Source organism: Mesorhizobium sp. M7A.F.Ca.MR.245.00.0.0 (assembly GCF_003997415.1).
Taxonomy (GTDB): Bacteria; Pseudomonadota; Alphaproteobacteria; order Rhizobiales; family Rhizobiaceae; genus Mesorhizobium.
In genome coordinates this window covers 1-56356 of the sequence record NZ_RZTE01000027.1, presented here as the reverse complement: position 1 = coordinate 56356, position 56356 = coordinate 1, and the positions used below count along the sequence as shown (strand labels likewise).

Sequence of the window (56356 nt, the reverse complement as noted above, 5' to 3'; positions counted from 1 at the left end):
TGGTGCCGATACTGGCGCCCGTCCGTGCCGGCCGTGTGCAGGCAGACCATCGGAATGCCCTCGCCGTGTTCCTCGTAATAGGTGCGGTACGTCTTGCCTTCGCACTGGACGTAGACGTAGCGCCCAACGATTGGATCGTGTGTATTCATGACAACTCTCCTGCGCTGCCGTTAAACTTGTCGCATCAGCGAGAGCATGCGCGTCAGCGCCCGCAGATTTTGCCAGAAGGGGAGCGAATTGCCCTCGATGATCAGCTGCTTGTGCAGCGGATGCGCCATCGCCCAGATGTCGTTGAACATCGGCGGTGGGATTTCCTGGGCAAATTTCGACCAGGCGCTGCTCGGCGCCTTGAGCCAAAATTCGACCCCCATGTCGTTCGGAGTGAGGCCTTGCGCGATCTTCTGGATCTTGCCGCCGCGGACGTCGACGAGATATTCCGTGTCGTCGAAGCCGAGCACGAACTTACTCGTGAAAAACCGCCCTACTACCGGCAAAATGCGATCGTCATTGACCTTCCTTGCCCACCGCTCGATCCACTCCAGATCAAAGCTGCTCCTGCTTCCATATCTACTCATGCGATCCTCCTGATTGGGGAATTACTTTGCCCGGTTTTCACGCGGGCAGAGACTTCTTTGCTGGCCCGTAGACTGCCACGAACGACGCTGCATCGATGGCCACCGGCATAACCGCAGCCGCAAATGCTCCAAGATCGGCGTCGGCCGGCAACTCGACCTTGTCCGCCCTGAGCGCATAGAGCGTGAAAAAGTACCGGTGAGCCCGGTCCGGCGGCCAAGGGCCGCCATATCCCTTGCCGAACCCCGGGATCTTGAATGTCACGAAATCGCTGTTGAACTCAGCAGCGCCGTGCGGCAGCCGCAGGCTGCCGCTGGCGCCTTCTGGGAGCTCACGAATCTCGACCGGAATGTTCGCCACCAGCCAGTGCGCAAACGAGCGGGGGAAACTAAATGCTTCCGGCAGGTCAGGATCGGTAACGGACAAGGCAAAGCTGCGCGTGCCTTCCGGCGGTCCTGACCAAACAAGTCGCGGCGAAAGCCGGTTGTCCTCGGCGAACCGGTCCGGGATGACGCTACCTGGCGCGATATCAGGACAACGCAGCGTAAAAGACGGGGTTGCCGCCATATGGTTTACCTCCTGTTTCAGCAGGGTTACAGACCTCGGCACCGGCCTGCCCTGCTCGAGTCTGGGATTGTGGCTCTCGGCGACCGCGACCGGGTTGCCTGGGCCATTCTCGTTGGCGGCCTCGCCGGGCAAGCGCGCCGTCGCGCGGCGGCCAAACATGGCGTTGAGGATGGCATGGCCATCGAAGGGCGGCTCGAAATCCGCCGATATGGCGCCATTGCGAAACACGTGAACCCGCGTGCACAGGTTCAGAAATTCCTCGAGTTCGCTGGAGAGGAAAATCACGGCGTTGCCCCGCGCAGCGAATTCCTTGAGGTTGCGATAGAGATCGAGCTTGGCCCCGACGTCGATGCCGCGGGCAGGATCGTTGAGCACCAGAACCACCGGTTTTTCCGCAAAGGCCCTGGCAATCAGTACCTTCTGCTGGTTACCGCCGGACAGCGACGTGATGAGGTTCTCCGGGCTCCCCATCTTGACGGCCAGTTTGCTGGATTCCCACTCAAACACCGGCGTCAGCTTGGTGCGGTTAATGAAGTTGAGCACACCGCCCGACCGGAATTCGCGATACACCGGAAGCAGCAGGTTCTCGTAAATGCTCAGATTGGCAAAGATGCCCTCTTTCTTGCGATCGCCGCTGACATAACTAATCTTATTGCGTCGCGCAGATGCCAAATCCGTGACCTCGCTGGCCTTGCCGTCATTGACCACGACCAACCGGCCGGCGATCGGAAACTGGATGCCAGCGATGCATCTCACGAAATCCGCCTGCCCCTGCCCGTCCAGCCCGGTGATCCCGATGACCTCGCCGGGATACACTGTGAAACTCACGGGTGCAGCGTCTGGCCAGACCCGAAAATCGGTTGCGCGCAGGACCGGCCGATCGCCGAGCCGCGTCGGCAGCGGCTGATCACGGTCTGTGCCGCTGCGCCCGGCACCGGCAATCAGTTCAAGAATCCTGGCCTCGGTAATCTCTTCTTTGGCAAGCCTGCCGACGTCCACCCCGTCACGCAGAACCGTCGCACGGTCGGCGATACGGACCAGTTCGGCGATGCGGTGGGTGACGATCAGGATGCTTGCTCCCCGCTGTTTGAGCTGCCGCATCTTGCGGAACAGCCTTTCCGTGGAATCGAAGTCTAGCGCGGCCGAAGACTCGTCGAGGATCAGGACCTTGGGATCAGTCAGAAGGGCCCTGGCTATCGTCACCCATTGTTTGACGCTCAAAGGCAGTTCACCCACCAACCCGGAGAGGTCGATGTCAAAGCCGAGGAGTTCGCGCATCAATGCGGATGCCTTGGCTTCTTTTTCTTCCCGGTTCATGGACGAGCCCAAAAGGCCGTCCGCCCCCAGGTAAAGGTTGTCCAGCACGGAACACTCATCCGCGACGAGCACTTCCTGAAAGACATTGGAGATGCCCAGCTGGCGCGCCTCGTGCGGGGACGTTGCCGACTTTCCAAGGATCGAGACCTGACCACTGTCCGGTATCAGGACGCCGGAGATGACCTTCGCCAGTGTGCTCTTACCCGAGCCGTTGCCGCCAATTATTGCATGAACTTCCCCCGCGTAGGCCGTCAGATTGCAACCGCCCAGCGCCACAGTCGGCCCGAAGGTCTTCCTGACCGATGAGAGTTCAACAGTAGGGTACGACATCACTGGTCCAGTTGGCCGACGTTCAGCGGCTAGACTTACACGGAATGAAAGAAATGCCATCCCGTCAGCGCTGACGGGATGGCCAGACCTGATTTTGGTCAGTTCGCTTTGAACGCCTCTGGATCGGCCGGACGCAGGAAGAATTGGTCCAGGTAGTCCTTGCCTGCCCAGTTCTCGACACCGACGTTGTACCAGCCGTCCGAATCTTCGCTGCAATCGGCCGGGACGGCCTTCTCAAGCTGATCGTAGGACATGGTCTGCGGCTTGGTCAGGATCGACTGGACCTTCGGGCCCTGGCCCTCGAGGGTGCGCATCATGACGTTCCAGCCGAACTCGAAGTCGTCGCCCGGAGGCCAGGCGTGGATCGCCTGTGAGACGAAATCCTTGTTATTGCGCCAGTAGCAAAGCGCGCCGATCTCACCGCCGATGGAGAACGGGACCATCTCGCGGCCGCTTTGCTGAAGCGCACGTAGGGCGCCGAGTTCAGACGCCGACTGAATGATGATGCCATTCAAATCGCCCGGATTGGTGGCCAGCCACTTCTGAATTTCGGCCTGGGCAACCTGGTCGGTCCACATGCCGGCAACCTGACCCACGACCTTGATGTCGGGGTATTTCGCTAAGGCCTTGAGAACCCCGACGTTCTGCGAGTCCGATGCCGACGCGCCAGGAATGCCTTCGACAACCAAGACATTGCCCTTGCCGTTGATTTGCTTGGCCATCCATTCGCCCAGCATGCTGCCGCCCACGACGAAGTTCGCGGACGTGTTCACCGCATAAGGCGAGGTGAGATAGCCAACAGCAGAAAATACCGGAATGTCACGCTGATGGGCGTATTCGACCGTCTGGTTCAGTGACGTCGGGTTCGAGCAGCAGACGATGATCGCGTCGACCCCTTGGTCTACCAACTGCCGCATCTGCTGGATCTGCGTGGAGTCGTTCAGATTTGACTGAGTGATGATCACGTCCTTGACCAGTCCGAGCTTCTTCCATTTTGGAATAATCTCTTCCTGGAGGCGCTTCATAACGTCGGCGCGCCATGTGTTACCAGCGTAGGAGCTAGCGTAGCCAATCGTCCACGGTGGACCCTTCTTCGGCTTCCAGTCGCGGTAAGCGCTTTCCGCGAGCGGTTGCATCGGATCCATCATGTCTTTGTTATAGAGCTCATCCTGGATGTTCTTAGGCAGCTCATCGACGCCACCGGCAAAAGCAGGGGTGACGTTAGCGATCGTTGCGGCAACAGCAAGCGACCGCAACATGGTTGCGAATGTCGTCAATTTTTCCTCCCTTAGTGCCAGGCGTTGAGCCGTGGGCACGCTGAGTTCACCGGAACCCGGGGAGGACTATCGGGCAATCAGCACGTTGGCGGTAATACATTTTTTAAATGCGCTCTATACGCTTTCGCTATGGACCTGCCCCGCGTCGCGGGCCTGGCGTCACGCAGTGGCCGGGCACGGTACACGCTGGTCCAACTTCATCCGCCGGATTGGCCACCTTCTCCCCGTGCAAAATCGCGAAGCCGTAGATTTGCTTCAGGATGTCTCGAACATGGATGGCGGTCGCCGGGGCGCCACGCTCAACGATAGCGCCGCAATGAGCCCGCAGGTCATCCGGCGTAATCTCCGTCAGCAGGCGATTTCGCCAGGACGGAAGAAGCTCCCGCTCGAAGATGGCGCGCCGCACGGCGCGCGTGCTGTCGGCCATCGGTGCGGCAGTGAGCCACTTCTCCCCGAACTCGCCAAAGCTCTTCGCCTCTTTCAGGCGACGCTTGTCGCGCTGCTTCTCGATCGCCGGCGATCGGCCATCGCCAATAGCGCGCTTTGCGTCGAGGCACTTTTCTCGTGCCAACGCGAGCGAGATTCCATCCCGCCCATATCTGCCCAGATAGACCGTCTCGCGGCGTCCATTCAGCCTGTAATCCAGCCGAAACGAGATCGCGCCACTGGGCATGACGCGGACATACATGCCGTCCCGATCAGCAATCTTGTAGATTTTATCTTTTGGTTCAGCGCTTTAAGAGCGATGTCCGTCAACATTCCCGTTGCCTCCTGAAAAGTACCGTCAGGACAATTTAGAGGCTTCGTGAGAGAAAATTCCCTTTTTGTTCAATGCCTTAAGGCACAAAAAGTACCGTCACGAGCCTCATTGACTCTGACGGTACTCAGAAAAAATCGGGTGGGCAATATGCGGAAGGTCCGTCAAGCGGTCCGTCAAAGCCAATCCTAGCGCACCGATTGTCGCTGATTGTCTCTGAAAGGATTCATGTTTGTTTTCAGTACGTTACGTCGCAGATTGGCGTATTTTCGGCGGCGTCTGAGTGGGCCTGAATCATTCCCACTCGATTGTTCCCGGCGGCTTCGACGTCACGTCGTAGACGACACGGTTGATGCCGCGGACTTCGTTGATGATGCGGGTGGCGGCGGCGCCGAGGAAGGCCATGTCGTAGTGGTAGAAATCCGCCGTCATGCCGTCGACCGAGGTGACGGCACGCAGCGCGCAGACGAACTCGTAGGTGCGGCCGTCGCCCATCACGCCGACCGTCTGCACCGGCAGCAGCACGGCAAAGGCCTGCCAGATGGCGTCGTAGAGGCCGGCCTTGCGGATCTCGTCGAGATAGATGGCATCGGCCTCGCGCAGGATCTCCAGCTTTTCGCGGGTGATCCCGCCTGGGCAGCGGATGGCGAGGCCTGGGCCGGGGAATGGATGGCGGCCGATAAAGCTTTCGGGCAGGCCGAGCTCCTTGCCGAGCGCCCTCACCTCGTCCTTGAACAGTTCGCGCAGCGGCTCGACCAGCTGCATGTTCATGCGCGCGGGCAGGCCGCCGACATTGTGGTGCGACTTGATCGTCACCGACGGGCCGCCGGTGAAGGAGACGCTTTCAATGACGTCGGGATAGAGCGTGCCCTGCGCCAGGAATTCGGCGCCGCCGAGTTTCTTGGCCTCTTCCTCGAACACCTCGATGAACAGCCGGCCGATGGTCTTGCGTTTTTTTTCCGGGTCCGACTCGCCCTCGAGGGCGTCGATGAAACGGTCCGAAGCGTTCACCAGAATGAGCGGCAAATTGTAGTGCTCGCGGAACATCGCCACCACGCCGGCGGCCTCGTCCTTGCGCATCAGGCCGTGGTCGACAAGGATGCAGGTCAGCTGGTCGCCGACCGCCTCGTGGATCAACAGCGCCGCGACAGAAGAATCGACGCCGCCCGACAGCGCGCAGATGACCTTGCCCTTGCCGACCTGCTTGCGGATCGTCTCGACCGCGTGCTCGCGGTAGGCGCGCATGGTCCAGTCGCCCTCGATGCCGGCGATGTTGTGGACGAAATTCCTGAGCAGCCGGGCGCCGTCGGGCGTATGCACCACCTCGGGATGGAACATGATGCCGTACATCTTGCGCTCGATGTCGCCGAAGATGGCGAAGGGCGAGCCCTCGGACTTGCCGAACACTTCGAAGCCCTTGGGCAAGGAGATGACGCGGTCGCCATGGCTCATCCACACCTGGTGGCGCTGGCCGGGCGCCCACAGGCCCTCGAACAGCGGGCTGTCCTTTTGGATCTCGACGAAGGCGCGGCCGAACTCGCGATGGTCGGAGCTTTCGGCGACGCCGCCCATCTGCACGCACATGGCCATCTGGCCGTAACAGATGCCAAGCACCGGCACGCCGGAATCGAAGACGATCTGCGGCGCGCGCGGGCTGCCGATATCGCCGGTCGAAGCCGGACCGCCGGACAGAATGACGGCCTTCGGATTGATACGCTTGAATGCCGCTTCGGCCGACTGGAACGGCACGATCTCGGAAAACACGCCGGCCTCGCGGATGCGGCGGGCGATGAGCTGGGTGAACTGGCTGCCGAAATCGACAATCAGGACGGTGTCGGGATGATTGGCTGTTTTCATGGCGAGCGTTTAGAGAAAGAAACGAGTCGACGCAATGGGTTGCGTAGCCCGACTTTCAGGCTGGTCCGGCATCTTCATGGGGTGGTTCCGCCCGGAGGGCGCCGTCGCCGATCGCCCGTTCGAGCCGCATGACGGCGTCCGCCAGCTTCTCGTCGATGACTTCAAGATATTCGGTCCAGTCGCCGACATGCCTGAGATCCGCCGCCCCGTCGGAAATGCCGCGCAGACCGATCAGCGGAATGTCGAACAGCTGGCAGGCGCGCAGGCAGGCGAAGGTCTCCATGTCGACCATGTCGGCGGCAACAGCATCATACGCCGCGCCAGTGATGATCGCGCCGCCGGTCGACAGGGTCGCCTGCTTGATGCCCGGTATCTTGAAGGGCAATGGCACGGTTACCGGCAGGTCGAGGAAGGGGGTGGCGCCCTTCTCGAAGCCGAGCGGCGAAGCGTCGATGTCACGGTAGCTGACCGAAACCGCCTGGTAGATTTCCGTCTGCTGCAGCGTCCGACTGCCGGCTGAACCGAGCGAAACAACGAGATCCGGCAGTGCTTTTTGCGATTTCAGCCAGGAGAGTTCAGCACCCAGCCTGACGCCGGCCTCGACCGGACCGACACCGGTCATCAGCGGCGTGAACAGCTGCTTGAGGTGCGGGCCGTATTCGGCCTGCGCCGCCATAACGAAGAGGACGTCCTTGCCCGACAGGCGCGACACTTTACCGGTCATGATGATTTATTCCTCTCCGCCCGATCATCTGCTTATCTGCACCGCCGCTCGCCGGGACCCGCTGCCTCCGGCAGCTCCCGGCGTTCGTGGCCTTTCATCGTGCCAACGGCACGATGAATTCGCCTGCGGCGAACCGGCCACTCACCCTTCAATCCCATCGCGGCCAACCACCGTCATCATGGTGCCGGTCATGGTGGCGATCAGCTTGGCCTCGCCGTCGGCGGCAAAGGCGTAGGCCTGGCCGTCGGCGACGATGATGGTGCGGCCTGGCTTGGTCACCGAGCCGCGGAACAGGAAGCGCTCGCCCCTGCCCGGCGCCAGGAGGTTGACCTTGAACTCGATGGTCAGCACGCCGGAATTTTCCGGCATCAGCGAAAAGGCGGCATAGCCGCAGGCCGAGTCCAGCGCCGTCGAAATGACACCGGCATGGAGGAAGCCGTGCTGCTGGGTCAATGCCGCCGAATAGGGCATCTCGATCTCGATGATGCCGGGCGTCACCAGCGTCAGTTCGGCGCCGATCGTGGCCATCGCCTTCTGACGCGCGAAGGAGGTCCTGACGCGATCCTCATAGTCCGGGGCGGGTACGATCTTTGCTGCCATTGCCGCTGCCTTCCTTTACGCGGATAAGCTTATTGCAGAGGCATCGACGGCAGGCAAATGCTTTTGCTGCACTGCACAATCGACCTGGCCTGCCGGCCGGCGCGACGCATCCGTCAGGAATTGGATTCAGGCCGATCTGCGTAACGCACAGAGATAAAACCCATCGGTGCCGCTGAGCGCCGGCGACAGCGAGATGTCGCCTCTGGCGCCGATGCGTGCGGCTGCCTCATGGCCGGGAAAACGGCTGTCCCAGAGCTGGCGGTGGTCGACGGGAACAAAGCCGCTGTTACGGTCCCGAAAGGCCGCGATCTGCTCACCGTTTTCCTCATCAAACACCGAGCAGGTGATGTAGACCAGCAGGCCGCCTGGTTTGACATAGGCTTTGGCCGCATCGAGGATCGCCGACTGCTCGCCCTTGCGTGCATCGAGCTGCCTTTGCGTCAGCCGCCATTTGGCATCGGGACGGCGCCGCCAGGTGCCGCTGCCGGTGCAAGGCGCGTCGACCAGCACGATGTCCATGTGGTTGCCGAGCGGCGCGAGTTCGGCCGGCTTGGTGACGATCTGGACATTGCGGTTTTCAGAGCGGCGGATGCGGTCGAAGATGGGCGCCAGCCGTGCTTTTTCGGCATCATGGGCAAAGATCTGGCCGCGATTTTCCATCGAAGCCGACAGTGCCAGCGTCTTGCCGCCGGCGCCGGCGCAAAAATCCAGCACCTGCATGCCGGCTTCGGCCCCGGCAAGGGCGGCCGCGATCTGCGAGCCTTCGTCCTGGACCTCGAACCAGCCCTTCTGGAAAGCCGGCTCGGCCTGCACGTTCGGGTGCCGGCCGTCGCCGTCGATCGGCGGGATGCGGATGCCGTGTGGCGCGATTGCCGAGGGTTTCGCGCCGGTTCCCGTCAGTTCGGCCAGCACCTTGTCGCGGTTGGCCTGCAGGGTGTTGACCCTGAGGTCGAGCGGCGGGCGCGTTGCCAGCGCGGCGCCCTCGTCGGCCCAGGTCGAGCCAAAGGCTCGCTCGAAAAGCGGCGCGCACCAGTCCGGAACATCCGCCCGCACCGCGGCCGGCGCATCGTCAAGCCGGCGTTCGGCGATGGCCTGAAGCTCGGCGGCGGTCAGCAGCGGCGGTGCGAACTTGTCGCCATCGAGCGCCTCGTTGAGCGATTGTGCCGTCTGGCGCCATTCGAGCAGCAGCGCGCCGAAGCCGATGGCGCGCGGCGTGTCCTGCCCCAGCAGCCAGCCGGCGGAACGCTTGTGGCGCAAGGCGTCATAGACGATGTTGCCGATCGCCGCACGGTCGCCGCCGCCGGCGAAGCGATGCGACAGGCCCCAATCCTTCAGCGCGTCCGCCACCGGCCGGTGGCGCCGGCCGATGTCTTCCAGCACTTCGATGGCCGCAGCCAGTCGTCCGCCCAGTCGCATGGTCTTGTTCCGTCACGCAGAAAATTATTCCGGCCCTGCTCTAGAGCGCGCAACCGGCGCGCACAAGCAGGTCGGCCTGCACAACCGCTCTGCTTTCCAAGTTTTCTGGTTGCGAATACTCTTCTGGTTGTGATTCGTGGCGCGCAAAAGGTGGACCGGCGGATCGACACGAGGAGAGGGCAATGAAGACTTATCTGGCGGAAGTTCTAGGCACATTTCTATTGGTGTTCATCGGTACGGCTTCTGTGGTGACGGGCGGCTTCGGCGGCGCGCTGCCGCTCGGCCAGGAAGGCATCGGTCTGGCGTTCGGCATCGGCCTCATCGCGGCGGCCTATGCGATCGGCCCCATTTCGGGCGCGCATCTCAATCCGGCGGTGACGCTCGGCGTCTTCCTTGCCGGCCGGCTGCCGGCCAAGGACGTGATCCCCTACTGGATCGCGCAGGTCATCGGCGGCGTCCTCGCTTCGCTGGCGTTGTGGATCATCGTTTCCGGCCAGGTTGGCGGACACACCACCGGCTTCGGCGCCAATGGCTGGGATGTGACGAAATGGGGTGTCAGTTCGGCATTCCTGTGGGAAGTGATCGGCACCTTCACCTTCGTCACCGTGATCCTTGGCGTCACGGCTGAAAAGCACTCGACGGCGTTCGCCGGACTGGTCATCGGCCTGACGCTGGCAGGATTGCACTTCGCCATCATCCCGGTGACCGGCACCTCGCTCAACCCGGCCCGCTCGATCGGTCCGGCACTGTTTTCGGGAACTGCCGCGATCGGCCAGCTCTGGCTGTTCATCGTTGCACCGCTGATCGGCGGCGCCATTGCCGGTGTCGTCGCCAAGGCGCGCATCTTCGAGAAGGACTGAGCTCTTTGGAAGGCTGAATATGAAAAGGCGCGGGCCATGGCCCGCGCCTTAGATGGTTGGTGCAAGAGGCCGAACAGACCTCAGTATGGGTGGTCAAATCCGGCCACGCCGGCTGACTGTTGACTGGAACCGCATGCCCTTCAAACCCGGAACCGTGCTAGTCTAGAGCTACCGATTGAATAGCGCCTGCTGGTTCGAGGTCCCATTGACAAAACGGCTATCGGATTTCGACATTGGCTTGCTGCTGACACTCGACGCGCTGTTGAAGCACCAGAACGTCACCCATGCGGCGGCGAGATTGAACATTACCCAATCGGCTTTGTCGGCCCGCCTGACGCGGCTGCGTCACTTGCTGAACGACCCCCTCTTCACAACGGCGGCGTCCGGACGGGGAATGATCCCGACGCCTCACGCTCTGGCACTTGAGCCCGAACTCACCCGGCTGCTCGAACGGTTGAGCGATTTCGTGAATACTGCTCATCTGTTCGACCCCGCGACAAGCAAACGTGTCTATCGCATTGCCGCAACGGACAATCCGGCAGCGATCCTGGCGCCGGACCTCATTCCGCGGTTCAAATCCCAAGCTCCCAACGCAAAGGTCGCCTTTACGGTGCCCAACAAGCCGAGGATCGTCGAGCATCTGGAGCAGGGCGACATCGATCTCTTCATCGGAGCCGCAGAAGACGGTTCGAGTGGTCTGATCGGGCAGAAGCTGTTCGAAGAGGAATTCGTTACCGCCCAGCGGCACGGCCATCCGCGTGGCAAGGGGTCAATCACCCTGGACGAATTCTGTGCCCTCGACCATCTGCTCATTTCGACGAGCGGCGGGCATTTTGCAGGGATGATCGACGACGCGCTTGCCGAGATCAGCCGCTCGCGCAATGTGACGGTCTCCATCCAGAGCTACGCACTGGCCCCGCTCGTTCTGGAAAACAGCGATCTGATCTGCACCCTGCCCCGGCGATTCCTGAGGCGCTTCGCTCAAGTCCTCGATCTGTTCGAAGCCCCCTTGGAGCTCTCGCCGTTCGCCATGAACCTGTTCTGGCACCCACGAATGCGCAGCGACCCCGCCCACATATGGCTGCGTAAACTGGTGATACAGAGCGCTCGCAGCGGTCACGAGGGGTAGTGGCCGAACACCACGCAATCGTTCCGGCTACCACATGCCGTGCAATCAGAGCTTCTGAAGCAGGTAGTCGCCAACCTTGTCGGCAGCCGGATCGAACAGCGTGTCGAGCCGCGAATTCAGTACGTAGACATCGTCGCCCAAGATCGCCGCGGCCGTCGGCATCGACATGATGCTGCGCTCCTGCCGGACGATCGTCGCCGATGCCCACCCGTCGGCGGATACCAGTTCGACGGTGCGGTCTGCGCCCAGGTTCTGCACCACGATGAGGTGCTGGTCATCGATCAACTGAATGCCGTCGGCACCCGTGAGGGTCTCGGGCAGTTTAACCGGATCGATCTTGCGGGGGTCGGCGATACTGACGCGAAACAGCTCACCCGTGTTGTATTTGCCCACGAGCAGATAGCCGTCCTTCTGCCAGGCGATGCCGTTCAGCTTGAAGCCGTCGCCATTCGTGAAGCGTGGATCCTGCGCAAAGATCGTCGCCTTGCCCGCTGTGTCGATCCGGTAGACGATCGGGGCAAAACTGTCGGTCACATAAGCGTTTCCGTCGGCATCGAGCGCGATGTCATTGGCAAAATGCGTGCCTTCGCTGAGGCTGCCGAGATCGTAATAGGCCCGAGGCTGGCCGGTCGTGGCATCGTAGGTGGCCACCGCCGCAAGCTTGCCCTTGCTCGCCGCACCGGTGCGATCGCCGACGCCCGGATCGGAGTTCGTCACCCAAAGCGTGTTGCGCTTGTCGTCGACGAGCAGACCCGCCGTGGAAACCAGCCTCGCATCGTGCACGAACACCGTGTACTTCCCGGTTTTGTCGACCTTGGCCACCAGGCCATGACGCACCGAGCCGACCATAAAGGTGTCCTGCCTGGCCGACCATGTCATGCTCTCCGGATAACTCTGGTCGGAGGCGAACGAAATCCCCTGAGCCGTGCTGCCGGCCATCGATGGCGATACAATGTTGAAGAGAATCATGGCTGCGACGCCAGACATTAGAGAACGAGAGATCATGATTGGTTCCTTTCGGTCGGTTGATGTCACCGCCCTAGAACTCTGAGCGCGCCTCGAGAAATCGCGTTTCACGATGAGACGAATCGATCGCGTTCATGGGTTTGGGACTTGTTAAAATCCAAACCCGTCCGATCGCCCGACCTGCCATGAACGGGCTCGATGCCACCAATCCGCAAGATCGATTGGCGTGTTGGCGGGCAGGCCAGCATGTTTCAGGCGCTCAACATCAGCAGACGCCGATCAGGCGGACTGGGTGGATGTTCAACGATGGAACAGAAAAAGATGCTCAATCTGTATTTTCACGCCACGCCGAATTCGATGAAGGTGGCGGTGCTGCTGCAAGAGCTGGAATTGCCCTTCGACGTCTCGCCGGTCGATATCTTCAAAGGCGAGCAGCACACGCCGGAATTCAGGGAGATCAATCCAAATGGCAAGGTGCCGGCGATGGTTGACGGGGAGGTGACGATATTCGACTCCCACGCCATCCTCCTCTACCTCGCCGAGAAGCACGGAAAGTTCATTCCGGGCGAACTGAAGGCCAAGGCTTTGATGCTGTCATGGCTTCAGTTCGTGGCAACGGGCCTATCGCCGTTTTCCGGCCAGGCAATCCACTTTCTGCATTACGCGCCGGAAGATATCGCCTATGCGAAAAATCGTTACGTGAAGGAGCTCGAACGCCACTACGCGGTTCTGGACCGTCGGCTTGGAAAGGCCCGCTATCTGGCCGGCGACGAGTACACGATCGCCGACATGGCCCTTTGGGGCTGGGCCGCCTCCGCCGGATATGCATTCGGCGAGAAAGGTCTTGGCGACTATCCCAATGTCGTGCGCTTCATGGACGAGGCGACCAAGCGCCCTGCGGTCCAGCGAGCCCTGGACATGAAGGCAAGGCATACCTTCAAGGCTGATCTCGATGCGGAATCACGTCGCGCCATGTTCCCGCAAAACGAGGCAGATGCCGTATGACCCGCGCCACCGGCAGTTTCTGCTGCCGGTGGATTCGAGCACCGCTGGCGGCCGGGTTCAGTGCGATGCTCGGATGCCCAACCAATGCAGTGCAATGTCAGCCTGGACGACCCAGCGCTATTAGACGCCAATCGAGTTCACGGCTCGACGTCGGCTCAGCTGCAGCGCGAGGCCAGCCCTCAAGCCTTCTTCTGCGTCACCAGCCCCAGTTCCTCGACCATCGCCTCGCATCAAAAGCTTCTGCGGCTTGCTGACCGTCATCGGCAATTCGGTGCGGAAGCGGATGTGGCGCTGGATCTTGTAGTGGGCGATCTGGCCGGGCTTGAGCACGATCCGGGCAGCTTCAGCTTTTCCAGAACCGCTGAGCCGACAGCAACCGGTATCGCTCCCACTCCATCCGGGTTACGATGCGTTGCTGAGAACGGGCGCGGGCGCCTCGTCGAACCACCTACGTCAGGAGGGCAGCGTGAAATCGCCGACAGTGAGAGTTATGGACGCAGCCGATGAAGATTCAGCGGTCGAGATAATCGTGCTGGCGTTTGCAGCGGACCCTATGGCGCGGTGGACCTGGCCGCATGCACAGCCGTACCTTGCAGCCATGCCGCGAATGGCCCGCGCGTTCGGGCGCAGGGCATTCTCTAACGGAAGCGCCTTTTGCACCGACGGCTACGCCGGGACGGCGCTGTGGCTGCCGCCCGGCGTGCATTCCGACGAGGAAGAGCTTGGCGCCGTGATCGAGAGCACGGTTGAATCCTCTCTCGCCCCTGAAACCGCGGCCATATTCGAGCAGATGGCCACGTACCACCCGACCGAACCGCATTGGTACTTGCCCCTGATCGGCGTCGACCCGGCGCATCAAGGCGAAGGTCACGGCGATGCCTTGATGGCGTACGCACTCGCGCAGTGCGACCGCGATCACGCGCCGGCCTATTTGGAATCCTCGAACCCGCGTAACATATCATTCTACCAGCGGCACGGCTTCGAATCGCTCGGCGCGATCCAGGTCGGTTCGTCGCCGACGCTCATCCCGATGCTGCGGCGACCTCGTTGAGCGTCAGTTTGATCAGATAGTTTGACCCTGTGGGACGTTCAGGGCGTCCACGGAGCTGTCGAGCACACCGTCGAAGCCGCGCACCTAGCCCTTCTCGCCGGTGGGAAAGCGGATCGCGGGCACCTCTTGGCAACTGTGCCAACTTCGCGGGATGATAGGGCCGCTGCCCGCCTATAGATCAGCTTATGACAGCTATCTCGCTTGCCGCGCGGTGAACCGCCATTCTGCAGACGGCCCCCATTGAAATCACGTCACACTTGTAAATCCCATCTGGCCTCCGTCCGAAATAGCGTTTCCGGATCGCAACCGTTGGAAACGCCGAATTCGACCGAGGACCGGAAATGACGATGTTTGCAGCAACGGGGAACGCCCATGGCGGGAGACCGGCGAGGAATGGCCCGGCGTCAGCGCCTTCTTCAAGCACGCGGGCGAGGTCTTTCGCACCTACTCCACCTACGGGCGCGGCGTTGAGGTGATGATGGGCACCTACGCCATGCTCGACCTCATGCCGAAAGGCCGCAACGAGAAGGAGGGAATGGACTGGGTACGTCGCCACGATCGATACGAGTAGCCACTCCGGGAAGCCGTGGAATGACGCTCGGATGACAAATGAGCCTTTCTGCGTCACGGCTCACGGCCGGCAGCTTTGTGCGGAAGCCGCCCAAAGCCGCCAGTCCGCTCTCGGCCCGATTGAGACGTCATTACCTCGTCGCCGTCGTCGACAGTTGGCTCAAAGCAACCCAGCCGCACCGCGAAGCCAGCCCTCAAGCCGTCTTCTGCGCCACCAGCCCCAGTTGCTCCACCATCGCCTCGCGCATCAGGAACTTCTGTGGCTTGCCGGTCACCGTCAATTCGGTGCGGAAGCGGAAACGCCATCTCAGGCAACAGGCTGCAGTTCGCTGTCGGCTTCCAGACTGAAGAACCCAAGCAGTCCGTTGACAATCAGTCGCACCACTGTATCTAATTGCCAGCCTGGGTCAAAGTTTTCATGGTACAAATATAAGAAATATATATGTAAGAAATACCACGATGTGGACCGCGCCCGTCAAGAATGTTGTTCTTTCAGTACTAAAACTCACGTTGCATATGAACAGCGCTAAAATCAAAAGCACTGTATCAGTCGCTGGAAGCCCCAGGGTTAACCCTCTTCCCGTCAGCAGGCTGGCGGCTGCGACCGCCGGTATTGTCAAACCGATTGTGGCGCAAGCGGAACCCATCGCGACGTTCAAACCGCGTTGCAGCTCATTGTTGAGTGAAGCGCGCACCGCCGAAATGGCCTCCGGCATCAACACCAGCCCCGCGATCATTGCCCCCACAATGCTGTCAGCCTGTGTCATCTGATAGGCAACGAGCGTATCCTCGACACTTGCGGCGACCTGCTCGGCGAGCATGACAATGCCAATCAGCCCGATCAAAAGCAGCAATGCGCCGGCAAAGACGCTTTCGTGACGGGCAGTCCGCAGCGAAACGCCGTGGGCCTGCCCTTCGACAAAGTCTTCTCGGTGGCGGACAGTCTGCGCGAACACAAAACTTGCATAAAGCAGCACTGAGAGGACGCTGACGAAACCAAGTTGGGCTGCCGAAAACGTGCCGGGATCCGTGGTCTGGGTGTAGGTTGGCAGAATAAGCGTCATGATGGTCAGCGCGATCAGAACCGCGAGATATGCGCTGGTCCCCTGTCGAACAATTGCCTGCTTGCGATGACGCCAGCCGCCAAGCGCAAGACAGGTGCCGACGACGCCGGTAGATGCAATCATCACCGTTGAAAAGACGGACTCACGTGCAAGCGTAGGGTTGTTCTCTCCATGCAGCATCATGGAAACGATGATCGACACCTCGATTGCCGTCACGGCAAAAGTCAGCACCAATGTGCCGTAGGGCTCTCCTACACGCCGAGCCACCGCCTCGGCGTGGTCGAGCACCACGAAAATGGTGGTGAACATAATCGCACTCGAAAGCGCTCCGACGAGTATCCTGGCGCTCAGCGAACCTTCGTCCGCCGACAGCCCGCTGGCTCTGACGGCGACAGCCATCACCAAGGCGGCCAGCGGCATCGCATATGAAGTCACCGAACGTCCGAAACCGCTCATGCAAGCCCCTGACCGCTGCTGCGAACCGTGGCTGCATTCGCGCACCGACAGATCGAAGCGTTCACCCGTTCACGCCGTCTTCTGCGCCACCAGCCCCAGTTCCTCCACCATCGCCTCGCGCATCAAGAACTTCTGCGGCTTGCCGGTCACCGTCATCGGCAATTCGGTGCGGAAGCGTATGTGGCGGGGGATCTTGTAATGGGCGATCTGGCCGGCGCAGAAGTTCCTGACCTCCTGCTCGGTGGCGATCTGGCCGGGCTTGAGCACGATCCAGGCGCACAGCTCCTCGCCATATTTGGCGTCGGGAATGCCGAACACCTGCACCTCCTTGACCTTTGGATGGTGGTAGAGGAATTCCTCGACCTCTCGGGGATAGACGTTCTCGCCGCCGCGGATGACCATATCCTTGACCCGGCCGACGATGTTGCAATAGCCCTCGGCGTCTATGGTGGCGAGGTCGCCGGTGTGCATCCAGCCGTCGCTGTCGATCGCCTCGCGGGTCTTGTCGTCGTCGTCCCAGTAACCCTTCATCACCGAATAGCCGCGCGTGCAAAGCTCACCCGGTACGCCGACCGCAACGGTAGCCCCATCGGCATCGACCGCCTTGACCTCGACATGGGGGTGGATGCGCCCGACGGTCGAGACGCGCTTTTCCAAGGGGTCGTCGACGCCGCTCTGGAACGACACCGGGCTGGTCTCGGTCATGCCGTAGGCGATGGTCACCTGTTCCATGTGCATCAGCGACACCACCTTCTTCATCACCTCGATCGGGCATGGCGAGCCGGCCATGATGCCGGTGCGCAGGCTGGAGAGATCGAAGGTGGAAAAATCCGGATGATCGAGCAGGGCGACGAACATGGTCGGCACGCCATAGAGCCCGGTGCAGCGTTCCTGAGCCACCGCCTTCAACGTCGCGCCGGCGTCGAACCCCTCGCCGGGGAAAACCATCGTGGCGCCTTTCGAGACGCAACCCATCGTGCCCATCGACATGCCGAAGCAGTGGTAGAGCGGCACCGGTATGCACAGCCGGTCGTCGACGGTCAGCTTGATCGCCGAAGTGACGAAATTGCCGTTGTTGACGATGTTGTTGTGGGTCAGCGTCGCGCCCTTGGGGGCTCCCGTGGTGCCTGAGGTGAACTGGATGTTGATGGCCTCGCCCGGCTTCAGCTTCTCCGAGATGCGGTCGAGGCTGTCATGCTCGTCACGCCCGGCCATGGCCAGCACGTCGCCGAAATTGAACATGCCGGGCGAATTCTCGTCGCCCATGCGGATGACGATCTTCAGCGCCGGCAGTTTCTGCGCCTTGAGCTTGCCCGGTGTGGCCTTGGCGATCTCGGGCGCCAGCGTCTCGATCATGCCGAGATAGTCTGACGTCTTGAACTTGGCAGCGGTGACCAGCGCCTTGCAGCCGACCTTGTTCAGCGCATAGTCGAGCTCGGTCAACCGATAGGCGGGGTTGATGTTGACCAGGATCAGGCCGATGCGGGCGGTGGCGAACTGCGTCACCAGCCATTCCCAGCGGTTGGGCGACCAGATGCCGACGCGATCGCCCTTTGCCAACCCCAGTGCCAGGAAGCCGGCAGCCAGCGCGTCCACCGTGTCCGACAGTTCGCTCCAGGTGAAGCGCTTGTCCTGATCGACGAAGACAGCGGCGTCGAGCGTGCCGTATTTGCTGACGGTGTCGGAAAACAGCGCGGGGATGGTCTTGTCGAGCAGCGGCACGCTGCGTTCTCCAGAGACATGCGCCCTGTTGTCGACGGGTGCGACGAAGACACCGCCAGCGCGCGCTCCGGGTCCGCGCAAATTGCTGGCGTTCTTCAGCTCGTCGAGATTGACCGGCATCGCTCTCTCCTCCCGGGACTAAGTGCGTCGCGCTGAAACAGAATCATGCGACGCGTTCTAGGTCCTTGCTTTTATGCATGTCGTTCTCCCAAAACCGAGATCACTTTGGGCGACATGCATTAGCCGAGCCTATCAGCCTGCCGGAGTGGAGGAAATCCCGCCGATGGTCGTGAAAGGGCAACGATCCGGTCAACGATGCTTCGGAGCTTCGCGTTGGCTGACGAAGCGCCAAAACGCAAAAACCCGCCTGGGCGGCGGGTCACTGGCGCAAATCAGCACCATGGGCAAAATGTAGCATAGCTGCCCTCACGAATCAAGGAAATAATTCCTGTCCGACCGCAGCCGCCATCTTCGCCGCGATGTCGCGCAGGACCGCATCATCCGCCGCCGCTCTTGTCTTCTTCGACGCCACCAGACAGGCCTGCGAGCGCAGGACGAGGCCATCGCCCAGCACCTTGAGATGATTGGCGCGCAGCGTCGAGCCGGTGGTTGTGATGTCGACGATGACATCGGCCAGACCGGCCGCCGGCGCGCCTTCGGTAGCGCCGAGGCTTTCGACGATGCGATAGACCTGGATGCCGTGCTTCTGCGAGAAGAATTGCTGCGTCAGCCGCCAGTATTTGGTGGCGATGCGCAGTCGCCGGCCATGGCGCTGGCGAAAATCGGCGGCGACGTCGTCGAGATCGGCCATGGTGTCGACATCGAGCCAGATGTCGGGCACGGCAACCACGACATCGGCATGGCCGAAGCCGAGACGGGCGACGATTTCGGCACGAGTCTCCCAATCGGCGAGGTTTTCACGCACCAAATCCTCGCCGGTGATGCCGAGATCGACGGCGCCCTGGCCGATCTCGCCTGATATTTCGGAAGCCGACAGGAACACCACTTCGACATCGTCCAGGCCCTCGACGCGGGCGTGGTATTTGCGCTCGTCGCCGGGCAGGCTGACGGCGAGGCCGGCTTTGGCCAGTACTTCCAGCGCCTGTTCTTTCAGTCGGCCTTTCGACGGGATTGCCAGCGTGATCATGGCGCCGTCTCCCGCAATGCCTCGATGCGATCGAGCCAGACAGAAAAGCCGACGCCGGGGATAGGCGTCTTCGCGCCAAGCAAGGTCAGCAGCCGGTCATAGCGGCCGCCGCCGACCAGCGGCCGGTCGCCATTGTCGGCCGCGATTTCGAAAACCAGGCCGGTGTAGTAATCGAGCGGGCGGCCGAAGGCGGCGTCGTAGCGGATTTTATCGGCCGGCAAGCCGTGCGCCTCGATCGCCTTGGCGCGGGCAGCGAACTTTTCCAGCGCGACATCGAGCGACAGCCCGGCGCCGGTGGCGAAGGTCTCCAGTGCCTGGGCCGCGCCATCAAGCGGAACGTCGATCGCCAGAAAATCCTTCAGCGCGGAAAAGGCCTCGCTCGACAGCTGAACGCTGCGCAATTCGGCTTTCTCGATCAGCCGCCGGGCAATGTCTGTGGGCGAGCGCCCGGCGGACGCCGACAGGCCCGCCTCTTCCATGCCGCTGGCGATATGGGCGGAAAGACCGTCCAGATCACCGTCGAGGACGAGGGCGGCGACCGGGCCGGAGAGCTGGCTGTTGCGCGGCGGGTTGGCGAGATCGGCGAGTGCCGCCTCAAGCATCGGCGCCGAGCCGAAGGCGCGGGCAAGGCGCATGCGCCAGCCGCGCGGCAGGCCAAGGGCGGCCAGAACCGCCTCGAAAATGGTCTGGTCGCCGAGCGTGATCGCCAATGCCTGGCCAGGCAGCACCAGCGACAGCAGCGCATGCGCATCGGCCACCGAGCGGGCATCGGCTCCGGCGGTATCGCGGTCGCCAAGATCCTCGATGCCGGCCTGGAAGAACTCGTTGCCGCCTTCGCGGCGTTGGCGAAACACCTCGCCCAGATAGGAATAACGGCGCGGCGTGCCGGCCTGCGAACTTATGTGATCAAGGCAGACGGGGATGGTGAATTCCGGCCGCAGGCACAATGTCTGGCCGGTCTCGCTTTCGGTGAGGAAGATGCGGCGGCGCAAATCCTCGCCGGCCATGTCGAGGAAGGGGTCCGCCGGCTGCAATATGGCGACCTCGACGGCGTGCGTGTTGCGCGTGGCGAAGAGGTTGGTGATGTCGGTGGAGATGGCGGGGGTGCGGGAAGTCAACTTGCTGACCTCAGTGCTGCACGACCCTCTGGTCCCAAACCAGAGGCGCCAACGCGGCCTCTACTTGCCACGCGCCCTCTCCTCAGCCTGCGCCGCCAATATCTTCCTCACCTCGACGACCAGCTCCCCCTCCGCCACCGTCACCTGTGCCGGGCGGGCGGCGCGCCATTCGGCGTTATCGGCGATTTCGGCAGACATGCGCGCGCCTTCGATCAGGTCCTTGATCTGCAGCTCCCCCTTGGCGCGCTCGTCGCCGCCCTGGATGATGGCGACCGGGCAGCCGCGCCGGTCGGCATATTTGAGCTGCGCCTTCATGCCGGCGCCGCCGAGATACATTTCGGAACGGATGCCGGAGGCGCGCAGCTCCGCCACCATCTTCTGGTAGCGGCCGAGGCTGTCGGTGTCCTTGTCCATCACCAGCACGACGACAGGCGCGATCACGTCCGAGGCGTCGAGCTTGCCGAGGTTCTTCAGCGCCGTCATCAACCTGGAGACGCCGATGGAAAAACCGGTCGCCGGCACAGGCTCTCCACGAAAGCGCGACACCAGGCCATCATAGCGCCCGCCGCCACCGACCGAACCGAAGCGCACGATCTGGCCGTCTTCGTTGGGGATTTCGGCCAGAAGCTCTGCTTCGAGGACGGGGCCGGTGTAGTATTCGAGGCCGCGCACGACCGAGCGGTCCATGGCAATACGGTCCTCGCCATATCCCGCCGCCCTGACCAGCGCTTCAATCGTGGCGAGTTCGCCGACGCCTTCCTGGTAGATGGCGTTCGAACTGACCATGGAATCCTGGCCGGCCTGTATGGTCCTCGCGGTCGCGAGAAGAACCGCCTCGGCCTGCCCGTTGTTCAACCCGGCGCCCTTGGCGAAGTCGCCTTCGCCCTCCTTGCCGCCGTCCCAGCGGCCCGGGCCAAGCAAAAGCTTCACGCCTTCCGGGCCGAGCTTGTCCAGCTTGTCGATCGCGCGCAGGACCGTCAGCCGGCGGCCGCCATTCTCCTCACCGCCGAGGCCGATCGCCTCCAGCACGCCATCCAGCACCTTGCGGTTGTTGACGCGGATGACGTAGTCGCCGCGCTTGATGCCGAGCGCTTCCATGACGTCGGCCATCATCATCGCCATCTCGGCGTCGGCGGCCACGCCCGGCGTACCGATCGTGTCGGCGTCGAACTGCATGAACTGGCGGAAGCGGCCGGGGCCTGGCTTCTCGTTGCGGAACACCCAGCCGGAGCGATAGCTGCGGTAAGGCTTGGGCAGGCGCTCGTAATTCTCGGCGACGAAACGGGCCGTCGGCGCGGTCAGGTCGTAGCGCAGCGACAGCCACTGGTCGTCATCGTCCTGGAAGGAGAACACGCCTTCGTTCGGCCGGTCCTGGTCGGGCAGGAATTTTCCGAGCGCGTCGGTGTATTCGATCAGCGGCTGGTCGGCCGGTTCGAAGCCATAAAGCTCATAGACCGAGCGGATCGTCGCCATCATCTTCTCGACGGCGCGGATGTCCTCGGCGCTGCGGTCGGCAAAACCGCGCGGCAGTCGCGCTTTCGTCTTTTCCGATTTGTCGGCCATGAGCTGGGGTCTTTTTTGCTAAGTAATCGATGACATATTGCGAGTGGGCGTGTCCTAACCGAAGCGGCGAGGACCAGCAAGGGTTTGCACCCTCTCTACGAGGTGGCTAGGAACAGTTCGATAGCTTTGCAAGTACAGCGCCGCCCCTCATCCGCCTGCCGGCACCTTCTCCCCGTATAGTGATGGGGAGAAGAGAGCTGAACGCGGACTCGGGCATTCTTCTTGCAACCTGGACGACTGGCGAGACCATCGACGAGGGCGTCCTTCTCCCCGTCGCTATACGGGGAGAAGTGCCCGGCAGGGCGATGAGGGGCGGCGCAGAACGACCAAGATTTGGGCCTACCACCCGAGCCAAGCTCTGAAACAAAACCGCACCGCAAATGAAACAATCCCGCCATGGGTGCGGCATCGTGCCGACACAATCGCAAGAGATAAACGCGGGAAATGAGGGGTTCGCGGCCATGACCAGCACAGCAAGATTCCACGCCATCGACAGCGATGCCGAATTGCCCGCACGCCTGCGCCCGGCCGACATCGACGCCCCGAAAATGATCAGCCAGGCTGCCGGCCCGTTCGAAGTGCCCGTCGACAACGGCAAGGGACCATCCATGCGCGACGCGTTGATGACCGGCCTGCTGGTGATCTATCCGACCGTGGCCACGGTGGTGGCGATCGTCGCCGGCCTGGTGCTGGCCAGCGCCAACGGCACCTGAGCCTATTTCTGCCGCCTGAAAGCCTTCCGCTGCTTCTCGACCTCTTTGCGGCAGACGCAGCCTTCGAGGTGATCGTTGACCAGGCCCATGGCCTGCATGAAGGCGTAGACCGTGGTCGGGCCGACAAAGCTCCAGCCGCGTTTCTTCAGCTCCTTCGAAATCCGCACCGAGACGGCCGTTGTCGGGTTGGCGCGCAGATGGGCGAGGTCGACGATTTGCGGCCGCTCGTCCTTACCGGGTTCGAACTTCCAGAACCAGGCGGCCAGCGAGCCGAATTCATCGGCCATCTCGCGGGCGCGCTTGGCGTTGTTGATGGTCGAGACGATCTTGCCGCGATGGCGGATGATGCCGGCATTGCCGAGCAGGCGTTCGACATCCTTGTCGGTGAAGGCGGCGACCTTGTCGATCTCGAAATTGGCGAAGGCTTCGCGAAAATTCTCCCGCTTGCGCAGGATGGTCAGCCACGACAGGCCCGACTGAAAGCCTTCGAGGCAGATCTTTTCGAACAGCCTGCGGTCGTCGGCTACAGGCCGGCCCCATTCATGATCGTGGTAGTGCAGATAGTCGGGCAGATTGCCGTGCCAGAAGCAGCGCGCGACACCGTCGGGACCGGCGAGCAGGCCGGTATTTTCCTTGTCCATAAGCCAAAATCCGTTCGTTAACGCGCTTTTGCGCGGCATTTACTGCGGCTTTACCAGATTCCTGAACCCTGCGGTAACCACACCAAAAGGTTTACCGACAGTTCCGCATTTTACGCATCCCGATTCATGTTTCGGTTGCTGCTTGCGCGCCAATGATCGCCGAACCGGGAGGACGTTTCCACCCGTTTTGTATCAGACGATCAAGGTGCGTTACGATGAAGACAGTGTTGTTTCCCGTGCTCGGCGCCGTGGCTGTGTTTGCCGCCGGCGTCACACCCTCAACCGCCGGCGACCGCTATGCCGACAGGCCGCCGGTGATGGTGAGCCCCGACCTTTCAGCACCCTGGGTGCTGCAGCTTGGCCAGGCGCCCGGCATCGTGCGCCAGAACCGACAGGTGGTGCAGCAGCAGCAACAGAGACGCCTCCTGCGCCCGGCGCAGCCCGACCGGGTGCAGACGGCGGCGGTGCAGCCGCCGGCCAAGCGCATGCTCGCGCGTCCTCAGATCAACCCGATCTACCTGCCGCAGGAAGTCGACTATGACGGAGGCCAGAAGCCGGGCACGATCGTCATCGACACCACCCAGAACTTCCTCTACCTCGTCGAGAAGAACGGCAAGGCAAGGCGCTATGGCGTCGGCACCGGCAAGCCGGGCTTCGAATGGTCGGGTACGCACAAGATCACCAACAAACGCGAGTGGCCGGACTGGCGCCCGCCGGCGCAGATGATCAAGCGCGAAGCCGCCAAGGGCCGATATTTGCCGACCTATCTTGCCGGCGGCGCGGAGAACCCGCTTGGCGCCCGCGCGCTCTATCTCGGCACGACCGAATACCGCATCCACGGCACCAACCAGCCCTGGACGATCGGCGGCGCGGTGTCGTCAGGCTGCATCCGCATGCGCAACGAGGACGTCGTCGACCTTTATGAGCGGGTCAATGTCGGAACCACGGTCGAGGTGATATAATAATCCTTGCGAATCACCTGGCCAGCAAAGCAGTCCGCTTTTCGAGGCCGGTTTAGGGATAACGGGGGACGGGCCGTATGGGGATGCGGCCGGTCAGGAAGGGCAGCACGGGAAACCGCGCTGCCCTTTCCGTTTTTGAGCAGAAATCGAGGGCAAAAGGTCACCCACGCGTCGCGCAACGGGCATAGCGGTTCGCTTTCATGCTGCCCTTTACCGCATTCTTTTGCTATCTCGGTGGCTAGTTCCACAAAAGAGTTCACCCATGCCCCTGTCCGAAGACAGCCGTTATCTCAAGGGCGGCCCGGTCGCCCAGCGCATCATCGCCGCCGTTCGCGAGGACGCCGCGATCGCCAAAGCCGAGGGCTTTCCCCCCAAGCTGATCTCGATCACCGTCGGCGACACCGATGCGGTGGATGTTTATGTGCGCAATCAGCGCGCCAAAGCTGAGCTCGCCGGCATCGATTTCGAGGAGCGGCGCTTTCCCGCCACCATCACGGCAGGCGAGCTGGAAGCGGCCATTCACGGCCTGAATGCCGATCCGCGCGTCACCGGCATCATCATCCAGCGGCCGGTCCCGGTGCATATCCCGATCAGGACGCTGCAGGCGGCGGTGCATCCGCTCAAGGATGTCGAAGGCATGCATCCGGCCTCGATCGGCAACATCGTCTACAACCAGCTCGATCTCGCGCCTTGCACGGCGGCCGCCTCGGTCGAACTGCTCAAGGAAACCGGCCTCGACCTCAAGGGATTGGAAGTCGTCATCGTCGGCCATTCGGAAATCGTCGGCAAGCCGATCGCCTTCCTGTTGATGAGCGAAGGCGCGACGGTGACCGTGTGCCACCACATGACGCGGTCGGTCGCCGCCCATGCGCGACGTGCCGACGCGCTGTTCGTCGCCGTCGGCAAGCCGCGGCTGATCAAGGCCGACATGGTCAAGCCGGGTGCTGCCGTCATCGACATCGGCATCAATTCCGAAATCTGCCCCGACGGCTCAAACCGCATCGTCGGCGACGTCGACACCGAAAGCGTCCGCGAGGTCGCCTCCTGGATTACCCCGGTGCCGGGCGGCGTCGGCCCGATCACGGTCGCCATCCTGCTGCGCAACACCATGGTCGCGCTCAGCCGCCAGCGCGCGCTTTATGAGGCGACCTACGGTACGGCGGACAGGCTCGCGGCGGAGTAAGGACAGGGCGACGCCAAAGGCCCCCTCACCCAGCCTCCGCTTCGCTCGGCTGACCTCTCCCCGAGGGGAGAGGAGGCTGTCAGCGCCGGCGCAAATCTCTTCTCCTCAACGGGGAGAAGGTGGCCGCGAAGCGGCCGGATGAGGGGGATTTGCCGTAACTCAGACAGCGCGCCACGCTACTCAGCCGCAGCCAGCCTTTCCTCGGGGATCCCCTCCGGCATCGGTCCACCATAAGCCCAGTCGAGCAGCTTGATCGTGTGCACCACCGGCAGCTTGGCGGCGGAAGCGATCTGGGTGATGCAGCCGATGTTGCCGGTGGCGACGATCGAGGCTCCCGTCGCCTCGATGTTTTTCACCTTGCGGTCGCGCAGCTTGGCCGAGATCTCGGGCTGCAGGATGTTGTAGGTGCCGGCGGAGCCGCAGCAGAGATGTCCTTCACGCGGCTCGCGCATGATGAAGCCGGCCTTGGCCAGCAGTTCCTTCGGCTGGCGGGTGATCTTCTGGCCGTGCTGCATCGAACAGGCCGAGTGATAGGCGACGACCGTGCCCGGCTTGCGCACCGGCTCGGGCAGGTCGAAGGTCGAGAGATATTCGGTGATGTCCTTGGCCAGCGCCGAAACGCGCGCGGCCTTGTCGGCATAGGCCGGATCCAGCCGCAGCATGAAGCCGTAATCCTTGATCGTCGTGCCACAGCCGGACGCGGTGATGACGATGGCATCGAGCCCACCCTGGTCGATCGCCCGCGTCCAGGCATCGACGTTCTGCCTCGCAGAGGCAAGCGCGGCTTGCTCGCGCCCCATATGATGAACCAGCGCGCCGCAGCAGCCCTCGCCCGGTGGCACCACGACCTCGACGCCGAGCCGCGTCAGCAGCGAAATCGTGGTGTCGTTGATGGCGGGATCGAGCACCGATTGCGCGCAGCCGGTGAGGATGGCGACGCGGCCTCTTTTGCTCCCCTGCCCGGCATGGATGCCTGGCGAGCCCATCGGCGAAGCTGCCGGGATCGACGCCGGCGCGAGCTTGAGCATCGCACTGAGCGGCTTCAGCGTCGGAACCTTGTCGAACAAGCCCATAAACGGCTTGCCCAGCTTCGCAAGCTTGAGCGCTGCGCGAAAGCGCTGGGGATAGGGCAGCACGAACGCCAGCATGGCGCGGGTCAGGCGGTCGAGCAGCGGACGCTTATAGGTCTCCTGGATATGGGCGCGGGCATGGTCGACCAGATGCATGTAGTTGACGCCCGACGGGCAGGTGGTCATGCAGGCGAGGCACGACAGGCAGCGATCGATATGGGTGACGATCTCCTTGTCGGCCGGGCGGCCGTTTTCCAGCATGTCCTTGATCAGGTAGATGCGCCCGCGCGGTGAATCGAGCTCGTTGCCAAGCGTCACATAGGTCGGGCATGTCGCGGTGCAGAAGCCGCAATGCACGCATTTGCGCAGGATTTTCTCGGATTCCGCGACGTGCGGATCGGCAAGCTGGGCAAGCGAAAAATTGGTCTGCATCGCGTTGGATCCTAAGCCATTCGGCCGGGATTGAGGATTTTTTTGGGGTCGAATTCCTGCTTCAGGCGCTGGCTGAGTGCGGCAAGTGCGGGCGGCTGCGGCTCGAACACCGGCAGAGCGGCGCGATGCGAAGGTGCGGCGCGCACCAGCGTCGCATGGCCGCCGCCATGTTTCCTCAACAGCCCGCGCAGCAGGGCGGCTTCCGGGTCGCCTTGTTCCATGCGCAGCCACACCAGCCCGCCTTGCCAGTCATAGAAGGCGCTGACGGCGGCCTGCATGCGCAGCGTCAGGACCATCTGGTGGCTCTGTCCCGGCGTCATCGAGACACGCCAGACAGGTTTCTCGCTGTTGTCGGCGAAGGGCCTGCAATCGCGCACATCGCGCCAGATGACCGTTGAAGCCTCGCCGGCGATCTCCTGCAGCGGCCCAGCCTTGCCGAGCAGTGTTTTCAGCGCGGCAATGCGGTAGGCAACGGAAGGGCCAAACCCTTCGACACGCAGCAGCGTTGCAGCGTCGCTGCCGAGCGCGCTGCCAGCGACCCGTGCTGCGATGCGCTCCGGCAGATGGGCCGCACTCGACACTTCCGCGCTGGAACCGAGCGCCAGGGCCATAGCGGCGGCCGCGGCATCGTCGAGCAGGCCACGGATGGCGAGCGTGACTTCGGTCTCGGCTGCGGGCAGCACCTTGAAGGTGACGTCGGTGAATACGGCCAGCGTGCCCCAGCTGTTGGCCATCAGCTTCGACATGTCATAGCCGGTGACGTTCTTGACGACGCGGCCGCCCGACTTGAAGGCCTCGCCACGACCGGACACCACATTGATGCCCAGGACATGATCGCGCGCAGCCCCTGCCGTGAGCCGGCGCGGCCCGGAGAGGTTCGCGGCGAGCACGCCGCCGATAGTGCCTTTGCCAGGCTCGCCACCAAACAGCGGACCGTAGTCCATCGGCTCGAAGGCAAGCTGCTGGCCGTTTTCCGCCAGCAGCTTTCCGATCTCGGCCAGCGGTGTGCCTGCCTTGGCCGACAGCACCAGTTCAGCCGGTTCATAGAGCGTGACGCCAGAGAGTTTCGACAGGTCGAGCGTGTGTTCGGTTTGCAGTGGCCGGCCGACGCCACGCTTGGAGCCGTGGCCGAGGATTTCCAGCGGCGAGCCTTCCGCTGCTGCCCAGGCGACGGTGGAGAGGACTTCGGATGGGGTGGTGGGGGTGAAGGTGGTCATGGGATCGACGCCCCATCGACAGATGCGGAGGCGTCGCGATCCTTCACACCCCCCTCTGTCCTGCCGGACATCTCCCCCGCAAGGGGGGAGATCGGCGACTTCAACGTCGCATCTGTCTTCCAACGCTGGTAGTTGGCGAATGCCGCGATGATAGCAAATCTCCCCCCTTGAGGGGGAGATGTCCGGCAGGACAGAGGGGGGCGTTCAAGCACCGACATGTCCAGTTAAAACCTCGGAATGTCCGGAAACGGCAGCTTGCCGCCGGAAATGTGCATGCGGCCGAGTTCGGCGCATCGCCGCAGCTGCGGGAACACTTTTCCCGGGTTGAGCAGATGGTTGGGATCGAAGGCGCATTTGACGCGCATCTGCTGGTCGAGATCGATCTGCGTGAACATTTCCGGCATCAGGTCGCGTTTTTCCACGCCCACACCGTGTTCGCCGGTCAACACGCCGCCGACCTTGACGCAGAGCCGCAATATGTCGGCGCCGAAGCTTTCGGCCTTGTCGAGTTCGCCCGGTACGTTGGCATCGTAGAGGATCAGCGGATGCAGATTGCCGTCGCCGGCGTGAAAGACATTGGCGACGCCGAGACCGTATTTTTCCGACAGCTCGCGCATGCCGGCGAGCACGCGCGGCAGCTCCTTGCGCGGGATGGTGCCGTCCATGCAGTAGTAGTCGGGCGAGATGCGGCCGACGGCCGGAAACGCCGCCTTGCGGCCGGCCCAGAAGCTCAGCCGTTCCTGTTCGGACTGCGAAATGCGGCAGGTGGTCGAGCCGTTCTTGTAGGCGATGGCCTCGACAAGGCCGATCAGATGATCGACCTCGACGCCCGGCCCGTCGAGCTCGACGATCAGCAGCGCTTCGACATCCAGGGGATAGCCGGCATGGACGAAATCCTCGGCGGCGTGGATCGCCGGCCGGTCCATCATCTCCATGCCGCCCGGAATGATGCCGGCGCCGATGATGTCGGCGACGCACTGGCCGCCCTGCTCACTGGTCGGGAAGCCGATCAGCAGTGCGCGAGCCGTCTCCGGTTTCTTCAGGATGCGCACGGTGACCTCGGTGACGACGCCAAGCAGCCCTTCCGAACCCGTCATGACGCCGAGCAAGTCATAACCTTCCGCATCGAGGTGACTGCCGCCGAGCCGTACCACTTCGCCATTCATCAGCACCATCTCGATGCCGAGCACATTGTTGGCGGTGAGGCCATATTTCAGGCAGTGCACGCCGCCGGAATTTTCGGCGACATTGCCGCCGATCGAGCAGGCGATCTGGGAGGATGGATCGGGGGCGTAGTAAAAGCCCTCCTGCTCGACGGCGGTGGTGATGCCGAGATTGGTGACGCCCGGCTGGGCAACGACGACGCGATTGGGGAAATCGATCTCGAGGACACGGTTGAAGCGGCTCATCACCAAAAGCACCGCGTCCTCGAGCGGCAGCGCGCCGCCCGACAGCGAGGTGCCGGAGCCGCGCGGCACGACGCGGATGTTGCGATCGTTGCAGTATTTCAGCACGCGCGACACCTGCGCCACGGTTTGCGGCAGAACAACAACCAGCGGCAGCTGCCGATAGGCGGTCAGGCCGTCGCTCTCGAAGGCGCGCATGGAATTGGCGGCGTCGACGACGCCCTCACCCGGCACGATGATGCGCATGTCGGCGACGATCTCTTCGCGCCGGCGCATCGTGGCGTCGTCTGGTTTCGGCATGGCCAGGCCGGACATCAGCAGCCTCATTTCGCTTGACTGGTCAAAATCTTTTACCAGTGAAGCGCGTTGGGTGCAAATCCTGTGGTGGTTGGGAATCCGGCATCAAGGCTGAGGCAAGCTTCCGCAGCGGCAATCTGCCGCTGTCTCACCCTCCCCCGCGCGGCGCTCTACGAGGACCCCCACCCCACAAGGGGGAGGGTGAGCAGATCTATTCGCCGGGCGGCTTGCCGGGTTCGGAGTGCATCTTGCGCACGCGGCGTACGCCCCACCAGACCAGCAGGATGGCGACAGGCACCGAAGCCGCGGTAATGATCTCCGGCGCGAAGGCATGGCCGAAGATCGAGGCGCCCTTGGCGACATAGCCGACAAGGCCGACCACATAATAGGAGACGGCGGCGACCGAGAGCCCCTCGACGGTCTGCTGCAGCCGCAGTTGCAGGCGGGCGCGGTTGTTCATCGAGGCAAGCAGGTCGCGGTTCTGTTTCTCGACCTCGACATCGACCCAGGTGCGCAGCAGTGTCGTGGCGCGGGTCAGTTTTCGCGACAGATTTTCCTGCCGCTCCTCGACCGAGCGGCAGGTGCGCATTGCGGGCGCCACCCGGCGCTGCAGGAACCCGCGCCATGTGTCATAGCCGGGCACAGCCTCTTCCTCGAGCGCCTCCAGCCGTTCGCCGACGATGCCGTCATAGGCACGGCTGGCGCCGAAACGGTAAAGGCTCGACGCCGCGTCCGCCTCCAACTCCGCCGCAAGTTCGGTCAGATCGGCCAGCAAGGTCTGGCTGTCACGAGTCCCTGCGACCTTCATCTCCAGCGTGGTCTGCGCCAGCCGGTCTTCGATGCGGCGGGCGCGGCCGGACAAGGTCAGCGCCAGCGGCAGGCCGAGCATGGCCAGCGTCCGATAGGTTTCGATGTCGATAAGCCGCTGCGACAACGCGCCGGTACGCGCCGGGGTCAAGCCGCGATCGAGCAGCAGCATGCGCGTCAGGCCATCGCCATCCTGCCGAAAATCGGTGACGATGGCGGCGTTTCCGCGCTCGACCAGCGAGTAGCACAGGCTGGTCGGATCGAAACCGGCTATCAGCTGCTCGCTCGCTTGCGTCCATTTGCGGATTTCGAGCCTGATGCCGGAGATGCAGGTTCCCGGCGGCGAAAACCCGTTGCCGAAGGGGGAGTCCTCCTGCGTCCTGCCGCTTTCGGAAAGCGGCCCTTCCCACAAATAGGTCGAGAACTCGGTGTGCCGCTCCCACCGCAGCGAGCCCTTGCCCCATTTCATGGCATGGTGGCGGGCCTGGCGGTCGGGCGCGGCGATGCCCAGGCGCCGCGACAGTTCGGAAAGCACCGCGTGGTCGACGCCCGAGCCACCCTCCGTCATGAAGGCGAGTTGCATCAGGACGCGTGGCTTTTCGATCAGCGGGTGCGGCCGGGCATGAACCTCGCCGAGTGCGCCGGGCCGGCCCTCATGCGCGGGAAAGCCCATCACGCTGCCCTTGGCGCGCGGCTGGAATTCGAGATCGGACGGGTCGTCTGACACGGCTTGTTCCCTGGGTTTCCTTGAACCCTCTTGCACGCGCGTCCCTCTAGTGCCAATGGCCTGATGACGCAAACGGCAAAGTTAGCCGAAGGTGATGGCATCGGGCGGAAAATCGGCCCGCTTTTGTCAATTGGATAAATAATTTGACCAGTTGGCGAGGCAGGCTCTATTCTGCGACACCGGTTCACCTTCCAGGCATTCTGTTGAGCGACATTTTTTCCAGGATCGAGCATTCGCGCACCGCCGACGAGGTGGTGCAGCAAATCGAGAGCCTCATCCTCGAAGGCGTGCTGCGCACCGGCGACCGGCTGCCGGGCGAGCGCGAGCTTGCACGCCAGTTCGACGTATCCCGGCCGATCCTGCGTGATGCGCTGAAGTCACTGGAAGGACGCGGCCTTTTGACGACAAGGCCCGGCGGCGGCACCCATATCGCCGATGTCATCGGCCAGCTCTTCACCAAACCGGTGACGGACCTGATCTCGATGCACCGCAAGGCAGTGACCGATTATCTGGAATATCGCCGCGAGATCGAAGGGGTCGCGGCTGAATACGCGGCACGGCGCGCCACCGCCGACGACATGGCGCTGCTCGACAAGATCATGGCACGCATGGACGATGCGCACCGGACCGGCGACTTCGACGACGAGGCCGAGATCGATGTCGAGTTTCACCACGCGATCTGCGAGTGCGCGCACAACATCATCCTTTTGCACACGTTGCGCTCCTGTTACCGGCTGTTGTCTGAGGGCGTGTTCCAGAACCGGCTGCTGGTGTTCAGCGTGCCCGGCGCGCGCGACGCCCTGCTCGCGCAGCACCGCGCGATCCATGCGGCGGTGAAGGCCGGCGATCCGGATGCCGCCCGGCAAGCGGCGATGGACCACATCACCTATGTCGAACGGTCGATGGCGGAGGCCGAGCGCAGCGGCGACTGGCAGCGCGTCTCGCGACTGAGGTTGAAACAGCGGGTCGACGCCACCGATACAGAACCAGCACGCAAACGCTCCTAGCTATCGAAACGGAAAGCCCATGAGCCAGATCCTGACCATCGCCGACCTCAAGGACCTCGCCCGCCGGCGCGTGCCGAAGATGTTCTTCGACTATGCCGATTCCGGTTCGTGGACCGAAAGCACGTATCGGGCCAACGAAGAGGATTTCCAGAAGATCAAGTTCCGCCAGCGCGTGCTCGTCGATATGGACAACCGTTCGCTGGCATCGACGATGATCGGCGAAAAAGTGTCGATGCCGGTGGCATTGGCGCCAACCGGCATGACCGGCATGCAGCACGCCAATGGCGAGATGCTGGCGGCGCAGGCGGCGGAGGAATTCGGCGTGCCGTTTACCTTGTCGACGATGAGCATCTGCTCCATCGAGGATGTCGCCTCGGTAACCACGAAGCCGTTCTGGTTTCAGCTCTATGTGCTGCGTGACAAGGATTTCGTGCTCAACCTGATCGACAGGGCAAAGGCGGCGAAATGCTCGGCGCTCGTGCTGACGCTCGACCTGCAGATTCTCGGTCAGCGCCACAAGGACATCCGCAACGGGCTTTCCGCACCACCCAAGCTGACGCTGACGAACATCGTCGACATGGCCATTCGCCCGCACTGGTGCGCCGCCATGGCCGGCACGAAGCGGCGGACCTTCCGCAACATTGTCGGCCACGCCAAGGGCGTCGGCAACATGGCCTCGCTGGCATCCTGGACGACGGAGCAGTTCGACCCGCATCTGTCGTGGAAGGACGTCGCCTGGATCAAGGAGCGCTGGGGCGGCAAGCTGATCCTGAAGGGCATTCTCGACAAGGAGGACGCGCTGATGGCGGCCAAGACCGGCGCCGACGCGATCATCGTTTCCAACCATGGCGGGCGCCAGCTCGATGGTGCGTCGTCGTCGATCGGCGTGCTGGAAGAGATTGCCGACGCGGTCAGCGACACGATCGAAGTGCATATGGATGGCGGCATCCGCTCCGGCCAGGATGTCCTGAAGGCGCTTTGCCTCGGTGCCAAGGGAACCTATATCGGCCGGCCATTTCTTTACGGCCTGGGGGCGCTTGGCAAGGAAGGGGTTACCAAGGCGTTGGAAATCATCCGCAAGGAGATGGACATCACGCTGGCGCTGTGCGGAAAGCGTCTTGTCACCGACATGGGCAAGGACCAGCTCCGGCGCTAAGCCCGTGACCGCGCGACCACGGAGACACCGAAAAATTGGCAGAACCCGGCATCCATTTTCTCGACGCGCATGGGCCGGAAGGTGTGCGTCTTTACGCGATCGGCGACATCCACGGCCGGCTCGACCTGGTGGCCGCCATGCATCGGCGCATCAGGGCCGAGATCGAGCAGGACCCACCTGCCGACTGGCGCGTCATCCATCTTGGCGACTATGTCGACCGCGGGCCGGACTCGAAGGGCGTCATCGATTTCCTGATCGAAGCGCAAGAGCGCGACCCTCGTCACCTGATGCTGGCCGGCAACCACGACATCGGCTTTCTCGATTTTCTCAAGACCCCTGACCCGGAAGGACTTTTCATCCGGTTCGGCGGCATCCAGACGGCACAGTCTTACGGCGTGGCGATCAGTGAAGGCACCAGCGTGTGGTTCGGCAAGGCCGAATCGGCCGTGCGCAAAGGACATCAGGCCCTGGTCGAGGCCGTGCCGCAAAGCCACATCGACTTCCTGCGATCGCTGCCGTTCTCCGTGACTTTCGGGGACTTCTTCTTCTGCCATGCCGGCATCAGGCCGGGTATTCCTCTGGAGAAGCAAAGCCCGCAGGATCTGATCTGGATCCGCGACGCCTTTCACAACCACCCCGACCTCTATCCGAAGATCGTGGTGCATGGCCACACGCCGGTGCCGGAGGCGGAAGTGATGGCCAATCGCGTCAATGTCGACACGCTTGCCTGGCAATCAGACATGCTGAGCGCGCTCGTCGTCGACGGCGCGGACAAACGCATCCTGACAATGACGATCAAGGAAGCTTGAACGTCGCGCGTCGGAGGACGCGAAAGACGCTTCCCGTCTTTAGCGCAGCGAGGCGGTGACGCCGTAACCGTCTACGGCGTTGTGGTTGTTGGCTGCGTCGGCGGCATAGATGCCGAGACCGCACAGCACGATGGCGGACAACATAACAAAGGACAGAAGCGCTGCTTTCACGGAGGTCATCTCTTGTTGAGCTTTCTGCATCTGTGCACCAGGCGGTTACCAATGCGTTGAAACGGAGAATTCGCTTCAAAGTTTCGACGATTTTGCGCTTCTAGGCATGTTCTGTATCAACGGTGTGTCGCGCGGGTCACACAAAGGTTCATAGCCGTTGCACAGAGGATGCAGAGCGCGCGCCTTCTAGGATGGCGGGCGGACACAAGCCAAGAATGAAACGGTTTTCCCCAGGCGGTTTCACCGCTGCGTGCCAATTATGTCACGCTGGAGGGTACGGAGAGGCCAACACTCAGATGGTCGCTACCCAGGCACGGGCAATGGCGAGGCCAGCGGCATCCGCATCGGGCCCGTTGCGGGCCATTTCGCCATCGAGCTTGCCGGCCCAGTCGGGATGGCGAGCGGCGATGGTCGGGGCAAAGGACGTGCTCCAGTCCTCGACCATCGGCCGGTCGGCCTCGAAATGGAACTGGAAACCGTAGACGGCGCGTCCGACGCGAAATGCCTGGTTCTCGGCGACATCGTTGCCGGCAAGCCGCACGGCGGCCTCGGGCAGCACGAAGGTGTCGTCATGCCACTGGAAGATCGGGAATTTCTCCGGCAGCGCGCCCAGCACCGGATCGCCCTTGGCGTCCGCCGTCAGCGATACGCCGTGCCAGCCGAACTCATTGGCGCCGCCGATGCGGTTTTCGCCGCCGAAGGCACGGGCGACGAGTTGGCTGCCCAGGCAGATGCCGAGCACGGCGCGATCCTTGTCGGCAAAGTCGCGGGTCAGTTCGAGCAGTGCCGGGAAATAGGGGTACTCATCGTCGGCCAGCGCGTTCTGGCCGCCGCCGAGCACGATCATGGCATCATGCCCGGCCGCGTCATCCGGCAGGGGATCGCCTTTGTAAGGGAGACGCAGGTCGAGATCGGCACCCGCTTCCGCAAGTGCTGCGCCGACCTGGCCGAGGCCGGTATTATCGTAGTTCTGGACCACCAGCACCCGCATCACAAAACCCTGCTGACATGAAAAAGATGCGACGAGCGATATCATGCCGCTCGCATTGCAGCCAAGATGCGTGTCCGGAGAGAAAACTATGCCACTGCAGAACCGGGTCGATCCGTTCGGTACCATCCACGCCGTGCCTGATCGCGGCATGTTCACCGGCAATCGCGGCATCATCCACGATCCCGAGACCAAGACGCTCAAGAAGAAGCGCTGGGCGCTTCCGGCCTGGATCATCTGCGTCCGCCAATTCCGCGATGTGCGGCGCGAACCGATGGGCCGCAACCGGAAGGGCGGCAAAGCGGGCTGGACAGAACTGTTCTTCCTCGACGAGGTGACGGCATTGGCGGCCGGGCATCGCCCCTGCTTCTTTTGCCAGCGCGAACGGGCCAGGGATTTCGTCGGCCGCTTCGGCGACGCGTTCGGCATTGCCGAACCGCGCGCGCCGATGGTCGACAAGCGGCTGCACAAGGAGCGGCTGGCCTCGGGCGGCAGGCCGCCAGGGATTGCTGTTGAAGACCTTGCCGGCCTGCCGGACGGCGCCATGGTTGCGGATGGTCGCACTGTTTATGCCCTGCGTCGGGGCAAGACGCTGCGCTGGTCGTTTGCGGGATATGGCCCACCCGCAGATTTCGGCCTGCTCAAAGACAGGACGCTGTCGCTGCTGACGCCGGCCACGACGCTCGCCGTGCTGCGGCATGGCTTTCGGCCGGTGTGGCATCCTACCGCCGAGGCTTGACGCCGGCGGCCGGCTCGCTCATTCCTCGGCGATGCGCGCCAATTACAAGATGCAACGTCTGTTCGTGCCCGACGATCTCGCGCCGGATGTCGAGTTCGACGCCGGCCAACAGCAGAGCCACTATCTCCTGCATGTGCTGCGGCTTGGCGAAGGCGCCGAAATCCTGGTGTTCAATGGCCGCGACGGGGAGTGGTCAGCGGCCATATCAGCGAAGACGAAAAGGGCGGTGCGGCTGAAGGTGTCAGCGCTGCAGCGGCCGCAGCCGCCGCTGCCTGATCTCGTCTACTGCTTTGCGCCGCTGAAGCAGGGCCGGCTCGACTATCTCGTGCAGAAGGCGGTCGAGATGGGCGCCGGCATCCTGCAGCCGGTCATCACCCAGCACACGCAAGTGGCCAAGCCGTCGATCGATCGCCTGCGCGCCAATGTCGTCGAAGCCGCCGAACAATGCGGCATCCTGGCGGTGCCTCAGGTGCGCGAAGCCGAAAAATTCGACCGCCTGCTGACCGGTTGGGACACAGAGCGACGGCTGATCTTCTGCGATGAGGATGCTTCGACCAACAATCCGCTGGCCGCGCTGCAGGCGGTCAAGGACAAGAAGCTTGGGCTGCTGGTCGGGCCAGAGGGCGGTTTTTCCGACGACGAGCGCAAGATGCTGCGCGCCCTGCCCTTCGTCACCGCCATTCCACTCGGCCCGCGTATCCTGCGCGCCGATACCGCGGCGGTCGCCGCGCTCGCGGTGATGCAGGCAACTGTCGGAGACTGGTGAGACGTCATCCCTTGCAAGGGACGCAGAGTTCCAGCAACGTTCAATTCCTGTTGACCTGTGGCTCAGGATTTTTCGCTTGATCGTCTGCTGACATTTCGTCCATTTACCGCCGGCGGTCATCCGGCCGCCTCTGAGGGTACCATCATGGCGCGCGATACGACCGATTTCCGCCCGATCGAAGGTGTCGACGAACTCGTCGAGCATCTGGCCGAAGGCAACAAGCCGCGCGACAAATGGCGCATCGGCACCGAGCACGAGAAATTCCCCTTCTATGTCGACGGCAATGCACCGGTCCCCTATGGCGGCGAGCGCGGCATCCGCGCCATTCTCGAAGGCATGCAGTCAAAGCTCGGCTGGGATCCGATCGTCGATGACGGCCGCATCATCGGCCTGGTCGAGCCGACCGGTCAGGGTGCGATTTCGCTGGAACCCGGCGGCCAGTTCGAGCTTTCCGGCGCACCGCTGGAAACGATCCACCAGACCTGCCGCGAGGGCAACGCCCATCTGGCGCAGGTGCGCGAGATCGCCGAGCCGATGGGCATCCGTTTCCTCGGCCTCGGCGGCAGCCCGAAATGGTCGCTGGCCGAGACGCCGAAAATGCCGAAATCGCGCTATGAGATCATGACGCGCTACATGCCCAAGGTCGGCACCAAGGGCCTCGACATGATGTACCGCACCTGCACGATCCAGGTGAATCTCGACTTCGAGAGCGAGGCCGACATGCGCCGCAAGATGCAGGTGTCGTTGAAGCTGCAGCCGCTGTCGACGGCATTGTTCGCCAATTCGCCTTTCACCGAAAGCCACCCGAACGGCTTGCAGAGCTGGCGCGGCGATATCTGGCGCGACACCGACAACCAGCGCTCGGGCCTGCTCGAATTCTGCTTCTCGCCCGATTTCGGTTTCGCCGACTATGTCGAATGGGCGCTCGACGTGCCGATGTATTTCGTCATCCGCGACGGCCACTATCACGACATGACGCACATCACCTTCCGTCAGTTCATGGCCGGTGCCGCGCGCAATCAGGTGCCGGACGGGCTGCCGACAATGGGCGACTGGGCGAACCATCTGTCGACGCTGTTCCCGGACGTGCGGCTGAAGCGCTTCCTTGAGATGCGCGGCGCCGATGGCGGGCCATGGCGGCGCATCTGCGCGCTGCCTGCGTTCTGGGTCGGGCTGCTCTATGATGAAGCCGCACTCGATGCCGCCGAGGCGTTGACGTCGAGCTGGACGTATGAAGAAACGCTGGCGATGCGCAACGCCGTGCCGGAACAAGGCATTTCCGCACCGTTCCGCAACACCACGCTGCGCGAGATCGCGCGTGACGTGATGGTCATTTCCCGCATGGGCCTGAAGAACCGTGGCAAGAAGAACCGCGACGGTTATGACGAGACCTCGTTCCTCAACACGCTCGACGAGGTCGTGGCGCGCGGCACAACCAGCGCCGAGGAGATGCTGTCGGCCTACCACACGCGCTGGGGCGGCTCGATCGAGCCGGTTTTCATGGAATACGCCTATTAACCCTCGGATCTGGCAAAGCTGACCGGCCGGCAAAAGTCGCTTCAATCGGAAGTGGAAACAAACTAGGCTTCTTCGGCGAGGATTTCCGGAGGAGAGACCAATGCCTTCCTTGTTCGACATGCTGACACAGGCCCAGAACGGCAACGGCATGCAGGCCCTTGCCCAGCAATACGGGCTTTCGATGCAGCAGACGCAAGCCGCGGTCGCCGCATTGCTGCCGGCCTTTTCGCAGGGGCTGCAACGCAACACAGCCGACCCTTACGGGCTCGGCGCCTTCATGACGGCGATGGCCAGCGGCCAGCACGCCAAGTATTTCGAGGACGCAACCCGGGCCTTCTCGCCGCAAGGCGTCGATGAGGGCAACGGCATTCTCGGGCACCTGTTCGGCTCGAAAGACCTGTCGCGCGCCGTGGCCAGCCAGGCGGCGCAAGCCAGCGGCGTCAATCAGCAGATCCTGCAGCAGATGCTGCCGGCGATCGCCTCGATGGTCATGGGCGGGCTGTTCAAGCAGACGACAAATCAGATGCAGGCCGCCGGCGGTTTTGGCGGCGGCAACAATCCGCTCGGCGAGATCATCGAGCAGATGATGCGGCAAGGCGGCGGCATGCAGGCCCCGGCGCCGCAGCCGCGCCAAGCGCCGCCACCCCAGAACCCGATGGACAACCCGCTCGGCAAGGTATTGCAGGACATGTTCGGCGGCGGTGCGCCTCAGCCACAGCCGCAAAGGCAGCCGCAGCCGCAGCCCAATCCCTACGGCGAAAATCCACTTGGCAAGGTGCTGCAGGACATGTTCGGCGGTGGCGCGCCGCAGCCGCAGCCGCAAGGGCGGGCGCAGCCGCAGCAGACACAAAGCCCCTACGGAGACAATCCGCTGGGGAAAATCTTCGAGGAGATGCTGCGGCAAGGTGGCGGTGGCTTAGGCGGCATCCCTGGCGGACAGCCGGCGCCGCAACAGCCTCAAGCGCCCCCACAGCAGCGTCAGGCACCGCAGCCACAGGCCGATCCGAGCGGCAGGCCGAAAAATCCGTTCGACGACCTGTTCGGCAAGATGTTCGAGACCGGCGCCCAACAGCGTGACGACTACCAGAAGGGCGTGGAGACGATCTTCGACCAGTTCAAGCGGGATATGGACCGACGGTAGGCGATATCCGTGGGTAAGAGACTGGAGCAGATGCGCCGCAATCCGCGCGGCGACTGGTCGATAGCCGATGTGAAGGCGGTTTGTGACGAAGCTGGTGTCCAATGCGTGCCGCCAAGGTCAGGCGGTTCACACTACAAGGTCTATCATTCGGCAATGACCGATATTTTGACTGTGCCTTTCAAACACCCGATCAAACCCGTATATTCCGAAAGCTCGTGGCATTTATCGACGAGGCAAAGAAACATGATGGACAGACTTGAATATCCGGTCGTCATTGCGCCACTTTCTGCAGAGGATGGAGGCGGTTTTTCGGCTTTGGTGCCTGATCTGCCAGGTTGCGTGAGTGATGGCGACACTCCTGAAGAGGCCATCGCTAATGTCCAAGACGCCATAGCATCTTGGATAGAGGCCGCGCATGAGCTCGGCAGATCGATACCAAGGCCATCGCGAAAGCTGGCATTCGCCTGACAGCCAAAGGAAAAGCCCGGTCCTGGGAGGACCGGGCAGAGTGCAGGCGGGCCGGGGGGATCCGGCAGGGAGTGGGAGCCTGCATACTCGTCAGTCGCGTCGAACCCCGAAAAGGTTCGCGGCAACCTGAACGACAAGCAACAGATCAGGCCACCTTGCGGGCGATGTCCTCGATCGTTTCGACGCGATCGCTGGCGATTTCGCGCAGCATCGCCGTCGGGTCGCGGCCAAACGGCACGTCGATGGCGACGTGCAGGTCGCCGCGCGTTAGGCCGATATCGGCGAGTTCGGCGTCCGACATCTCGCCAAGACGGTAGAAAGCGCGGCGATTTTTCCAGGCGCGGTAGATGTTGGAGACAGTGTTGGCCACGCGAGTCGCAACGGCCGGACGCGAGGTGATGCGCGAGGTCTCGGTGGCGAAATCGAACGTGGTCATGTCGGTCTCCTTCAGACTCGAACGGACAAAACCAGGCGATCGGCGCTAGCGACAGCGGCCGTTCCGGCTTCGATTCACATGCCTTCATGTGGACACTGCCAATTTGCCATTGAGTGATTGATTAATCCAACGAATGTTTCTAATCTTTACCATCAACGCTAGTGATGGATCATGTCGATGAAATCGCCGCTCGATCTCGATCAATTGCAAACTTTCATCTCGATTGCCGACACCGGCAGCTTCACCAGAGCGGCCGAAGAGGTGCACCGGACCCAGTCGGCGGTGTCGATGCAGATGCGCCGGCTGGAGGAGCGGCTCGGCAAGCCGCTGTTCGAAAAGGACGGGCGCACCAACAGGCTGACCGAGGAAGGCGACAAGCTGCTTTCCTATGCGCGGCGGCTGCTCTATCTCAACCGTGAGACGCTGGCTGCCTTCGACGACCGGCGGCTCGAAGGCACGATCCGCATCGGCACGCCCGACGACTATGCCGACCGTTTCCTGCCCGAGATCATGGCGCGGTTCACGCGCTCCAATCCGCGCGTCGAACTGACCGTCATCTGCGAGCCGACACCGGGGCTGGTCGAGCATATCAAGCGCGGCAATCTCGACCTCGCGCTGGTGACTCACAACGACGTACGCGGCCAGTCGGAGGTGGTGCGGCGCGAACCGCTGCTGTGGGTCACCTCGGCCAACCATGCGACGCATGAGCAGGAAACGCTGCCGATGGCCTTCGGCCGGCCGAACTGCATCTGGCGGCGCGCCGCCGTCGATGTGCTCGACCAGCAGAATCGCGACTATCGCATCCTGTTCACCAGTTTCTCTGCCACCGTCATCACCGCCGCGGTGCTTTCGGGCCTCGCGATCTCGGTGCTGCCGGAATGCGCGCTGCGGCCCGGCATGCGGGTGCTGAGCGAAGCCGACGGCTTCGGCGCCCTGCCCGATTGCCGCATCGGCATCATGCGCGGCCAGACGTCGCGGCCGGAGATCGTCGATGCGCTCGCCCGCCATATTTCGGAAAGCCTGGACAACATCTCCGTGCCGGTCGGTGAAGATCCCGGGACATTCGATTTCGCGGCACTCGCCTTCACCAAGCTGCGGCGAACCAAGCCGAACCAGATTCTGCCCGGCTGGTAGGCAGGGTCAGGTATGCGGGTTATGAACGGCTGGCCGACGCAACCGCCTTGACGCGGGCGCCCAACCGTTCCCCAATCGACCGATGAGCGAAGCAGCATCCGAATCACGCACCAACGCCGCCGAATACACGGTGAGCGAGATTTCCGGCGCGCTGAAGCGCACGGTCGAGGACGTTTTCGGCAATGTGCGGGTGCGTGGCGAAATATCAGGCTACCGCGGACCGCATTCGTCCGGTCATGCTTATTTCGCGTTGAAGGACGACCGTGCCCGTCTCGACGCCGTGGTCTGGAAAGGCACGATGAGCCGGCTGAAATTCCGTCCCGAAGAGGGCATGGAGGTGATCGCCACCGGCAAGCTCACCACCTATCCCGGCAAGTCCAACTACCAGATCGTCATCGACAATCTGGAGCCTGCCGGCGCCGGCGCCCTGATGGCGCTGCTGGAGGAGCGCAAGCGGCGGCTACAGGCCGAGGGGCTGTTCGATGCCGGCCGCAAGCGGTTGCTGCCGTTCATGCCGCTCGTCATCGGCGTCGTCACCTCGCCGACGGGGTCCGTCATCCGAGACATCATCCACCGCATCAAGGACCGCTTTCCGCTGCACATCCTGGTCTGGCCGGTGCGTGTTCAGGGCGAGACGTCAGGCGCGGAAGTCGCCGCCGCGGTCAACGGCTTCAACGCGCTGGCATGGGATGGCGCCGTCCAGCGTCCCGATCTATTGATCGTGGCGCGTGGCGGCGGCAGCCTCGAAGACCTCTGGGGCTTCAACGACGAGGCGCTCGCCCGCGCGGTTGCTGCTTCCGGCATTCCGGTGATCTCGGCTGTCGGCCACGAGACCGATTGGACGCTGATCGACCTCGTCGCGGATGTGCGGGCCCCGACGCCGACGGGTGCGGCCGAAATCGCCGTGCCGGTGAAGGCCGATCTCGAAGCAACGCTTGCCAGTCTCGGTGCGCGGCTGAAAGCGGCGGTCCTGCGCAATTTCGAACGCAAGCGGCAGGCCGCCCGTGCCGCCGCCCGGGCTCTGCCCTCGCCCGATCAATTGCTGGCGCTGCCGCGCCGGCGCCTCGACGAGGCGACATCCAGGCTCGGCCGGGGCCTGTTGGTCTCCACCGAACGCAAGCGTGCAAGGTTTCTTGCCGTAAAGCTGACACCGGCAATGCTGTCGCAGCGCATTGCCGAGGCGCGGCGCACCAACGAACGCAATCTTTTGCGAGCACAAGGGGCACTGCGCGCGTTGGCAAGAGCCCGGCGTGCGGAGCTTAACCGAGCGGCGGATCAATTGCCAAAATGTGCCAGGGCATCGCTGCAGCGGCACAAGCAGCAACTGGCCATGCTGCAGGGCCGCATCACGATCGAGCCGACGGCACGGCGGCAACGCGTGCAGAGGGATTTGCTGACAGCTTTGACAAGACGCGGCACGCAAGCAGTGGTGCTCAGGCTGGAGCGCCTGCGCGGCCGCGTCATCCAGGCCGACAGGTTGATGGCGTCGCTGTCGCACAAGGCCGTCCTGGCGCGCGGCTTTGCGCTGGTGAGGGATGCGGATGGCGCCGTCGTCAAGCAGGCTGCCGACGTGGCGTCGGGAATGGCGCTTTCGCTTGAGTTCGCCGACGGCACCGCCGATGCGGTGGCAATCAGCGGCACGGCAAAACCGAAAGCCGTGGCCAAGCCGACAGCCAAGGCCAAAGAGCCCGGCAATCAGGGATCCCTGTTCTGACACCATGACCGACAATCCGCATCATCTGACAACGCCCTCAGGCAAACCGCGCGCGCGAAATTTCGGCCTCGGCTTCGACGGGCGGCCGGGACCGTTTAACGCGATCACCGATGTGCCCGGCGTCGCGGTCGGCTACGCGACGCTGATTTCGGGCGATGGCGCGCTTGTCGTCGGCGAGGGACCGGTGCGCACCGGCGTGACCGCGATCCTGCCCAGGCCGCTCGCCGACCTCGCCATCCCGGTCTTCGCCGGCATTTTCAGCCAGAACGGAAACGGCGAACTGACCGGCTCGCACATCGTCGAGGAAACCGGCGCTTTCAACTTCCCGATCACCATTACCAACACCCATTCCTGCGGTGTCTCACGCGACGGCACGCTGCGCTGGATGCAAAGCGTGCTGCCGGCCGCACTCGACAGCGGCTGGGGGCTGCCGGTGGCGGCGGAGACCTATGACGGCTTCCTCAACGACATCAACGGCCATCATTTGACGTCAGCGCATGTTGCGCAGGCCCTCGACGGCGCCGCCGCCGGACCGATCGAGGAAGGCAGCGTCGGCGGCGGTACCGGCATGATCACCTTCGGCTTCAAGGCCGGCTCCGGCACGGCGTCGCGCATCGTCGAATGGCAAGGCCGTGCCTACACCGTCGGCGCCTTCGTACAGTCTAATTTTGGAAAACGGCGCAATATCACCATTCGCGGCCTGCGCGCCGGGCCGGAGCTTCTCGAACCGGCGGTCCGCGAAGGCACACCGCGTGCTGAAAAGGGCTCGATCATTGCCGTCGTCGCCACCGACGCACCGTTCCTGCCGCATCAGATGAAGCGGCTGGCCCGCCGGGTACCGCTCGGCGTCGCCATGACCGGCGGCTTCGGCTATCACAGTTCAGGCGACATTTTTATCGCCTTCTCGACCGCCAATGCGAGCGCAGCGCTGGCGCCCTCCGGCCGCATCGCCAGCGCCGATTTTATTCCGGACACCGATATCGATCCGTTTTTCGATGCAGTGATCCAGACCGTGGAGGAAGCAATCCTCAACGCGCTGGTTGCCAATGACGATATGACCGGACGCGACGGGAATTTCGTTCCGGCGCTGCCGAAGGCGTGGCTCAAGGAGAAGTTTGGCTGAAGACAAAAACGCTGGCCAGAAGCCCGCGCTGAAACAACGTCGCCGCTATGCGATCATTCCGCGGCTTTGATCATTCCGCGGCTTTTCCGGGGGCCTGCTGGCTTTCCTCGGCCTCGGCCGCTTCCTCAAGCCGGGATGCGATAAGTTCCTGGATATCGCCGACTTCTTCCTGGATGTCCTCCAGCGGGATGCCGACCTCGGCCGCCTCGGCGGCGCACTCCTTGGCCAGGGTTTCGGCCTGCTTGTCGATCCTTGCCTGGGAGGACTGGCAATGGACCTTTTCGCCGATCCATCCCCGCAAGAATTCGATGGCGTGTTCACTCATACTGCTGTTCCCTGGCGGCAAAGCCGGTTGGTAATCACAAACGTCGACATCCCGCAAAGGATGCATGTCCCCATTCCAGCCGAGTCGCGGTCGTCCGGCAAGCCAATGCCGTCCAAGGTCCACAGAGCCATAGGAAATCGAGGGGTCAAGAGCATTTTCTGATTCTGGAGGGGTCGGTACCGTTGGCTGGGTCACGCCCAGCGCTGCGCCACTGTTTCTATTTGCTTTTTTCCGGTTTCCGAGCCGATTTCCGTCACAATAGATGGCGCAACACACTACACATTCACAGTTGCTTCGAGGTGCTGCCCTCGGGCGCGCAGGTCGAAGCCGCCGCTATATAGTGACATCCTCCTGCAATGTCGACTCCGCTCGCCATGCTGCTTCTTTCCGCCGCGCCGAAGGCTCCGCAACGGACCAAGAGCAAGTGACGATGGACGCAAACCGGGTGGAGCAAGCCTCGGCGGAATCGCTCAGACGTGCACAGCCACCACCGCCGCGCAGTCGCCGGCCTTGACCAGCCCGGGGAAATGCCGCGCCGCCAGCATGCCCGACATTTTTGCCCGGATCTCCTGCGGGGCGATGCCGGTGCGGCCGGTGGAATGGATGCGCGCCAGCACCGAGCCTTCTTCGACTGGCTCACCAAGATCGACCATGGTTTCGATCATGCCGTCATCTTCGGCGAAGGAGAAACAATCGCCCGACGGCATGTCGAGCCACTGGGTCGAGGTCTTCTCGACCGCACCATCTACAATGCCTGTATGGCGCAACACATTGAGGATGCCGCGCCTCGCGATCCGCACGGTCTGCGCACGCGACGTGCCGCCGCCACCAAGCTCGGTGCTGACGAAGACCTTGCCCATCTCCTCGGCTGCCGTGTCATACATGCCGACGGCGTCGATCTCGATCATGCGCATCGAGAACGGGGCGGCGAAGGCCGCGACCGCGTCGAAGGCTTTCTGTTCCAGCGCCTTGTCGGGCAAAGTATGCGCGGCGCAGAACGGCACGAAGTCCAGCGTCTTGCCGCCGGAATGGAAGTCGAACACGATGTCGGCGCGGGGGAGCAGCTCACGCTGGAAATAGTCGGCGATCTTCTCGGTCACCGTCCCGTCCGGCCGGCCGGGAAAGCTGCGGTTCATGTTGCCCTTGTCGATCGGCGAGGTGCGCGTGCCAGCACGGAAGGCCGGATAGTTCATGGCCGGCACGATGATCACCGTGCCGCTGACTTGCTTGGGATCGAGGGTCCTGGCGAGATCGTAGAGGGCCAGCGGCCCCTCATACTCATCGCCATGGTTGCCGCCGGTCAGCAGCGCTGCCGGCCCGTTGCCGTTGCGGATGACGCAGATCGGGATCATCACCGAGCCCCACGCCGAATCGTCGCGGCTGTAGGGCAAGCGCAGGAAACCGTGCTGGATGCCGTCGCGGTCGAAATCGACGGTCGGCGCGACCGGTGATGGACGTAGATTCGACATCGGCATCAATCCTTCACCACCAGCTTGCGCGGCACATTGGCCAGGCACTCCACACCGGTTTCGGTGATCAGGATGGACTCGGTGATCTCCAGTCCCATCGTTTCCAGCCACAGGCCGGTCATGAAATGGAAGGTCATGCCGGGCTTGAGCTCGGTGCGGTCGCCGGGACGCAGGCTCATCGTGCGCTCGCCCCAGTCCGGCGGATAGGACAGGCCGATCGAGTAGCCGGTGCGGTTGTCCTTGACGATACCGTATCGCTTGAGAACACCAAAGAAGGCGTTGGCGATGTCCTCGCAGGCGTTGCCGGGTTTCGCGGCGGCCAGCCCCGCTTCCATACCTTCCAGCGTCGCCTTCTCGGCATCGAGGAATTCCTGCGTCGGCTTGCCTAGGAAGACGGTGCGCGACAGCGGGCAGTGATAGCGGTTGTAGCAGCCGGCGATCTCGAAGAAGGTGCCCTCGCCCCGCTTCATCGGTCTGTCATCCCAGGTCAGATGCGGCGCCGAGGCATCGGCACCCGACGGCAGCAGCGGCACGATCGCCGGATAGTCGCCGCCAATTCCGTCGACGCCGCGCGTGCCGGCATCATAGATTTCGGCGACGAGATCGCATTTGCGCATGCCGACCTCGATCTTGTCGAAGATGCGCTGATGCATGGCCTCGACGATGCGGGCCGCCTTGCGCATATAATCGATCTCGGTCGGGCTCTTCACCGCACGCTGCCAGTTGACCAGCGCGGTGGCATCGACAAAGCGGGCATTGGGCAAATGCTTCTGCAGCGACGCAAAGGCGGCCGCCGAGAACCAATAATTGTCCATTTCGACGCCGACTGTCAGCTTGCCCCAGCCGCGATCCGCAAGCACGCTGGCCAAAAAATCCATCGGGTGGCGCTCGGTCGACTGCACATAGTGATCGGCATAGCCGACGATATTGTCGTGCGCGAGATAAGCGGTGCGCTTGGCGCCGTTGGCGTCCTGGCCGCGGCCGTACCAGACCGGCTCGCCCGAAGGCGGCACGATAACCGCCTGGTGCACATAGAACGACCAGCCGTCATAGCCGGTCAACCAGGCCATGTTGGAAGGATCGCTGACAACAAGAAGATCGACGCCCTTGGCCTCCATGGCTTTGCGTGTCTTGGCGAGGCGATCCGCATATTCGCCGCGCGAGAATCTCAGGTTCGGTTGCATTGTTCTTGGTCCTCGTTTGTTGGGCCTTGCGGCCGGTATCAGCTTTGAATCCAACTCGTCGTTCTTGTTTGAGCGTGATCTCTGGAAAAACGGAAAACCGTTTGTCCGAGAAAACCGGTTCCCACTTTTCCGGATCATGCTCCTGCGGCCAGCATCAGCTTTCGAAGATGGCCCCGGAACCGGCCACCCGCGCACGGTCTCGAGCGAGCGTGGCGATCGCCGTGTCCTGGACGCCAGTGCCGGTGAGATCGGCGATGGTGATGTCGCTGGCCGAGCGCCGTCCGTGTTTCGCGCCGGCGATGATCTGGCCGAGTTCGGTCACCTCTTCCTCGGCGGCCATCACGCCCGCCGCGATTGCATGATGCAGCTCACCCAGCCGCTTTGTCTGGCGGCCACTGTCAGCGGCATAGAGATCGGCCATGCGCAGGATTGCCGGCGCGATCTCGTTCTTGTGCTCGGCGTCCGATCCCATCGCGGTGATGTGCTGCCCTGCGGAAACGAAGCCGGCCTTGATCAGCGGCTCGGTCGAAGGCGTCGTGGTGACGATGATGTCGGCGCCGGCGACCGCGTTTGCCGCGTCGGGCTCGGCATGCACGAGAATGCCGAGCTTTTCGCGCAGGGCTCCGGCGGTTGCCTCGGCCTTTGCCGCATCGCGTGCCCAGATGCGCGCCTCGGCAATCGGCCGCACCAGCATGAGTGCTTCCAATTGCAGCCCGGCCTGGACGCCAGCGCCGAAGATCGCGGCAACGGACGAGTCCTGCCGCGACAGATGTTTGGCGGCGACGGCGCCGGCAGCAGCGGTTCGGATATCCGTGAGATAGCCGTTGTCGAGCAGCAGCGCTTCGACCAGGCCGGTCTTGGCTGACAGCAGCACCATCATGCCGTTGACGCTGGGCAGGCCGAGCTTCGGATTGTCGAAGAAGCCGGGGCTGATCTTGATGGCGAAACCGTCAATGCCGGGCACATAGGCGGTCTTCACGTCGACCTCGCCGCGATGCTCGGGAATGTCTAGCCGCAGGATCGGCGGCATCGCCACCGGTAGAGTGGCAAGCGCACGGAAGGCGTTTTCGACGCAGGCGACGGCATCGAGATCGAGTGTCACGATCGCCCGCAACTCTTTCTCGGTAAGGATGGTCATCCGGCTCATGCGGCGCGCTCCTTGAGCGATGGCGCTACGCCGCAAACGATTGTGCGGTGCGCGTCCATATCGATGTTGCGACCGGACAGCAGAACAACCACCGGCCCGTCCGACCTGACCTTGCCGGCCAGCAGTGCGGCGATGCCGACAGCGCCCGCGCCCTCGACGATCTCGCGTTCACGTGCATAGGCGTGACGGATTCCGGCGGCGATCTCTTCTTCGCTGAGCAGGATGACATCATCGAGCAGGTCGCGGCACATGGCGAAGGTCAGCCGATTGTCGAGGCCGATGCCGCCGCCGAGCGAATCCGCCAGCGTCGGCAATTCTTCCACCAATACCGGTTGGCCCGCATCGAGGCTGGCCTTCATCGCCGCGCCACGCGCCATCGAGACACCGATGACTTTTGTCCGGGGGCTGACGCCTTTGATGGCCGTAGCAACCCCTGAGGCGAGCCCACCGCCGGAGAGCTGGACCAGAACGAGGGCGGCATCCGGGACCTGATCGATCATCTCAAGCCCGACCGTGCCTTGCCCGGCGATAATGTCGGGATGGTCGAAGGGCGGCAGCATCACCAGCCCCTCTTGCGCCACCAGCCGATCGACCTCCTGTTGGGCATCGTCCTGGCTGTCGCCGACGATGCGGACCTCCGCGCCAAGCCGGCGGATCTCGTCGAGCTTGTTGCCGGGCACCAGGCGCGACATGCAGATTACGGCGCGCATGCCCTCAAGCTTCGCCGCATGCGCCAGCGCGCGGCCATGATTGCCGGTCGAGGCCGCGACCACGCCCCGCGCCTTCTGTTCGGCGTTCAACGAGGCGACGGCGTTCGAGGCGCCACGCAGCTTGAAGCTGCCGGTGGTCTGCCGGTGTTCGAGCTTGAGGTGAACGGGGACGCCGAACTGTTCCGAGAGGCTGTGGGACAAGACGGTTGGCGTGCGCTCGACTTTGCCGGCGATACGGTCACGGGCGATACGGATGTCCGCTAGGGCGACGGCGCGCGTCATGGGGCGACCCCCTCTGGCCTGCCGGCCATCTCCCCCTCGAGGGGGGAGATTGGCAGCTTCGACGCTGCCGTTCTTCCTGTCACGTCGGTGATTGGCGAAAGCCGGGCAGCAGCTAATCTCCCCCCTCGAGGGGGAGATGGCCGGCAGGCCAGAGGGGGTCGCTCGTGAATGTGGGACATCGTCTTACTGAACCAACGGCAACGTCATCAGCCGCCCGAACTCAGGATGCGGGGCCTCATCCCCGCACAATCTCAGACAATTCCAGGCGGTCGCCTGGTTGCTGGTCACCACGGGACGTCCAATAGAATTTTCCATGCCGGTGAGCGCGAGGGCGCTACGCAGCGCCGTGCAGGACACGAACAGCGCATCGGCGTTCGCGTCGGTCGCCTCGCGCGCCAGATCGACAAGCGCCGCCGGCGCGATCCGCGCCATTTCGCGGTCGTCCTCGAAACCAAGACAGGTGAAGCTGACGATGTCGAACCCTTGCGCGGCGAAATAGGCGGCCATCGGCCTGGATGTCTCGACCGTGTAAGGGGTGAGGATGCTGATCTTGCTTGCGCCCAGCGCATGCAGCCCGCGCACGCCCGCCATCGGCGGGGTAACGACTGAAACACCGGGCTTGGCAGCCTGGATCGCTGTCTCGATCTCGGCATCGCCGATCACCACCGACGCCGAAGTGCAGGAATAGCAGATGGCATCGAGCGGCTCATCCGGCAGGATCAGAGCCGCGCCTGCCGTCAGCGCCGGCTGCATCTTACGCAGATTCTCCGGCGTCGTCGGGTTGGCGTAGGGAATGCGGGCGACATAGACGCCGATCCGCTCGCTCGCCACCATGCGGCGGAAATCCGGTTCGCTGGTGTGATCGGTAGCAAGGATGATCAGGCCGACGCGCCGCTCCAGAGGGCGCGCATCCAGTGCCGGCCGTTTCGGATAGACCTTGATCTCGGGCAAGGGTTTCATGGCTACCTCTCGATCTTGCCGTAGCGGCGTTCCAGCCAGCGCAGCAGTACGACCGAAAATAGACTGATGACGAGGAAGAAAGCACCAACCAGCGTGATCGGCTCGATATAGCGATAATAGGTGTTGGCGACGCTTTTCGCCTGGTTCATCAGTTCCAACACGGTGATTGCCGACAGGAGCGGCGTTTCCTTGAACATGGCGATGAAATAATTGGCCAGTGCCGGGATCATCGGCGGAATGGCCTGCGGAATGATGATGTGGGTCCAGGTCTGCCTGGCGCTGAGATTGCAGGCCTTGGCGGCCTCCCACTGGCCGCGCGGCACATTGTCGATGCCGGCGCGGTAGACTTCCGCCGTGTAGGTGCCGTAGTGCAGCCCGAGCCCGATGACACCGGCGACCAGCGGCGGCAGCAGGATGCCGATGTCGGGCAGCACGTAGAAGATGAAATAGAGCTGCACCAGCAACGGCGTGCCGCGAATAAACTCGGCCAGGAAGCCGACCGTGCGCGACAACGCCTTGTTGGGCGAGCGGCGCGCCAGCGCAATGCCTAGCCCGACGACCGCCGCCAGCACCGAGCCGAGCAGCGTCGCCAGGATGGTGATCTTCACCCCCTGGATCAGCGTCGGCATGATTTCCCAGACGAAATTCCAATCCCATTCCATCAGCAGGCCCAATTTATCAGAAGGAAATTGGCCATCAGGCACGCACCCCATCGAGGCCGCGCGCCATGCGTCGTTCCAGCGAGCGCACGCCCCACGAGATGAGCAGGGCGAGGATGAAATAGATGATCAGGATGGTGGTGAACGGCACCAGGGTGTTGCCGGTCTGGGCGCGCACCACCTGCGCCTGGAAGGTCAGGTCGGTGAGCGAGATCAGCGACACCACGGCGGTCGCCTTGAGCAGTTCGATGGCGTTGTTGCCGAAGGTCGGCAGCATCACCAGCAGCGCCTGCGGCAGGATGATGTGGCGCATGCCTTGCCACCGCCCGAGATTGAGCGCGGTGCAGGCCTCATACTGTTCGCGGCCGATCGACTGGATGGCACCGCGCACGACTTCGGCGGCGTAGGCGCCGACATTGAGGCCGAGCGCCAGCACGCCGGCCTGCAACGGGGTCAACGAAATGCCGATGAAGGGCAGCACGAAATAGGCCCAGAACAACTGCACGAAGATCGAGGTGCCGCGGAAGAATTCGATGTAGGCGGTGGCCAGCGCGCGCAGCACGAAGAAACGCGACAGCCGCCCCATTCCGGCAAGAAAGGCCATGAACAGCGCAAGCACCGACCCCATCAGCGTCAGCTCGATGGTGACAAGAGCTCCCTGCAATATCAGGCCGAAATAGCCGGACCACTGGGTCATTTACGTTCCAACGTTGGGTTTAGCATCTTCTCCCCGTTTACGGGGAGAAGATGCCGGCAGGCAGATGAGGGGCGGCACTAGAGTCTCAGAACTTGGCGTCGCCCCTCATCCATCACTTCGTGACACCTTCTCCCCGTTGAACGGGGAGAAGGAAAAATCACTTCGCCGCGCAGAGCTTGTCGCGGCTGGTCGACATCGCCGCCGCCGCCGAGAAGCCGTAGGGTTCGATAATCTTGGCGAACTCGCCTGATTTCTTCATCTTGGCCAGTTCTACGTCGAAGGCGTCGCGCAGTGCCTCATCACCCTTCTTGAAGGCGGCGCCGTCGCAATAGACCGGTGCGCCCTGCACCGGAGCGATGACTTCGAGGTTCGGATCGTTGGCCTTCTTGACCAGATCATTGATCGACAGGACGGGCAGCGAATAAGCGTCGATGCGACCATCCTGGAGCATCTTCACGCCGCTCTGGCCATCCGGCACGACGATGACGCGATCGCGTGGCACGCCGGCATTGAGCGCGAGCTTCTCCTCGGTGCCGCCGCCCGGCGCGCCGATGGTCGCAGTCGTATCCTTGGCGACATCCTCATAGCTCTTGAAGCCCTTCGGATTGCCCTTCTTCACCAACATCGCCTCGGCATCGCAAAGCACCGGCTCGGAATAGACGACGGCGGCGCAGCGTTCCGGCTTCATGAACAGGCCGGCGGTGACGACATCGAAGCGACCGGCCTGCAGGCCGGGGATCATGGCGCCATATTCAGAGATCGAAGCGGCGACGTCGGCGACGCCGAGCCGCTTGAATATCTCGCGGGCCACATCGGGCGCGGCACCCGAAACTTTGCCGTCGGCGGCGACCGCCGTGTAGGGCGGCTCGTTGGCGATGGCGAGGCGAGCGAAACCTTGTGCCTTGAGTTGTTCGAGCTTGCTGTCATCGGCCGAACTCACGCTCGAGGCGGCCAGCACCGCCGCCAGCGTAAGGCTGGCGACGCCAGCCAGAATGCCAAGTTTCTTCTTCATTGTTCCCAACTCCTTGTTTCTTGTCTTGCTTTGTTACGAGGCGGCTCTCGCCACCTCGGGACGACTTCGTCGCCCTGGGCATTGCGGTCAGACGCGATGTCCGGCCGCGATGATCTTCTTCAGGAAGCCTTGCGTACGCTCCTGCTTGGGATTGCGGAAAATCTCGTCGGGCTTGCCCTCCTCGACGATCCTGCCACGATCGAAGAACAGTACCCGGTCAGCGAAATCATGGGCAAAGCCCATCTCGTGGGTGACCAGCAGCATGGTCATGTCGGTCTCGGCGGCCAGCTTGCGCATGACGTTCATCACCTCCTCGACCAGCTCCGGATCGAGCGCCGACGTCACCTCGTCGAACAGCATGATCTTTGGCGATAGCGCGAGCGCCCGGGCGATCGCCACGCGTTGCTTCTGGCCGCCGGAAAGCTGCGCCGGCATGGACTTGGCCTTGTCGGCCATGCCGACCATTTCAAGCAGTTCCATCGCCCGCTTTTCGGCGGCGGCACGCGGCGTGCCCTTGGTCAGCATCGGCGCCAGCGTGACATTGTCCATGACGCATTTGTGCGGAAACAGGTTGAACAGTTGGAAGACCATGCCGATCTTCTGACGCATCCTTGTCAGATGCCGCTCATCGGCGGCCAGCAGCTGGCCATTGCGCTCCATGTGGTAGAGCTGCTCGCCGTCGATCTGGATATGACCGCCATCGATGCGCTCAAGCGTCATCAGGATGCGCAGGATCGTCGTCTTGCCCGAGCCCGACGGGCCGATCAGCGCCAGCTTCTCGCCGGGCATGACCTGCATCGACAGGCCGTCCAGCACCTTGAAGCTGCCGAAGCTCTTCGAGATGTCGTCGATCTTGATGATGGGCGCTGATGCGGACAAATAAATTCCCCGTGCTGGAGAAGCCTGTGCCCCTTAACGATGCGGAACGCGCCAAATCATGTCAATCGGGAAAATAATATCATGACAATATTTCCCATTCCGCACAATTCTTGAGCAACCAGTGCCGAAGAGTGCGCCGGGATTCGGGTCAGGCCGAGCCGAGAATGGGAGCCTCCGAGAACCGGAACGGAGCGTACTTTTCGTACGTGAGTACCGGAAGCGCAGGAGGCTGCCTTTCGCAGGCCGGCATCACCCGGATAGCGGCGCACTCGCTAGATAGCGAGCAGCAGGTGCTCGGGATCGCCGAGCAAAAGCTTGGTGACAACGCCGAGGCCGGCGCGCAGTTCCCCCTCGGTGGTCGAACCCAGCGAGATACGTACCGCCGGATGCCAGGGCGCAGCCGAAATACGGAAGGACGTGCCGGGTGCAATCGCCACGCCCTGCAGGCGAGCCTGGGCGACAAAGCTTTCCTCGGCCCGGTCGGCCGGCAGTTGCAGCCAGACATGCAACCCGTCGCGCCGGGCGCGATAGTCCACCCCCGCCAGCACTTGCGCTGCAATATCCTGCCGGCGCCGCAAAGCCGCGCGCTGCCAGTGGACAAGCTCCATCGCCGTGCCGTCGGTCACCCATTTGGTGGCGATCTCGGCCACCAGCGGCGTCGCCATCCAATTCGAGACCAGATGCCGGTTGGCGACGGCGGCGACGTAGCGGTCGGGCGCGGCCAGATAGCCGATGCGCAGACCGGGCACGGTGATCTTGGTGAAGGAGGTGACGTAGAGCGTGCGCTCCGGCGCGAACGCGGCAACCGGCGGCGGCCGGTCTTCGACCAGCGGACCGAGCACATCGTTCTCGATGATGGCGATGTCGTGCTTGCGCGCGACCGCGGCGATCTCTTCTCGCCGCCGCGCATCCATCAGGGTCGCCGTCGGGTTGATCACCGAGGGCTGCACGAAGACCGCGCGGATGTCGGAAAGCCGGCAGGCCTCGTCCAGCGCTTCCGGAATCAGGCCGTTGTCGTCGATCGGCAGGCCTTCCAGATTGAAGCCGAGATAGCGTGCCAACGGCACCAGCGTATGGTGGCCGATCGCCTCGGTGGCAACCGTCGAACCCGGCGGCGCGACGCTCATCAGCGCAACGGTCATGCCGGCGGTGGCGCCGTTGGTCAGGCTGACGTTCTGCGGCGATGCATCGAGGCCACAAAGCCTCAGCCATTCGACCGCCACCGCGCGGTGGCGCGGAAACACCATGTTGGGCCGGAACGAAAGTGCTGAACTCGACGGCAGGTTCTCGGCCAGCCAGCCTAGTGCCTGTTTCAGCCGCTCCAGATGCATCGGCTCACAAACCGGTTTCAGGATCGACAGGTCGATGACTTCGCCGAGCCGCTCGGGCAGATATGGCGGCTCCGGCTCGCGGCGCTGCGTCTGGACGAAGCTGCCGCGGCCGATCTCGCCCGAAATCAGGCCGCGACGGATCAGTTCCTCATAGGCGCGGCTGACCGTCTGCACCGAAAGTTTCAGATCGTCGGCCAGCCTGCGATGGGTCGGCAGCCGCGCACCATTGGCCAGGCGCCCGTCATGGATGGCACGCGCGAACTGGTCGGCCAGCGATTGATATGCCGGCCGCCGGATGAGTGCGGGATCGGGTTGCCACAATGTCATGACTTATTAGAGATCGAAATCAGTGCAATTGACAATCGAAATAATGCGCCGTCATGGTACTCGGACGAAAAGTGAGCTCTGATGACATCAGCGAAACTCGACCCGATCGACCTGAAAATCCTCGACGCCATCCAGCGCGACGGACGCATTACCAAGCTGGCGCTGGCCGAGCAGGTCGGCCTGTCGCCGACGCCGTGCTGGATGCGGCTGCGCAAGCTGGAAAAGGCCGGCATCGTCTCGGGCTATCACGCCAGGATCGCCATGCGCGTCGTGGCACCCGTCGCCACCGTGCTGATGGAGGTGACCCTGGCCAACCACCGCCAGGCCGATTTCGACCGCTTCGAGCGCGTCATCCGAGACATCCCAGAGATCGTCGCCTGCTGGTCGGTGGGCGGCGGCGTCGACTATGTGCTGAAGGTGATGGCGCGCGACATCGACGCCTATCAGCGGCTGGTCGACGGCTTGCTCGACCGCGAAATCGGCATCGATCGCTACTTCACCTACATCGTCATCAAGACAGTGAAGGACGAGATCGCGCTGCCCATAGCCGACCTGCTGCCGGCGCAAGCATGAGGTCAATCTCCCCTACCGTACACCCAGGAGACTGATCGAAACCCCCGTCACGTCGTCATCCTGGGGCGAAGCAAGGAGCGCAGCGACGCGGCGCAGACCCCAGGATC

Annotated in this window: 53 protein-coding genes and 2 pseudogenes (1 of these 55 cut by a window edge); 21 read left to right on the top strand and 34 right to left on the bottom strand. The window is 63.0% G+C overall.

Translation table 11 applies throughout. From position 1 onward, the window contains the following. From EOB80_RS23725 to EOB80_RS23680, 9 genes and pseudogenes are all read right to left on the bottom strand, one after another. On the bottom strand, positions 1 to 149 hold the 5' portion of the coding sequence (locus EOB80_RS23725; protein ID WP_127330097.1) for an alpha/beta hydrolase. The gene continues 808 nt to the left of window position 1, outside the view; 149 of the gene's 957 nt are visible here — the first part of the coding sequence; it begins with the start codon at positions 147 to 149; the stop codon falls past the left edge of the window. Between the two features lie 21 nt (positions 150 to 170). Then, the gene (locus EOB80_RS23720; RefSeq protein WP_006326052.1) at positions 171 to 575 is read right to left on the bottom strand and encodes a hypothetical protein; all 405 of its coding nucleotides are present in this window, start codon (positions 573 to 575) and stop codon (positions 171 to 173) included. Positions 576 to 612: 37 nt separating this feature from the next. Further along, positions 613 to 2787, bottom strand: coding sequence for a YbhB/YbcL family Raf kinase inhibitor-like protein (locus tag EOB80_RS23715; protein ID WP_164762694.1), 2175 nt, complete (start codon positions 2785 to 2787; stop codon positions 613 to 615). Positions 2788 to 2885: 98 nt separating this feature from the next. Beyond that, positions 2886 to 4064, bottom strand: coding sequence for an ABC transporter substrate-binding protein (locus tag EOB80_RS23710; protein ID WP_127330093.1), 1179 nt, complete (start codon positions 4062 to 4064; stop codon positions 2886 to 2888). 184 nt (positions 4065 to 4248) lie between these two features. After that, positions 4249 to 4823, bottom strand: a pseudogene (locus tag EOB80_RS23705) (Arm DNA-binding domain-containing protein); the annotation flags it as partial. Positions 4824 to 5115: 292 nt separating this feature from the next. After that, positions 5116 to 6678, bottom strand: coding sequence for a glutamine-hydrolyzing GMP synthase (gene guaA / locus EOB80_RS23700; protein ID WP_127330091.1), 1563 nt, complete (start codon positions 6676 to 6678; stop codon positions 5116 to 5118). A 55-nt stretch (positions 6679 to 6733) separates the two neighbouring features. Further along, positions 6734 to 7402 carry a 5'-methylthioadenosine/S-adenosylhomocysteine nucleosidase gene (locus EOB80_RS23695; protein WP_127330089.1) on the bottom strand — a complete coding sequence of 223 codons (669 nt, stop codon included), beginning with the start codon at positions 7400 to 7402 and terminating at the stop codon, positions 6734 to 6736. Positions 7403 to 7543: 141 nt separating this feature from the next. Beyond that, a complete protein-coding gene (locus EOB80_RS23690) occupies positions 7544 to 8002 on the bottom strand; it encodes a PaaI family thioesterase (protein ID WP_013530371.1) in 459 nt (152 codons plus the stop codon). 126 nt (positions 8003 to 8128) lie between these two features. Beyond that, complete coding sequence (locus tag EOB80_RS23680) at positions 8129 to 9418, bottom strand: RsmB/NOP family class I SAM-dependent RNA methyltransferase (protein WP_127330087.1); 1290 nt, start codon at positions 9416 to 9418, stop codon at positions 8129 to 8131. A 182-nt stretch (positions 9419 to 9600) separates the two neighbouring features. On the opposite strand from EOB80_RS23680, the gene EOB80_RS23675 reads away from it, so the two are divergent. After that, a complete protein-coding gene (locus EOB80_RS23675; protein ID WP_013530368.1) occupies positions 9601 to 10278 on the top strand; it encodes an MIP family channel protein in 678 nt (225 codons plus the stop codon). Positions 10279 to 10516: 238 nt separating this feature from the next. Then, entirely contained in the window at positions 10517 to 11407 is an 891-nt protein-coding gene (locus EOB80_RS23670; protein ID WP_245466429.1) for a LysR family transcriptional regulator, read from the top strand. A 45-nt stretch (positions 11408 to 11452) separates the two neighbouring features. On the opposite strand, the gene EOB80_RS23665 is transcribed toward EOB80_RS23670, so the two are convergent. Beyond that, the gene (locus tag EOB80_RS23665; RefSeq protein WP_164762693.1) at positions 11453 to 12346 is read right to left on the bottom strand and encodes an SMP-30/gluconolactonase/LRE family protein; all 894 of its coding nucleotides are present in this window, start codon (positions 12344 to 12346) and stop codon (positions 11453 to 11455) included. Positions 12347 to 12694: 348 nt separating this feature from the next. On the opposite strand from EOB80_RS23665, the gene EOB80_RS23660 reads away from it, so the two are divergent. The 4 genes and pseudogenes from EOB80_RS23660 to EOB80_RS23645 all read left to right on the top strand — a co-directional run. Beyond that, positions 12695 to 13378, top strand: a complete 684-nt coding sequence (locus tag EOB80_RS23660; RefSeq protein ID WP_127269670.1) for a glutathione S-transferase N-terminal domain-containing protein — start codon at positions 12695 to 12697, stop codon at positions 13376 to 13378. Between the two features lie 84 nt (positions 13379 to 13462). After that, on the top strand, positions 13463 to 13885 hold the full coding sequence (locus EOB80_RS34845) for a hypothetical protein (protein ID WP_206516837.1): 423 nt from the start codon (positions 13463 to 13465) through the stop codon (positions 13883 to 13885). Beyond that, positions 13845 to 14429 (top strand): N-acetyltransferase, encoded by a 585-nt coding sequence (locus EOB80_RS23650; RefSeq protein WP_206516836.1) that lies wholly within the window; start codon positions 13845 to 13847, stop codon positions 14427 to 14429. Before EOB80_RS34845 ends, EOB80_RS23650 begins: the two co-directional genes overlap by 41 nt. 355 nt (positions 14430 to 14784) lie before the next feature. Continuing rightward, positions 14785 to 15000: pseudogene (locus EOB80_RS23645) on the top strand (DUF899 family protein); the annotation flags it as partial. A gap of 415 nt (positions 15001 to 15415) precedes the next feature. Here the strand turns inward: EOB80_RS23645 and EOB80_RS23640 are convergent. From EOB80_RS23640 to hisS, 5 genes are all read right to left on the bottom strand, one after another. Next, complete coding sequence (locus EOB80_RS23640) at positions 15416 to 16519, bottom strand: calcium:proton antiporter (RefSeq protein ID WP_127330079.1); 1104 nt, start codon at positions 16517 to 16519, stop codon at positions 15416 to 15418. A gap of 69 nt (positions 16520 to 16588) precedes the next feature. Next, positions 16589 to 18361 carry an AMP-binding protein gene (locus tag EOB80_RS23635; protein ID WP_127330077.1) on the bottom strand — a complete coding sequence of 591 codons (1773 nt, stop codon included), beginning with the start codon at positions 18359 to 18361 and terminating at the stop codon, positions 16589 to 16591. Positions 18362 to 18674: 313 nt separating this feature from the next. After that, complete coding sequence (gene hisG / locus EOB80_RS23630; protein WP_127330075.1) at positions 18675 to 19388, bottom strand: ATP phosphoribosyltransferase; 714 nt, start codon at positions 19386 to 19388, stop codon at positions 18675 to 18677. After that, positions 19385 to 20506, bottom strand: coding sequence for an ATP phosphoribosyltransferase regulatory subunit (locus tag EOB80_RS23625; RefSeq protein ID WP_127330073.1), 1122 nt, complete (start codon positions 20504 to 20506; stop codon positions 19385 to 19387). Before EOB80_RS23625 ends, hisG begins: the two co-directional genes overlap by 4 nt. A gap of 60 nt (positions 20507 to 20566) precedes the next feature. Beyond that, the gene (gene hisS / locus EOB80_RS23620) at positions 20567 to 22069 is read right to left on the bottom strand and encodes a histidine--tRNA ligase (RefSeq protein WP_127330071.1); all 1503 of its coding nucleotides are present in this window, start codon (positions 22067 to 22069) and stop codon (positions 20567 to 20569) included. Positions 22070 to 22530: 461 nt separating this feature from the next. On the opposite strand from hisS, the gene EOB80_RS23610 reads away from it, so the two are divergent. Then, a complete protein-coding gene (locus EOB80_RS23610) occupies positions 22531 to 22782 on the top strand; it encodes a hypothetical protein (protein ID WP_127318600.1) in 252 nt (83 codons plus the stop codon). 2 nt (positions 22783 to 22784) lie between these two features. Here the strand turns inward: EOB80_RS23610 and EOB80_RS23605 are convergent, their stop codons facing one another. Then, positions 22785 to 23423 carry a DNA-3-methyladenine glycosylase I gene (locus EOB80_RS23605; protein WP_127330069.1) on the bottom strand — a complete coding sequence of 213 codons (639 nt, stop codon included), beginning with the start codon at positions 23421 to 23423 and terminating at the stop codon, positions 22785 to 22787. A 215-nt stretch (positions 23424 to 23638) separates the two neighbouring features. Here EOB80_RS23605 and EOB80_RS23600 point away from each other — a divergent pair, with 215 nt between their 5' ends. Both EOB80_RS23600 and EOB80_RS23595 read left to right on the top strand, forming a co-directional pair. Next, complete coding sequence (locus EOB80_RS23600) at positions 23639 to 24385, top strand: L,D-transpeptidase (RefSeq protein ID WP_027035566.1); 747 nt, start codon at positions 23639 to 23641, stop codon at positions 24383 to 24385. A gap of 262 nt (positions 24386 to 24647) precedes the next feature. Beyond that, entirely contained in the window at positions 24648 to 25568 is a 921-nt protein-coding gene (locus EOB80_RS23595; protein WP_127330067.1) for a bifunctional 5,10-methylenetetrahydrofolate dehydrogenase/5,10-methenyltetrahydrofolate cyclohydrolase, read from the top strand. Between the two features lie 176 nt (positions 25569 to 25744). On the opposite strand, the gene glcF is transcribed toward EOB80_RS23595, so the two are convergent. The 4 genes from glcF to EOB80_RS23570 all read right to left on the bottom strand — a co-directional run bounded on the left by glcF (position 25745) and on the right by EOB80_RS23570 (position 31524). Next, on the bottom strand, positions 25745 to 27070 hold the full coding sequence (gene glcF / locus EOB80_RS23590; RefSeq protein ID WP_127330065.1) for a glycolate oxidase subunit GlcF: 1326 nt from the start codon (positions 27068 to 27070) through the stop codon (positions 25745 to 25747). Positions 27071 to 27081: 11 nt separating this feature from the next. Next, entirely contained in the window at positions 27082 to 28287 is a 1206-nt protein-coding gene (gene glcE, locus EOB80_RS23585) for a glycolate oxidase subunit GlcE (protein ID WP_127330063.1), read from the bottom strand. A gap of 224 nt (positions 28288 to 28511) precedes the next feature. After that, the gene (locus tag EOB80_RS23575; RefSeq protein ID WP_127330059.1) at positions 28512 to 30008 is read right to left on the bottom strand and encodes an FAD-linked oxidase C-terminal domain-containing protein; all 1497 of its coding nucleotides are present in this window, start codon (positions 30006 to 30008) and stop codon (positions 28512 to 28514) included. Positions 30009 to 30201: 193 nt separating this feature from the next. Continuing rightward, positions 30202 to 31524 (bottom strand): DUF3422 family protein, encoded by a 1323-nt coding sequence (locus tag EOB80_RS23570; RefSeq protein WP_127330057.1) that lies wholly within the window; start codon positions 31522 to 31524, stop codon positions 30202 to 30204. Positions 31525 to 31727: 203 nt separating this feature from the next. On the opposite strand from EOB80_RS23570, the gene EOB80_RS23565 reads away from it, so the two are divergent. Genes EOB80_RS23565 through EOB80_RS23555 form a run of 3 tightly spaced genes read left to right on the top strand, consistent with a single transcriptional unit; the run spans position 31728 to position 34496 of the window. Continuing rightward, on the top strand, positions 31728 to 32531 hold the full coding sequence (locus EOB80_RS23565) for an FCD domain-containing protein (protein WP_127321488.1): 804 nt from the start codon (positions 31728 to 31730) through the stop codon (positions 32529 to 32531). A gap of 19 nt (positions 32532 to 32550) precedes the next feature. Next, positions 32551 to 33687 (top strand): alpha-hydroxy acid oxidase, encoded by a 1137-nt coding sequence (locus EOB80_RS23560; protein ID WP_127330055.1) that lies wholly within the window; start codon positions 32551 to 32553, stop codon positions 33685 to 33687. Between the two features lie 35 nt (positions 33688 to 33722). Then, positions 33723 to 34496 (top strand): metallophosphoesterase family protein, encoded by a 774-nt coding sequence (locus tag EOB80_RS23555; protein ID WP_127330053.1) that lies wholly within the window; start codon positions 33723 to 33725, stop codon positions 34494 to 34496. 39 nt (positions 34497 to 34535) lie between these two features. On the opposite strand, the gene EOB80_RS35890 is transcribed toward EOB80_RS23555, so the two are convergent. Both EOB80_RS35890 and EOB80_RS23545 read right to left on the bottom strand, forming a co-directional pair. Beyond that, entirely contained in the window at positions 34536 to 34667 is a 132-nt protein-coding gene (locus EOB80_RS35890; protein WP_281058073.1) for a hypothetical protein, read from the bottom strand. A 292-nt stretch (positions 34668 to 34959) separates the two neighbouring features. After that, positions 34960 to 35658 carry a type 1 glutamine amidotransferase gene (locus tag EOB80_RS23545; protein WP_127267708.1) on the bottom strand — a complete coding sequence of 233 codons (699 nt, stop codon included), beginning with the start codon at positions 35656 to 35658 and terminating at the stop codon, positions 34960 to 34962. 88 nt (positions 35659 to 35746) lie between these two features. Here EOB80_RS23545 and EOB80_RS23540 point away from each other — a divergent pair, with 88 nt between their 5' ends. From EOB80_RS23540 to EOB80_RS35985, 5 genes are all read left to right on the top strand, one after another. Continuing rightward, on the top strand, positions 35747 to 36394 hold the full coding sequence (locus tag EOB80_RS23540; protein WP_127330049.1) for a hypothetical protein: 648 nt from the start codon (positions 35747 to 35749) through the stop codon (positions 36392 to 36394). A gap of 31 nt (positions 36395 to 36425) precedes the next feature. Then, a complete protein-coding gene (locus EOB80_RS23535; protein WP_127330047.1) occupies positions 36426 to 37160 on the top strand; it encodes a 16S rRNA (uracil(1498)-N(3))-methyltransferase in 735 nt (244 codons plus the stop codon). Between the two features lie 144 nt (positions 37161 to 37304). Beyond that, the gene (locus EOB80_RS23530) at positions 37305 to 38678 is read left to right on the top strand and encodes a glutamate--cysteine ligase (protein ID WP_127330045.1); all 1374 of its coding nucleotides are present in this window, start codon (positions 37305 to 37307) and stop codon (positions 38676 to 38678) included. 100 nt (positions 38679 to 38778) lie between these two features. After that, positions 38779 to 39819, top strand: a complete 1041-nt coding sequence (locus EOB80_RS23525; RefSeq protein ID WP_127330043.1) for a DUF937 domain-containing protein — start codon at positions 38779 to 38781, stop codon at positions 39817 to 39819. A gap of 9 nt (positions 39820 to 39828) precedes the next feature. Next, on the top strand, positions 39829 to 40287 hold the full coding sequence (locus EOB80_RS35985; protein ID WP_348629540.1) for a type II toxin-antitoxin system HicB family antitoxin: 459 nt from the start codon (positions 39829 to 39831) through the stop codon (positions 40285 to 40287). Between the two features lie 145 nt (positions 40288 to 40432). On the opposite strand, the gene EOB80_RS23510 is transcribed toward EOB80_RS35985, so the two are convergent. Continuing rightward, positions 40433 to 40723, bottom strand: coding sequence for a DUF1127 domain-containing protein (locus EOB80_RS23510; protein ID WP_127330041.1), 291 nt, complete (start codon positions 40721 to 40723; stop codon positions 40433 to 40435). Between the two features lie 177 nt (positions 40724 to 40900). Between EOB80_RS23510 and EOB80_RS23505 the strand changes: the two genes are divergently transcribed. From EOB80_RS23505 to EOB80_RS23495, 3 genes are all read left to right on the top strand, one after another. Beyond that, positions 40901 to 41857 (top strand): LysR substrate-binding domain-containing protein, encoded by a 957-nt coding sequence (locus tag EOB80_RS23505; protein ID WP_027035580.1) that lies wholly within the window; start codon positions 40901 to 40903, stop codon positions 41855 to 41857. A gap of 82 nt (positions 41858 to 41939) precedes the next feature. Further along, positions 41940 to 43571 (top strand): exodeoxyribonuclease VII large subunit, encoded by a 1632-nt coding sequence (gene xseA, locus EOB80_RS23500; protein ID WP_127330039.1) that lies wholly within the window; start codon positions 41940 to 41942, stop codon positions 43569 to 43571. 4 nt (positions 43572 to 43575) lie between these two features. After that, on the top strand, positions 43576 to 44694 hold the full coding sequence (locus EOB80_RS23495; RefSeq protein ID WP_127330037.1) for a P1 family peptidase: 1119 nt from the start codon (positions 43576 to 43578) through the stop codon (positions 44692 to 44694). A gap of 70 nt (positions 44695 to 44764) precedes the next feature. On the opposite strand, the gene EOB80_RS23490 is transcribed toward EOB80_RS23495, so the two are convergent. The 11 genes from EOB80_RS23490 to EOB80_RS23435 form a co-directional block, all read right to left on the bottom strand. Further along, positions 44765 to 45085, bottom strand: a complete 321-nt coding sequence (locus EOB80_RS23490) for a hypothetical protein (protein ID WP_245466428.1) — start codon at positions 45083 to 45085, stop codon at positions 44765 to 44767. 404 nt (positions 45086 to 45489) lie between these two features. After that, entirely contained in the window at positions 45490 to 46494 is a 1005-nt protein-coding gene (doeB, locus tag EOB80_RS23485) for a N(2)-acetyl-L-2,4-diaminobutanoate deacetylase DoeB (RefSeq protein ID WP_164762692.1), read from the bottom strand. Further along, positions 46494 to 47672, bottom strand: a complete 1179-nt coding sequence (gene doeA, locus EOB80_RS23480) for an ectoine hydrolase DoeA (protein WP_127330033.1) — start codon at positions 47670 to 47672, stop codon at positions 46494 to 46496. Before doeA ends, doeB begins: the two co-directional genes overlap by 1 nt. 154 nt (positions 47673 to 47826) lie before the next feature. Then, the gene (eutC, locus tag EOB80_RS23475) at positions 47827 to 48819 is read right to left on the bottom strand and encodes an ectoine utilization protein EutC (RefSeq protein ID WP_127273333.1); all 993 of its coding nucleotides are present in this window, start codon (positions 48817 to 48819) and stop codon (positions 47827 to 47829) included. Next, positions 48816 to 49811, bottom strand: coding sequence for a hydroxyectoine utilization dehydratase EutB (gene eutB, locus EOB80_RS23470; protein ID WP_127330031.1), 996 nt, complete (start codon positions 49809 to 49811; stop codon positions 48816 to 48818). Before eutB ends, eutC begins: the two co-directional genes overlap by 4 nt. 183 nt (positions 49812 to 49994) lie before the next feature. Further along, on the bottom strand, positions 49995 to 50771 hold the full coding sequence (gene eutA, locus EOB80_RS23460; protein ID WP_127330029.1) for an ectoine utilization protein EutA: 777 nt from the start codon (positions 50769 to 50771) through the stop codon (positions 49995 to 49997). Between the two features lie 2 nt (positions 50772 to 50773). After that, positions 50774 to 51433 (bottom strand): ectoine/hydroxyectoine ABC transporter permease subunit EhuD, encoded by a 660-nt coding sequence (gene ehuD, locus EOB80_RS23455; RefSeq protein WP_127322980.1) that lies wholly within the window; start codon positions 51431 to 51433, stop codon positions 50774 to 50776. A gap of 34 nt (positions 51434 to 51467) precedes the next feature. Continuing rightward, the gene (gene ehuC / locus EOB80_RS23450) at positions 51468 to 52127 is read right to left on the bottom strand and encodes an ectoine/hydroxyectoine ABC transporter permease subunit EhuC (RefSeq protein ID WP_127292796.1); all 660 of its coding nucleotides are present in this window, start codon (positions 52125 to 52127) and stop codon (positions 51468 to 51470) included. A gap of 157 nt (positions 52128 to 52284) precedes the next feature. Then, entirely contained in the window at positions 52285 to 53139 is an 855-nt protein-coding gene (ehuB, locus tag EOB80_RS23445) for an ectoine/hydroxyectoine ABC transporter substrate-binding protein EhuB (RefSeq protein ID WP_127330027.1), read from the bottom strand. An 87-nt stretch (positions 53140 to 53226) separates the two neighbouring features. Then, entirely contained in the window at positions 53227 to 54018 is a 792-nt protein-coding gene (ehuA, locus tag EOB80_RS23440) for an ectoine/hydroxyectoine ABC transporter ATP-binding protein EhuA (RefSeq protein ID WP_027035592.1), read from the bottom strand. Between the two features lie 272 nt (positions 54019 to 54290). Beyond that, positions 54291 to 55676: a PLP-dependent aminotransferase family protein gene (locus EOB80_RS23435; protein WP_127272428.1), complete on the bottom strand. Its 1386-nt coding sequence runs from the start codon at positions 55674 to 55676 to the stop codon at positions 54291 to 54293. Positions 55677 to 55757: 81 nt separating this feature from the next. Here EOB80_RS23435 and EOB80_RS23430 point away from each other — a divergent pair, with 81 nt between their 5' ends. Further along, positions 55758 to 56249 carry an Lrp/AsnC family transcriptional regulator gene (locus EOB80_RS23430; RefSeq protein ID WP_127269511.1) on the top strand — a complete coding sequence of 164 codons (492 nt, stop codon included), beginning with the start codon at positions 55758 to 55760 and terminating at the stop codon, positions 56247 to 56249. The last annotated feature ends 107 nt before the right edge of the window (positions 56250 to 56356 follow it).

What these genes read in the sequence shown, in the direction of transcription:
- EOB80_RS23530 (WP_127330045.1), top strand. Translation starts at nt 37,305, where the DNA reads ATGGCGCGCGATACGACCGATTTCCGCCCGATCGAAGGTGTCGACGAA.
- EOB80_RS23535 (WP_127330047.1), top strand. Translation starts at nt 36,426, where the DNA reads ATGCGCGCCAATTACAAGATGCAACGTCTGTTCGTGCCCGACGATCTC.
- EOB80_RS23545 (WP_127267708.1), bottom strand. Translation starts at nt 35,658, where the DNA reads ATGCGGGTGCTGGTGGTCCAGAACTACGATAATACCGGCCTCGGCCAG.
- EOB80_RS23525 (WP_127330043.1), top strand. Translation starts at nt 38,779, where the DNA reads ATGCCTTCCTTGTTCGACATGCTGACACAGGCCCAGAACGGCAACGGC.
- glcF (WP_127330065.1), bottom strand. Translation starts at nt 27,070, where the DNA reads ATGCAGACCAATTTTTCGCTTGCCCAGCTTGCCGATCCGCACGTCGCG.
- hisG (WP_127330075.1), bottom strand. Translation starts at nt 19,388, where the DNA reads ATGATCACGCTGGCAATCCCGTCGAAAGGCCGACTGAAAGAACAGGCG.
- EOB80_RS23575 (WP_127330059.1), bottom strand. Translation starts at nt 30,008, where the DNA reads ATGTCCGGCCTGGCCATGCCGAAACCAGACGACGCCACGATGCGCCGG.
- EOB80_RS34845 (WP_206516837.1), top strand. Translation starts at nt 13,463, where the DNA reads ATGCAGTGCAATGTCAGCCTGGACGACCCAGCGCTATTAGACGCCAAT.
- ehuB (WP_127330027.1), bottom strand. Translation starts at nt 53,139, where the DNA reads ATGAAGAAGAAACTTGGCATTCTGGCTGGCGTCGCCAGCCTTACGCTG.
- EOB80_RS23595 (WP_127330067.1), top strand. Translation starts at nt 24,648, where the DNA reads ATGCCCCTGTCCGAAGACAGCCGTTATCTCAAGGGCGGCCCGGTCGCC.
- EOB80_RS23430 (WP_127269511.1), top strand. Translation starts at nt 55,758, where the DNA reads ATGACATCAGCGAAACTCGACCCGATCGACCTGAAAATCCTCGACGCC.
- eutA (WP_127330029.1), bottom strand. Translation starts at nt 50,771, where the DNA reads ATGAAACCCTTGCCCGAGATCAAGGTCTATCCGAAACGGCCGGCACTG.
- EOB80_RS23435 (WP_127272428.1), bottom strand. Translation starts at nt 55,676, where the DNA reads ATGACATTGTGGCAACCCGATCCCGCACTCATCCGGCGGCCGGCATAT.
- EOB80_RS23675 (WP_013530368.1), top strand. Translation starts at nt 9,601, where the DNA reads ATGAAGACTTATCTGGCGGAAGTTCTAGGCACATTTCTATTGGTGTTC.
- hisS (WP_127330071.1), bottom strand. Translation starts at nt 22,069, where the DNA reads ATGGCCGACAAATCGGAAAAGACGAAAGCGCGACTGCCGCGCGGTTTT.
- doeA (WP_127330033.1), bottom strand. Translation starts at nt 47,672, where the DNA reads ATGCAACCGAACCTGAGATTCTCGCGCGGCGAATATGCGGATCGCCTC.
- ehuC (WP_127292796.1), bottom strand. Translation starts at nt 52,127, where the DNA reads ATGACCCAGTGGTCCGGCTATTTCGGCCTGATATTGCAGGGAGCTCTT.
- EOB80_RS23720 (WP_006326052.1), bottom strand. Translation starts at nt 575, where the DNA reads ATGAGTAGATATGGAAGCAGGAGCAGCTTTGATCTGGAGTGGATCGAG.
- guaA (WP_127330091.1), bottom strand. Translation starts at nt 6,678, where the DNA reads ATGAAAACAGCCAATCATCCCGACACCGTCCTGATTGTCGATTTCGGC.
- ehuD (WP_127322980.1), bottom strand. Translation starts at nt 51,433, where the DNA reads ATGGAATGGGATTGGAATTTCGTCTGGGAAATCATGCCGACGCTGATC.
- EOB80_RS23560 (WP_127330055.1), top strand. Translation starts at nt 32,551, where the DNA reads ATGAGCCAGATCCTGACCATCGCCGACCTCAAGGACCTCGCCCGCCGG.
- EOB80_RS23635 (WP_127330077.1), bottom strand. Translation starts at nt 18,361, where the DNA reads ATGCCGGTCAATCTCGACGAGCTGAAGAACGCCAGCAATTTGCGCGGA.
- doeB (WP_164762692.1), bottom strand. Translation starts at nt 46,494, where the DNA reads ATGCCGATGTCGAATCTACGTCCATCACCGGTCGCGCCGACCGTCGAT.
- EOB80_RS23690 (WP_013530371.1), bottom strand. Translation starts at nt 8,002, where the DNA reads ATGGCAGCAAAGATCGTACCCGCCCCGGACTATGAGGATCGCGTCAGG.
- EOB80_RS23495 (WP_127330037.1), top strand. Translation starts at nt 43,576, where the DNA reads ATGACCGACAATCCGCATCATCTGACAACGCCCTCAGGCAAACCGCGC.
- EOB80_RS23605 (WP_127330069.1), bottom strand. Translation starts at nt 23,423, where the DNA reads ATGGACAAGGAAAATACCGGCCTGCTCGCCGGTCCCGACGGTGTCGCG.
- EOB80_RS23715 (WP_164762694.1), bottom strand. Translation starts at nt 2,787, where the DNA reads ATGTCGTACCCTACTGTTGAACTCTCATCGGTCAGGAAGACCTTCGGG.
- EOB80_RS23600 (WP_027035566.1), top strand. Translation starts at nt 23,639, where the DNA reads ATGAAGACAGTGTTGTTTCCCGTGCTCGGCGCCGTGGCTGTGTTTGCC.
- eutB (WP_127330031.1), bottom strand. Translation starts at nt 49,811, where the DNA reads ATGACGCGCGCCGTCGCCCTAGCGGACATCCGTATCGCCCGTGACCGT.
- EOB80_RS23680 (WP_127330087.1), bottom strand. Translation starts at nt 9,418, where the DNA reads ATGCGACTGGGCGGACGACTGGCTGCGGCCATCGAAGTGCTGGAAGAC.
- EOB80_RS23640 (WP_127330079.1), bottom strand. Translation starts at nt 16,519, where the DNA reads ATGAGCGGTTTCGGACGTTCGGTGACTTCATATGCGATGCCGCTGGCC.
- EOB80_RS23695 (WP_127330089.1), bottom strand. Translation starts at nt 7,402, where the DNA reads ATGACCGGTAAAGTGTCGCGCCTGTCGGGCAAGGACGTCCTCTTCGTT.
- EOB80_RS23510 (WP_127330041.1), bottom strand. Translation starts at nt 40,723, where the DNA reads ATGACCACGTTCGATTTCGCCACCGAGACCTCGCGCATCACCTCGCGT.
- EOB80_RS23610 (WP_127318600.1), top strand. Translation starts at nt 22,531, where the DNA reads ATGACCAGCACAGCAAGATTCCACGCCATCGACAGCGATGCCGAATTG.
- EOB80_RS23490 (WP_245466428.1), bottom strand. Translation starts at nt 45,085, where the DNA reads ATGCATCCTTTGCGGGATGTCGACGTTTGTGATTACCAACCGGCTTTG.
- EOB80_RS23505 (WP_027035580.1), top strand. Translation starts at nt 40,901, where the DNA reads ATGAAATCGCCGCTCGATCTCGATCAATTGCAAACTTTCATCTCGATT.
- EOB80_RS23665 (WP_164762693.1), bottom strand. Translation starts at nt 12,346, where the DNA reads ATGGCCGGCAGCACGGCTCAGGGGATTTCGTTCGCCTCCGACCAGAGT.
- glcE (WP_127330063.1), bottom strand. Translation starts at nt 28,287, where the DNA reads ATGACCACCTTCACCCCCACCACCCCATCCGAAGTCCTCTCCACCGTC.
- eutC (WP_127273333.1), bottom strand. Translation starts at nt 48,819, where the DNA reads ATGAGCCGGATGACCATCCTTACCGAGAAAGAGTTGCGGGCGATCGTG.
- xseA (WP_127330039.1), top strand. Translation starts at nt 41,940, where the DNA reads ATGAGCGAAGCAGCATCCGAATCACGCACCAACGCCGCCGAATACACG.
- EOB80_RS23660 (WP_127269670.1), top strand. Translation starts at nt 12,695, where the DNA reads ATGCTCAATCTGTATTTTCACGCCACGCCGAATTCGATGAAGGTGGCG.
- EOB80_RS23540 (WP_127330049.1), top strand. Translation starts at nt 35,747, where the DNA reads ATGCCACTGCAGAACCGGGTCGATCCGTTCGGTACCATCCACGCCGTG.